The 57671-nt window shown below is 36.1% G+C and carries 61 protein-coding genes (2 of these 61 only partly in view); 56 read left to right on the forward strand and 5 right to left on the reverse strand.

The genetic code is table 11. The annotated features are described in order from the left end of the window. The 10 genes from A5866_RS15970 to A5866_RS16010 form a co-directional block, all read left to right on the forward strand. Window positions 1-158, forward strand: the end of a protein-coding gene (locus tag A5866_RS15970) for a DUF2200 domain-containing protein (RefSeq protein WP_086444847.1). It extends 199 nt beyond the left edge of the window; 158 of the gene's 357 nt are visible here — the last part of the coding sequence; the start codon falls outside the window, past its left edge; the stop codon is at window positions 156-158. A 484-nt stretch (window positions 159-642) separates the two neighbouring features. Then, entirely contained in the window at window positions 643-891 is a 249-nt protein-coding gene (locus A5866_RS15975; protein ID WP_086280723.1) for a helix-turn-helix transcriptional regulator, read from the forward strand. A 494-nt stretch (window positions 892-1385) separates the two neighbouring features. Further along, entirely contained in the window at window positions 1386-2900 is a 1515-nt protein-coding gene (locus tag A5866_RS15980; protein WP_086444846.1) for a hypothetical protein, read from the forward strand. Between the two features lie 238 nt (window positions 2901-3138). Beyond that, on the forward strand, window positions 3139-3351 hold the full coding sequence (locus A5866_RS15985) for a DUF3130 domain-containing protein (protein ID WP_086444845.1): 213 nt from the start codon (window positions 3139-3141) through the stop codon (window positions 3349-3351). Between the two features lie 358 nt (window positions 3352-3709). Then, entirely contained in the window at window positions 3710-4585 is an 876-nt protein-coding gene (locus A5866_RS15990) for a T7SS effector LXG polymorphic toxin (RefSeq protein ID WP_086444844.1), read from the forward strand. A gap of 74 nt (window positions 4586-4659) precedes the next feature. Then, on the forward strand, window positions 4660-5121 hold the full coding sequence (locus A5866_RS15995) for a hypothetical protein (RefSeq protein ID WP_140335138.1): 462 nt from the start codon (window positions 4660-4662) through the stop codon (window positions 5119-5121). 12 nt (window positions 5122-5133) lie between these two features. Beyond that, window positions 5134-5637 (forward strand): hypothetical protein, encoded by a 504-nt coding sequence (locus tag A5866_RS16000; protein ID WP_339099691.1) that lies wholly within the window; start codon window positions 5134-5136, stop codon window positions 5635-5637. A gap of 116 nt (window positions 5638-5753) precedes the next feature. After that, window positions 5754-5831, forward strand: a complete 78-nt coding sequence (locus tag A5866_RS17095) for a pentapeptide repeat-containing protein (protein ID WP_422389676.1) — start codon at window positions 5754-5756, stop codon at window positions 5829-5831. Between the two features lie 210 nt (window positions 5832-6041). Continuing rightward, window positions 6042-7826 carry a DUF2075 domain-containing protein gene (locus A5866_RS16005; RefSeq protein ID WP_339099692.1) on the forward strand — a complete coding sequence of 595 codons (1785 nt, stop codon included), beginning with the start codon at window positions 6042-6044 and terminating at the stop codon, window positions 7824-7826. Then, complete coding sequence (locus A5866_RS16010) at window positions 7819-8160, forward strand: nucleotide pyrophosphohydrolase (protein WP_339099693.1); 342 nt, start codon at window positions 7819-7821, stop codon at window positions 8158-8160. Before A5866_RS16005 ends, A5866_RS16010 begins: the two co-directional genes overlap by 8 nt. A 49-nt stretch (window positions 8161-8209) precedes the next feature. On the opposite strand, the gene A5866_RS16015 is transcribed toward A5866_RS16010, so the two are convergent. After that, window positions 8210-8503, reverse strand: coding sequence for a hypothetical protein (locus A5866_RS16015; protein WP_086444841.1), 294 nt, complete (start codon window positions 8501-8503; stop codon window positions 8210-8212). 1369 nt (window positions 8504-9872) lie between these two features. On the opposite strand from A5866_RS16015, the gene A5866_RS16020 reads away from it, so the two are divergent. Beyond that, window positions 9873-10178 carry a hypothetical protein gene (locus tag A5866_RS16020; protein WP_339099694.1) on the forward strand — a complete coding sequence of 102 codons (306 nt, stop codon included), beginning with the start codon at window positions 9873-9875 and terminating at the stop codon, window positions 10176-10178. Between the two features lie 147 nt (window positions 10179-10325). Here A5866_RS16020 and A5866_RS16025 read toward each other — a convergent pair whose 3' ends face one another. Then, window positions 10326-10874 (reverse strand): hypothetical protein, encoded by a 549-nt coding sequence (locus A5866_RS16025; protein ID WP_339099695.1) that lies wholly within the window; start codon window positions 10872-10874, stop codon window positions 10326-10328. Window positions 10875-11284: 410 nt separating this feature from the next. Here A5866_RS16025 and A5866_RS16030 point away from each other — a divergent pair, with 410 nt between their 5' ends. Continuing rightward, window positions 11285-13225: a MucBP domain-containing protein gene (locus tag A5866_RS16030; protein WP_339099696.1), complete on the forward strand. Its 1941-nt coding sequence runs from the start codon at window positions 11285-11287 to the stop codon at window positions 13223-13225. A 176-nt stretch (window positions 13226-13401) separates the two neighbouring features. Here the strand turns inward: A5866_RS16030 and A5866_RS16035 are convergent, their stop codons facing one another. Next, on the reverse strand, window positions 13402-15411 hold the full coding sequence (locus A5866_RS16035; RefSeq protein ID WP_339099697.1) for an alpha/beta hydrolase: 2010 nt from the start codon (window positions 15409-15411) through the stop codon (window positions 13402-13404). Between the two features lie 414 nt (window positions 15412-15825). Between A5866_RS16035 and A5866_RS16040 the strand changes: the two genes are divergently transcribed. The 22 genes from A5866_RS16040 to A5866_RS16145 all read left to right on the forward strand — a co-directional run bounded on the left by A5866_RS16040 (window position 15826) and on the right by A5866_RS16145 (window position 36408). Then, window positions 15826-16740 (forward strand): phosphate/phosphite/phosphonate ABC transporter substrate-binding protein, encoded by a 915-nt coding sequence (locus tag A5866_RS16040; RefSeq protein WP_254907580.1) that lies wholly within the window; start codon window positions 15826-15828, stop codon window positions 16738-16740. Beyond that, window positions 16740-17552 carry a phosphonate ABC transporter ATP-binding protein gene (gene phnC, locus A5866_RS16045; protein WP_086444840.1) on the forward strand — a complete coding sequence of 271 codons (813 nt, stop codon included), beginning with the start codon at window positions 16740-16742 and terminating at the stop codon, window positions 17550-17552. The genes A5866_RS16040 and phnC overlap by 1 nt, the downstream gene beginning before the upstream one ends. After that, window positions 17545-18336 carry a phosphonate ABC transporter, permease protein PhnE gene (phnE, locus tag A5866_RS16050; RefSeq protein ID WP_086444839.1) on the forward strand — a complete coding sequence of 264 codons (792 nt, stop codon included), beginning with the start codon at window positions 17545-17547 and terminating at the stop codon, window positions 18334-18336. The genes phnC and phnE overlap by 8 nt, the downstream gene beginning before the upstream one ends. A 14-nt stretch (window positions 18337-18350) precedes the next feature. Then, a complete protein-coding gene (locus tag A5866_RS16055; protein ID WP_086444838.1) occupies window positions 18351-19130 on the forward strand; it encodes a PhnE/PtxC family ABC transporter permease in 780 nt (259 codons plus the stop codon). A 17-nt stretch (window positions 19131-19147) separates the two neighbouring features. Continuing rightward, entirely contained in the window at window positions 19148-19873 is a 726-nt protein-coding gene (locus tag A5866_RS16060; protein ID WP_086444837.1) for a tyrosine-protein phosphatase, read from the forward strand. 374 nt (window positions 19874-20247) lie between these two features. Further along, window positions 20248-21021, forward strand: coding sequence for a carbonic anhydrase (locus tag A5866_RS16065; protein ID WP_086444836.1), 774 nt, complete (start codon window positions 20248-20250; stop codon window positions 21019-21021). A 142-nt stretch (window positions 21022-21163) separates the two neighbouring features. After that, window positions 21164-21643 carry a hypothetical protein gene (locus A5866_RS16070; RefSeq protein ID WP_086444835.1) on the forward strand — a complete coding sequence of 160 codons (480 nt, stop codon included), beginning with the start codon at window positions 21164-21166 and terminating at the stop codon, window positions 21641-21643. A 121-nt stretch (window positions 21644-21764) separates the two neighbouring features. After that, window positions 21765-22088, forward strand: coding sequence for a hypothetical protein (locus tag A5866_RS16075; RefSeq protein WP_086444834.1), 324 nt, complete (start codon window positions 21765-21767; stop codon window positions 22086-22088). 37 nt (window positions 22089-22125) lie between these two features. Further along, the gene (locus A5866_RS16080; protein ID WP_086280756.1) at window positions 22126-22641 is read left to right on the forward strand and encodes a GNAT family N-acetyltransferase; all 516 of its coding nucleotides are present in this window, start codon (window positions 22126-22128) and stop codon (window positions 22639-22641) included. 101 nt (window positions 22642-22742) lie between these two features. Then, entirely contained in the window at window positions 22743-24203 is a 1461-nt protein-coding gene (locus A5866_RS16085; RefSeq protein WP_086444833.1) for an amidase, read from the forward strand. 9 nt (window positions 24204-24212) lie between these two features. Beyond that, on the forward strand, window positions 24213-25058 hold the full coding sequence (locus A5866_RS16090) for a transporter substrate-binding domain-containing protein (protein WP_086444832.1): 846 nt from the start codon (window positions 24213-24215) through the stop codon (window positions 25056-25058). After that, complete coding sequence (locus A5866_RS16095) at window positions 25059-25739, forward strand: amino acid ABC transporter permease (RefSeq protein WP_086444831.1); 681 nt, start codon at window positions 25059-25061, stop codon at window positions 25737-25739. 151 nt (window positions 25740-25890) lie between these two features. Further along, window positions 25891-26079 carry a hypothetical protein gene (locus A5866_RS16100; RefSeq protein WP_086280763.1) on the forward strand — a complete coding sequence of 63 codons (189 nt, stop codon included), beginning with the start codon at window positions 25891-25893 and terminating at the stop codon, window positions 26077-26079. 178 nt (window positions 26080-26257) lie between these two features. After that, window positions 26258-26494, forward strand: a complete 237-nt coding sequence (locus tag A5866_RS16105; RefSeq protein WP_254907579.1) for a hypothetical protein — start codon at window positions 26258-26260, stop codon at window positions 26492-26494. Window positions 26495-26747: 253 nt separating this feature from the next. Continuing rightward, window positions 26748-27746, forward strand: coding sequence for a LacI family DNA-binding transcriptional regulator (locus tag A5866_RS16110; protein ID WP_086444830.1), 999 nt, complete (start codon window positions 26748-26750; stop codon window positions 27744-27746). A gap of 74 nt (window positions 27747-27820) precedes the next feature. Continuing rightward, a complete protein-coding gene (locus A5866_RS16115; RefSeq protein ID WP_176332627.1) occupies window positions 27821-29500 on the forward strand; it encodes an alpha-glucosidase in 1680 nt (559 codons plus the stop codon). After that, on the forward strand, window positions 29490-30926 hold the full coding sequence (locus tag A5866_RS16120; RefSeq protein WP_086444828.1) for a PTS transporter subunit EIIC: 1437 nt from the start codon (window positions 29490-29492) through the stop codon (window positions 30924-30926). Before A5866_RS16115 ends, A5866_RS16120 begins: the two co-directional genes overlap by 11 nt. Beyond that, window positions 30923-32392 carry a glycoside hydrolase family 32 protein gene (locus tag A5866_RS16125; RefSeq protein ID WP_086444827.1) on the forward strand — a complete coding sequence of 490 codons (1470 nt, stop codon included), beginning with the start codon at window positions 30923-30925 and terminating at the stop codon, window positions 32390-32392. Before A5866_RS16120 ends, A5866_RS16125 begins: the two co-directional genes overlap by 4 nt. Before the next feature lie 712 nt (window positions 32393-33104). Further along, on the forward strand, window positions 33105-33647 hold the full coding sequence (locus tag A5866_RS16130; RefSeq protein WP_086280777.1) for a hypothetical protein: 543 nt from the start codon (window positions 33105-33107) through the stop codon (window positions 33645-33647). Beyond that, the gene (locus A5866_RS16135; RefSeq protein WP_086444826.1) at window positions 33644-33964 is read left to right on the forward strand and encodes a hypothetical protein; all 321 of its coding nucleotides are present in this window, start codon (window positions 33644-33646) and stop codon (window positions 33962-33964) included. Before A5866_RS16130 ends, A5866_RS16135 begins: the two co-directional genes overlap by 4 nt. 393 nt (window positions 33965-34357) lie before the next feature. Beyond that, window positions 34358-35284: a hypothetical protein gene (locus tag A5866_RS16140; protein ID WP_086444825.1), complete on the forward strand. Its 927-nt coding sequence runs from the start codon at window positions 34358-34360 to the stop codon at window positions 35282-35284. Window positions 35285-35460: 176 nt separating this feature from the next. Beyond that, window positions 35461-36408, forward strand: coding sequence for a DUF975 family protein (locus A5866_RS16145; protein ID WP_086444824.1), 948 nt, complete (start codon window positions 35461-35463; stop codon window positions 36406-36408). Window positions 36409-36507: 99 nt separating this feature from the next. Here the strand turns inward: A5866_RS16145 and A5866_RS16150 are convergent, their stop codons facing one another. After that, on the reverse strand, window positions 36508-37206 hold the full coding sequence (locus A5866_RS16150) for a TIGR00266 family protein (RefSeq protein ID WP_086280790.1): 699 nt from the start codon (window positions 37204-37206) through the stop codon (window positions 36508-36510). A 221-nt stretch (window positions 37207-37427) separates the two neighbouring features. Here A5866_RS16150 and A5866_RS16155 point away from each other — a divergent pair, with 221 nt between their 5' ends. The 18 genes from A5866_RS16155 (at window position 37428) to A5866_RS16240 (ending at window position 53681) form a co-directional block, all read left to right on the forward strand. Next, entirely contained in the window at window positions 37428-37655 is a 228-nt protein-coding gene (locus A5866_RS16155) for a DUF1858 domain-containing protein (protein ID WP_086280793.1), read from the forward strand. A gap of 3 nt (window positions 37656-37658) precedes the next feature. Beyond that, on the forward strand, window positions 37659-38984 hold the full coding sequence (locus tag A5866_RS16160) for a DUF438 domain-containing protein (protein ID WP_086444823.1): 1326 nt from the start codon (window positions 37659-37661) through the stop codon (window positions 38982-38984). Window positions 38985-39220: 236 nt separating this feature from the next. Next, window positions 39221-39784, forward strand: coding sequence for a molybdenum cofactor guanylyltransferase (mobA, locus tag A5866_RS16165; protein ID WP_254908763.1), 564 nt, complete (start codon window positions 39221-39223; stop codon window positions 39782-39784). 26 nt (window positions 39785-39810) lie between these two features. Continuing rightward, on the forward strand, window positions 39811-40620 hold the full coding sequence (locus A5866_RS16170) for a formate/nitrite transporter family protein (RefSeq protein ID WP_086444822.1): 810 nt from the start codon (window positions 39811-39813) through the stop codon (window positions 40618-40620). Then, entirely contained in the window at window positions 40598-41191 is a 594-nt protein-coding gene (locus A5866_RS16175) for a hypothetical protein (RefSeq protein WP_254907578.1), read from the forward strand. The genes A5866_RS16170 and A5866_RS16175 overlap by 23 nt, the downstream gene beginning before the upstream one ends. Then, complete coding sequence (locus tag A5866_RS16180; RefSeq protein ID WP_086444820.1) at window positions 41188-41676, forward strand: NAD(P)H-dependent oxidoreductase subunit E; 489 nt, start codon at window positions 41188-41190, stop codon at window positions 41674-41676. The genes A5866_RS16175 and A5866_RS16180 overlap by 4 nt, the downstream gene beginning before the upstream one ends. An 11-nt stretch (window positions 41677-41687) precedes the next feature. After that, entirely contained in the window at window positions 41688-42986 is a 1299-nt protein-coding gene (locus tag A5866_RS16185) for a complex I 51 kDa subunit family protein (RefSeq protein ID WP_176332582.1), read from the forward strand. Window position 42987: 1 nt separating this feature from the next. Beyond that, a complete protein-coding gene (gene fdhF, locus A5866_RS16190) occupies window positions 42988-45708 on the forward strand; it encodes a formate dehydrogenase subunit alpha (protein WP_086444819.1) in 2721 nt (906 codons plus the stop codon). A 15-nt stretch (window positions 45709-45723) separates the two neighbouring features. Next, entirely contained in the window at window positions 45724-46926 is a 1203-nt protein-coding gene (locus A5866_RS16195) for a molybdopterin molybdotransferase MoeA (protein WP_086280812.1), read from the forward strand. 334 nt (window positions 46927-47260) lie between these two features. Beyond that, window positions 47261-47761: a cyclic pyranopterin monophosphate synthase MoaC gene (gene moaC, locus A5866_RS16200; protein WP_086280814.1), complete on the forward strand. Its 501-nt coding sequence runs from the start codon at window positions 47261-47263 to the stop codon at window positions 47759-47761. 23 nt (window positions 47762-47784) lie between these two features. Then, the gene (gene moaA, locus A5866_RS16205; protein WP_086444818.1) at window positions 47785-48750 is read left to right on the forward strand and encodes a GTP 3',8-cyclase MoaA; all 966 of its coding nucleotides are present in this window, start codon (window positions 47785-47787) and stop codon (window positions 48748-48750) included. A 5-nt stretch (window positions 48751-48755) separates the two neighbouring features. Beyond that, window positions 48756-49190 carry an MOSC domain-containing protein gene (locus A5866_RS16210; RefSeq protein WP_086280820.1) on the forward strand — a complete coding sequence of 145 codons (435 nt, stop codon included), beginning with the start codon at window positions 48756-48758 and terminating at the stop codon, window positions 49188-49190. Further along, window positions 49183-49656, forward strand: a complete 474-nt coding sequence (locus A5866_RS16215; RefSeq protein ID WP_086444817.1) for a MogA/MoaB family molybdenum cofactor biosynthesis protein — start codon at window positions 49183-49185, stop codon at window positions 49654-49656. Before A5866_RS16210 ends, A5866_RS16215 begins: the two co-directional genes overlap by 8 nt. Before the next feature lie 15 nt (window positions 49657-49671). Next, a complete protein-coding gene (locus tag A5866_RS16220) occupies window positions 49672-50646 on the forward strand; it encodes a molybdopterin-binding protein (protein WP_086444816.1) in 975 nt (324 codons plus the stop codon). A 200-nt stretch (window positions 50647-50846) separates the two neighbouring features. Then, window positions 50847-51665 carry a molybdate ABC transporter substrate-binding protein gene (gene modA, locus A5866_RS16225; RefSeq protein ID WP_086444815.1) on the forward strand — a complete coding sequence of 273 codons (819 nt, stop codon included), beginning with the start codon at window positions 50847-50849 and terminating at the stop codon, window positions 51663-51665. Window positions 51666-51674: 9 nt separating this feature from the next. Next, on the forward strand, window positions 51675-52346 hold the full coding sequence (gene modB, locus A5866_RS16230; RefSeq protein WP_086280834.1) for a molybdate ABC transporter permease subunit: 672 nt from the start codon (window positions 51675-51677) through the stop codon (window positions 52344-52346). Continuing rightward, the gene (locus A5866_RS16235) at window positions 52343-53344 is read left to right on the forward strand and encodes a sulfate/molybdate ABC transporter ATP-binding protein (RefSeq protein WP_086444814.1); all 1002 of its coding nucleotides are present in this window, start codon (window positions 52343-52345) and stop codon (window positions 53342-53344) included. The genes modB and A5866_RS16235 overlap by 4 nt, the downstream gene beginning before the upstream one ends. Before the next feature lie 181 nt (window positions 53345-53525). Then, window positions 53526-53681, forward strand: a complete 156-nt coding sequence (locus tag A5866_RS16240) for a hypothetical protein (protein WP_176271333.1) — start codon at window positions 53526-53528, stop codon at window positions 53679-53681. A gap of 102 nt (window positions 53682-53783) precedes the next feature. Here A5866_RS16240 and A5866_RS16245 read toward each other — a convergent pair whose 3' ends face one another. Beyond that, window positions 53784-54527 carry a MurR/RpiR family transcriptional regulator gene (locus A5866_RS16245; protein WP_086280840.1) on the reverse strand — a complete coding sequence of 248 codons (744 nt, stop codon included), beginning with the start codon at window positions 54525-54527 and terminating at the stop codon, window positions 53784-53786. Between the two features lie 160 nt (window positions 54528-54687). Between A5866_RS16245 and pfkB the strand changes: the two genes are divergently transcribed. The 4 genes in view from pfkB to lacD are tightly spaced (at most 24 nt apart) and all read left to right on the forward strand, a layout consistent with a single transcriptional unit that may run on beyond the window. Then, complete coding sequence (gene pfkB, locus A5866_RS16250) at window positions 54688-55626, forward strand: 1-phosphofructokinase (protein WP_086280842.1); 939 nt, start codon at window positions 54688-54690, stop codon at window positions 55624-55626. Between the two features lies 1 nt (window position 55627). Further along, window positions 55628-57037 (forward strand): PTS fructose transporter subunit IIC, encoded by a 1410-nt coding sequence (locus A5866_RS16255; protein ID WP_086444813.1) that lies wholly within the window; start codon window positions 55628-55630, stop codon window positions 57035-57037. A 24-nt stretch (window positions 57038-57061) separates the two neighbouring features. Next, window positions 57062-57517 carry a PTS sugar transporter subunit IIA gene (locus A5866_RS16260; RefSeq protein ID WP_086444812.1) on the forward strand — a complete coding sequence of 152 codons (456 nt, stop codon included), beginning with the start codon at window positions 57062-57064 and terminating at the stop codon, window positions 57515-57517. 9 nt (window positions 57518-57526) lie between these two features. Next, window positions 57527-57671 carry the 5' portion of a tagatose-bisphosphate aldolase gene (gene lacD, locus A5866_RS16265; protein WP_086280851.1) on the forward strand. 833 nt of this gene lie beyond the right edge of the window, so the window shows 145 of its 978 coding nt (coding positions 1-145); the start codon lies at window positions 57527-57529; its stop codon lies beyond the right edge, outside the window.

The raw sequence follows: 57671 nt of genomic DNA on the forward strand, positions 1-57671 counted from the left end.
CAGAAGTAAATCCGAATGTCTCATTGATCAAGGGCGTCATTTGTGGCTACCGTGTAGAAGAGATAGAAGATGAACTGATGCAGAAAATTCGTTATATGGATAAATTGATTGATGAACTAGCTAAAGGAAAAGCAATGGAAAAGATATTGAGAAAATAATCGATCATAATAGAATATAAAAAATAAAAACAGCTATATCAGCGTGCTTACTAGTAGTCATCTAGTCTGAAGCGATAGAGCTGTTTTTTATTTTAACAATGAACAAGCTAAAAAGAGGCCTGTAGGAAACATGCAATTGTAATCGATCATGCTAGTCTATTGTAAGTATTAGATAAGTGTGGAAAAAATAACAAATAATAATGAAAAACACTCATAAAATCATGAATATAACACGATGTAACACCAAAATTGCTTTTTAATTCTGCCCTAATATGTGATATTTAAGATAACATAAAATGGAGGGGTGGCTATGAAGAAATACATTTTTTATGATTGTCGAGGAAATCACTTGTTTGATCAAGGAAGTTCCTCAACAAAGGAAATGAGAGGGATAGAATCAAGGGCATTTGTTACGTAGTTTTTTATGTGAAATCATGAGAAAGTTTGACATATAAAAAACGTTTTGAAGGTAGGGTGACATATTATGGAGATTGGAAAATTGTTGAAAATCCGCAGAGAACAAAAGAAGTTAACACAGCAACAAGTAGCAGCTAAGTTCCATGTAACAAGGCAAACTGTTTCACGTTGGGAAAATGAAAAATCATATCCTAATATTGATACCCTGATTGAACTGAGTTCCTTTTTTGATTTTTCATTAGATGAAATTTTAAAAAGAAATGATTTGATGGTTAGTGATGAAATCAAGAGGGATGATAAATGGTTGGACAATTAGGGTTTATACTGCGATAAATCAACATCAAAGTGAGGAGGATAATAAGTTGATTGTCTTATTAGCTTTAGTAGTTGGCCAAAGACGATAATTTTATAAATAAACATAAAGAAAAAGTCTGAATGTAAGGTTGAAAAATCTTACATCCAGATCTTTTTTAGTTTAAAATTATTTAGTATATTATTTAATATCCATTTGGATGTGTCGCGTACCATTGCCAAGCACTATCAATGACCAAGTCTAAATTGGTATAGAATGGCTTCCACCCTAAAAGCTGTTCGATGTATTAATAAATAGTTGTATTCAATTCATTATAAGTATAGAGAGATTCAACACTTGGAATTATGAAATCATTCATCATTTCAATTAGAAATTCTGATTTCCGCTTTAGAAGTTCATTGTTTAATGAGCTGCTCATAACGAGGGAATATCTTATGTTAAAATAATAGCAAGGAATAAAATGATAGTTCATAAATAGAAATAAGTGAGGAAATAAAATGAATCAAACGTTGTTGGTATTACAAATGGAACAATCAGAAATTAAAAGTACAGCCGCAGCAATCAAGTACTGCTATAAAAAAATCATATTCAATCAAGAAAATCGACTAACCTATACAAAGTATCTAAGTCAGCTTCTGGAAGAGCAAACGCCTAAAGCTTTTTTAAAAACATTTAAGGAATTACGTGCTTTTTCATATGGGCCAAGTGACTGGAATTGGTTTGATATTAATGAATCAATAGGGACTAGTCTTTCCAGTAATAATTCTGCTTCATTTTGGTCGTGGCTAGTTTGTCATCCAAATGGCTATGTCAGAGAATGTGCATTGAAAAAAATGAGTATGGAATCTTTTGAAAATACGCTCCCCTTCTTACTTCTTACATTAAATGACCACGTTAAAAAAATAAGAAAACTCGCAGAACAAGCAATCATCAATAGATTTATGCAGGAAAATGAAGCAACAATTCTTTTTTCTTTCCCTTTAATCAAACGTTTAAAAGAGTTAGAGCAAAAAGAAAATTTAGACGTGTACGATCGATTAAATACCAATTTATTAAATCGGTTTAGTTTGTTAGAAAAAGCACAAGAAAGCCAGGATATCTATATTTCTAGATATGGATTTGAGTTAAGTTTTCAACTCAAAGAACAACATAGAGTACAGGTAATAAAAAATGGTCTAGGCAAAAAAGACAGAATGATTCTAAGGTGGACATTTAATGAAATACTAAAAGAAGATCAGTGGGAAAATGAGTATCTTGCTTATTTATTAAGTCATCCGCAAATGGTTATTCGAAAATTAGCATGTGAATGGTGTTACAACAACCGAATGAAAGAGGAGCGAATGATTCCCAAATTATTGGATCAAAACGTTGCAATCAACTATTTAGCGCTTAATTATGTGAAAAAACAGTTCCCTGAAATCGACTGCAGAGAATACTATCTCCAACATTTAAAGGATAATCCAATCAATGCGATTCATGGTTTAGCAATTTTGCAAGATAAGAGAGACCAAGAACGAATGTTACCACTGATCAACTCAAGAGAAAAGAAAATCAGAGTATCCGTATTGAATTGGATAGACTGTTTACCTTTTAATGAACAACTGCCAGTTTATATTGACTGTTTATCGGATCCGTCAAGGGATGTGAGAAATAAAGCAGTAGCTCAGTTGATCAAACACTATTCATTGAGTATCAAAGAGTGGTTGATCCCTCTATTTAAAGAGAAAAAAGAAACACGTTCTCAACTAAGTATTATCAACATTCTTGGTGAGGAAAGTCGTAAGGATTACTTTTACGATTTGGTTACATTATACGTGTATGCGTCAGACCAGTTAGTGAAAGATAAGATTGAACTACAGCTTGCTGGATGGATACTTAGCTGGAATCGGCGGTTCTTTTTTAAGTTTAGTTTGAAGGATAAGGTGGAGCTTGCTTATTTGATGAATAAGAATTATGAGGAATATTCGGCAAGGGTTTTGGAGGTGTTGCGGCAAGTTTTAAGAGCTAGGTAAATAGACTGAGTAATTAAAGAAAGAGTTCTCAATTGGCTCGTTTATTAACATGTTTTTCATTATGATTGATAAATAACATTACAAAAAAAAAGAGTGAAATTTTACTATAATAGTATTATTTCGCTTTTTTTTATCTATTTAGTTAATGATAAGATTGTATTATAAAACTAAAAGTTAAAAAGGAGTTTTAAAATGACGAAAATTAGCACGGACCAGGCAGGGTGTTGTAAGCAACCTTATGAATCAATTTACTAGTAGCTTATCCGATGTCTCTTTTTCACCGAAAAAATCCTTTTCCTTCTCTCAAAGTTCTGCCGCATCAGGATTGAAGAGTAGTTTAACCTTTTTATCCTCAAGTATCAGTAATTTTGAAAGCTATGCATCTAGTGTTGTACAAAAACTGATGACGATCCATCAAGCGATTGAAAAAGCGGAAAGAGGGAAAAGCTAGATGATGATTGAGGACAAGAGAAGAAAACTACGGTGGCAGGCAGATGAAACAGAAGATCGTGTGAGGGACTTGAAAGAGAAAGAAAATGAAACGACACATCTGATATAGGATATTGCTCGTTTACATCAAAGACAAAGAGAAGTCTTAAATGAAATCCTCTATTACAGCAAAGGAACGCATGCAGAATGTTCGGCAACCATCGATTTAGAGGATTTAGAACAAGAACAGCATTCAATCATGCGCCATTTCGAAGAAGGACAAGAAGAGTTACATATACTAAGCAAATCAGAACAAAGAAAACAAGAGCAGTTACAAGAAGACCTCATCCTCCTTCAACGAAAAGAAGTGGAGGAACAAGATGCCGAAAATTGATTATAGTGAATGGACTGAACTATCAAGTGAAATCACAATGCAACGCTTAAAAATCGTCAGCCAGTTTAAATCATTCAACCAAGCTCAGCAACAATTTAAAGGAGCGAAAGAATTATCTGGGACAGGTTGGGATTCTTCTATAGATTATTTTGACGGTTATACGACGATGTCAGATGCGATCTTTAACGCACTCTATGAAGTCGATGATGTAACAACTGAATATGTCTCGGCTTTTACATCTGAAGTCGGTGCCGCTGAAAATCAGTTGGATACAGACCATTTAGAACGATTAAAATCAGAATTAAGAAGCCTACAAGCTGAGAATGATATCTTGATGGAAGCAGCAGCGAAAGCGTTTGAAAATGTCCCATTTATCAATAAGTTTTTCATGGAACGAAGCATGCTTGGAAAAGCCAAAGAAATCGAGATTTTAGAAAAGTATCAAACCTTTGAAGCCGCACACGGAAGTGATTTTTCAGAGGTTCAAACAGTGATTTCTTCGATTGAACAAGGCTTAGCAGTCCTGGGAAACGCAGGCAATTTTATTGGCGGTGTCAATGGCTATAAGAAAATGTCATGGAAAGACCAAGACTGGTTTAAAACCATTCAAGCATTTAATGAGAAGAATAAAGAAGACCGCTATGAGATCGTTGTGATTCATGAAGATCATGATGGAAAACAGTTTGCGATTTATAAAAATGGAAAACTGGATGAAGGACGAACACTTGACTATAATAAGTTGTTAGCGAAACAAGATTGGGAAATGTTGAAGAAACTTGGACCTGAGACAATCAAGATGTTGCTTAATTTAGATGATGTGGAAGTTTTGTTGGATGATGGATCAAGTACTGGGCAAAAGTGAAGTCGAGTATTTTTCTTATTTTAGCAGTTACGCCCGTTGATAAGGTGAAGGATGTTATTAAAGCGGCGAAGTTGATGAAAAAAGGGGATCATTTGTTAGATGGCGTGAAGTTGACTGCCAAAGAGTTGGAAATGTTAAGGGATTTGGAAAAATCTGGTGAACGGGTTAAGATAGTGGAGAAAGGTAGTGGAGCTAAATTTCCTAATGTTGAAATTAAAAATCCTTTAGGAAAGAATATTAAGAAACACATTTCAAAACATGATTATGAATCATTTAGAAAGCAAGCAGATTATCTGACTGATAGTCAGTTAGCACAAAAATTAGAAAAAAATAGCTTTTTCAATCCTGAATGGTCTACTAATGATATGAACAAATATGTTGAAATAGCATATAATGATTTATTAACACAGGGGAAAACAGGTAAACATGTTTATGAGATTGCAGGAGAAAAGATTACTATTGTTATCAAAAATGATGGGGTTTTGGATACAGCATTTGGAAGTCACAAATTATCAGTAAGTGATTTTAGAAAGTAAAGGTGAGATATAATGATTAACATTAAGTTTAAAATTTTCACTTCCTATATTGAAGATGATGATGATCTAAAAGGTGAGTATGGGTATTTTCAATTTTGTGTGGATGATAAAACATACGGAGAGTACAGAGAAGATATTGAATTGGATATACTATCAATGAATATTTATGACTGGTTCAGTAATTTTGTTCAAGCATTTATATTGCTTAAAAATAACAATATAGTTTATATCAGTGATGTAGAGACATCGGAAATATGGATAAAGATGATAACCGATAAGGAAAATATTCAAATTAGTGAAATCTATGCGAATAAACCTGATGGAAGTCACTCAGTTGAAACAGATATAAATCTAGATGAAAAAACTAAAATATGGGAAAAAACTGTAAAAGTTCAAGATTTTCAAAAAGAGTTAGTTTTGAAAGGAGAACAATATTTATCAGAATTGAAAAAATTAAACAGCGCAACGAATGAATACATTCAAAAATTAGAGATACAATTAAAAGAAATTAAATGACAGAAACATGCTTTTCTGATAAAGAACTTATAAAAATTCGAAAATAATTGATTGTGAATTTTTCAGGTCTAATATTTATGAAAATAAATTTGTTAATGTAGCTATAAAAAACACAAATTTTCAAAAAATGTTATTTTTCAAATTCAGTATTTAGCAATATTGATTTTTCAAATGCATCTTTGGATTCTTTGTAATATATTGATTGTTACTTTAAAGAAGTAATCGGGATTGAAAGTATTATTGCAAATGGTTTAATCCTAAAAAATTCTTTGAGTAATACTTATTTAAATGACGCTGAGAATATTAGAAATTATATTATAAAGAGTGGGCTTTTTTTAATTTCCAATAAAATGTTATAATTAATTGATTTTATAATTTAGCAAAATATATAAGGACGTGTTTCAATGGAAAAAATTTCTTCTCCCATCATACGTGAGATAAAATACAATGAGAAGGATTTAGAGAAGTTTGAAGATATAATTTGCAAAGAGGAAGATACTAATAAAAAGATTCTTCTAAACTATCCAACTGTATACATTATCAATGATAAAAAAAATAATGAAAAGTTTTCTGTTTATATAGGAGAAACTGCCGATATTAAACGAAGAACTATTCAACACCTTAATATTGATCCAAAAAAACATGTTGAGTGGGAAAAACTTTCAACATCAGAAACTTCTAAAATGCTTGTAATTGGTCATAATCATTTTAATAAATCTTTGACATTAGATATAGAGAATCGATTAATGTTATACTTATCCAGTGCCGATAAAGTTGATTCTTTGTATAACCGACGTATGAATGAACAGAATGAGTATTATACATCTAATGAATTAGATTCAATTTTTTCAAAAGTATGGACTGGTTTACGTAAAATAAATAAAGATTTATTTCCAATAGAAAGAATAATTAAAGACTCTGCTATTTTTAAAGCTTCACCTTTTCACAAATTAACAGACGAGCAAATTCGTGCAAAAGATTTTATATTATTAAGAATAATGGAAGCATTAACAAGAGAAAAAAAAGGACGACTAATTTTGGTAGCTGGTGAAGCTGGATCTGGAAAAACTGTTTTAATGAGTAGTTTATTTTATGAGTTAAGCCAACTAGAACAAAATGGTGATGAAAACATCATTTATAAAGATCTGACTAGCTTTTTACTAGTTAACCATGATCAGCAATTAAAAGTATATCAGCAAATTTCAAATAAATTAGGTATTACATCTAAAAAGAAATCTAACTTAGTTAGTAAACCAACAACATTTATAAATAACCATTCACCAGAAGAACCTGTAGATGTAGTAATTGTTGATGAAGCGCATCTGCTTTGGACGCAAGGAAAACAAGCTTATAGAGGAAAAAATCAACTATATGATTTATTAGAACGTGCCAAAGTTGTTGTTGCAGTTTTCGATCCGAATCAAGTGTTAACGACAGAACAATTTTGGGAAGCTGAAGAGTTAGCTAAATTACAGCATGAAACGATTCAAAACAATAACTATATTCTTCTTGCTAATCAATTAAGAATTAATTCAGATAAACAAACGGTAGAGTGGATTCGTTCGCTAATAGATGAACAGAAAATTAATGTCATTCCTCAAGATAAAAAAGGATACGATTTACAAATCTTTGACAGTCCTGATGAATTACATAAGGCAATAAAAGAAAAAGCGAAAAATCAAAATGCAGGAATTTCAAGAGTCATTGCAACGTTTGATTGGGATTATGTTAATAAGAAAAAGCCTGAAAATGAAGACTATTGGAATGTCAAAATTAATGGTTGGTCACTTCCATGGAATTTACAGCTTCCTCAAACGAAAGAACAGAAGATAAAAAATAGAAATTTATCTTGGGCTGAACAAGAACAGACGATAGATGAAGTTGGTTCAACATTTACAGTTCAAGGATTCGATCTTAACTATGCAGGCGTTATTATTGGTCCTTCAGTAAAATATAGGAATAATAAAATTGTCTTTGATAGAGAAGGTAGCAGAAATAAGAAAGCTACTCAAAAAAGAAAATTAAAAGATAATAGCAAAGAATATTTTTCTGATACTCTGCTTAAAAACGAACTTAATGTACTCCTGACTAGGGGAGTTAATGGACTATATATTTATGCAGTTGATAAAGAGTTGCAACAAGCATTGGTAAATGCAAAAAAAGAAATGAGTGAAAATAATAATGAATGAAACTAAAAATAGTATGCAAAAGATTAAAGCGTTTCGTGATGATCGTGACTGGCGTCAGTTTCATAATGAGAAAGATTTAGCCATTTCAATTTCACTCGAAGCTTCTGAGTTGTTAGAACTATTCCAATGGAAAACATCTGAGGAAGTAAAAGCTTCAAAAATAGAAAGAATCAAAGAAGAACTTGCAGATATATTGATTTATTCATATATGCTAGCTGATAATCTTGATTTTGACATAGATGATATAATTGAAGAGAAATTATTCAAGAATAATATTAAATATCCAATTAATAAAAGTAAAGGTACAAAAAAAAAGTATACTGATTTCAATTAAGATGATAAACTAGGAACACTCTAATTAGTGAGCCTAGTTTATTTTAATTTTATGTTCTCAAAACTTCACTCGAAACCTTCCTCTCCCCATCCAACTTCCGAACCTTCTCCTCCTCAATCTCCATCAACCTTATAAACTCCTCAAAAAAAGCATGAAACAAATGCCCACAAGCATAATACTCCTTCACAACCTTTTTTTTATTAATCGGCCCTTTCCGAAACTGAAAAAAATGATCCAACACAGCAAGCGGCTCTTCCCAAGACTGCAACCGATCCAACGTATGCTGCAAATCCGTAATATCCTGATAAGGAATCACCTTTAAACTCTGACCTTCTTTTTTCATAACCCAATTCCTCCCTTTTTAAAAATACTCTTAAAACCATTAACACGAAGCGCTGAACACTATCATCCAACGCCTCATATACGTAACTCATCTATCTGCGCATTGACTCGGGCAACTATTAAACAAACCAGTGATAAAAACGACTTACAGATGATTTTTCCAAGCCTCGTGATGTTTCGATCACTTTCTTCTCAAAGCAAAACAAAAAACGCTATTGTAGTTTTCGTGAACTATCAATACCGTCATCAATCTCCTAGATAAAGCCCAAACCTTCCAAAAAATACAAAATCCCAACCAAAAGTTTCCAGACAGACTAGAAAATCCCAGTAAAATTAGGTACAATAAAAAGAGTTAGTGCTTTTGTGCTAGCAATTGGCAACTTGTATAGATAGTTTGTGCTGTCTATGCAAGGCTTCATCATGTGATTGCTGTCAGATGATGAAGTGCTTTTTTATTTTGCACCATCCCGACTGACCAAAAGGCAGAGTGGATGATGCAAAGTACAAGGTGAACGAAGTGAACGTTGTTTCCTTGTCTTATATCTATAATTGATCATTTGCTTTACTTTGAACGAAACCTCCTTTCACCAGATTTGTAGAATAGAAAAAAACGATATCAGGTAACCTCACCCAATATCGTTTACAATAGTCCAAAGAATCATCTACCACTTATTTAAAGTAACCTAAAGAGAATCCAAGAAACCTATAGAAAAATAGGCAAACTTTAGGTACAATGAAAGAAGCTAGTACATGTTGCTAGCACTATTGGCAACTTGTTTGGGCAGTTTGTGCTGTCATTACAAGGCTTCAAATGCTTGGTTGCTGCCAGGCTTTGAAGTGCCAATTTATTTTTATATTCAGATTTGAACAGTTCATGTTGATATGAACTGTTTTTTATTGGACATCACAGCGATTGCTTGAAGAGCTGATGATACGCAATACTTAGCGACTGAAGAGAGAGAAGTTTCCCTCGTTCTATTCTACCTCTTAAGTATATCCGAAAAGACTACGAACACGCAACATAATTTTTCTTACAAATACGATTAAATAACACTCAAAATCGCTCCCTTATATATAAGGAAAAATAACAAAAAAATTTTTTAAAATCAAAAATCATAGCAATGATTTAAGGAATAAAATGTACCGACTTATAGTCGTTTTATCGATATTTATTGTCTTGAATTATTTACTTTTAAGGTTTGATGTGATAATGTTGGTTAAAAATAAGAAAAATTATATGGTCAGGAATCAATACTATTTAAGTCTGAAAAGGATTAATCATGAAAAAATTGAGTATCGTTACAACCTTTTTAATCTTGTTGATTATTTTTGTAGGGTGTTCAAAGAACATAGAGGAGAATGATACAAACATGAAAAGTGGAGAAAGTTTTGCACACATACGTCATTTAATAGGAACTATAACCGCTATTAGGGAAGAATCACTTATTGTGAATACAGCAACAGAAATAAGTTCTAAACAAACATCTGATGATCTAGATATTCCTAAAGGAAGTGAAATTTACATTTTTATTCCTTTTAAAGAGATTCGAGAGGATGTTTTGAAAAAGGTAAAAACGAATGAGAAGGTAAGAATTTCATATTCTAATATAGCTATAACAAATGGCGTTTATACGTTAACGATTGTAGAAGATAGTCAAATTACGAAAGAAAACTAAACTAGATAGGGATAGTAGGAACTAAGAAATGAAAGGCTACTATTATTTAAATGAGTGACAATTGATTTACTTTAATACGAAACAAAAAACTGTACAAGTAGCGTATGTAGAATTCGCTACTTGTACAGTTTTCTATGTGCTAAAACATCAAATCCGTTTATAAATAATCGGTCTATCAAATCCAAACACTCGTTTATCACCATTAAACAGTTCCTCTTTTATGACCAATGCCTCATCAGATAGCTCTTGCTTTAAGATAAACGCTGTTGTTTTTGTAAACATGCTATGTGATTCGCCAGTAAACGTACCATCATGTTCCGTATAATGCAATGGCTCAAATTTGTCAGATTCTGAGAGATCAGAAAAATCAATGTCTTTTAGTGTATCAAATTTCGCATTCATTAATTCTTTTGGCACAGTGATTGATTTTAATACTACATCACCAGATTCATCCGTTGAAAACAGAAAAATATCTGATTTGAATTTCTCCTTATTTTTCAACGTATAGTAACTTTCTTCATGCAAAAATACCCCATCGAAATCCTTTGGACGATTCACAATCAGATCATTTAGAAGCGTATTATTGTGAATTGCAAAAGGAAACTGCGCTTGTTCCTCTTCCGATAGAGACTGAAACTGCTCACTATTATCGAAACGTCCACTTAATAATTGAATAACCTTCTTTAAATTTTCCATATAATTCACTCAGCTTTCTTTATACTTGCCATTATAGAATCATTCCTTCTTTTCTATTTTATCAAAACAGTGAAAGAGAAAAAAGAGACGAGAAAATAATTAAAATAAATCTATACTCTTGTTTTAAAATTTCTTTCCTTATAAAGGTTGATACATCTCATTTTAACGTAACGAACGTTCTATTTTTAAGTTGAAATCCTATCATCCGCACTTAAAATTGTCAATTTCTTTTTTAAGTGGTGGTGTTTTTGCCTTGGTAAATGGCGGGCGAGTAAATCCTTCCATTATTTTCTTTCCGTACACGTAGTTAATTTTTATTTAATATAATAAATGTATTGTTTTAAAATAATTGAAATTAATATATTTTGTGATATATTTAAGCTTATTCTTATTTAGAAAGGCTGAAATGAATGAAAAAAATTTCTACAATTATATTGATCAGTTTTTTGTTGCTATCTAACAGTATAGAAGCAATGGCAGAAGAATTTAGTGGTGAAAAAGAACAAACTCAGTTACCTGCTGATCCGAGTATAGAAATAACTGATTCCACAGAAAACTTCAATGATATACAAGAAAACGAAAAAAATGAGGAGACTAGTGATGATCAGTTTTTGTCAGATCAAGTCAACTACAATGCTGATAATAATATTTTAAAAGATACAGACACTGCTACTCGTAGTCTAGGTGGAGTAACGGGAAGATGGTTCGTTATCAATGGACAAAACATGTTTTTCAGTCCTACAATAAATGTAGTGAAAGACAGTATTGCCCCAATTTCATTTTCTAAAATAATTTCTCAAAATTCTGGTTCAAGTATAAATTTTTCTGAAACAATTATATTTTCAGATACAATAGCTATACAGTCTCTACCAGAAGTGACAGTCCCCACCAACACTACATATTCTATTGAATATTCAGTAGATAAATCAACTTTTGATAGTATACCACCTACTGATATTACTCAATTAAAAGGAATAAAAGTAACATTTTCTAAAATGGCATCCTCAGAACGTGTTGAAATAAAAAATACAGCCACGGTTGTCTGGGAGAATACAAAATCAGGAATAAATGAATTAGCACAATTCTTTGAAGACGGTCGTCTAAACAGTACAGTCTCTTTTGATAGTTACCGTATGGTTACAGCGGTTTATGTAGATGAGCTTGGTAATTATCTAATAGACCCAAAAGTGCTATATGGAGAGTTAGGACAAGATTATACTACTTCTGAAGTAATAATTCCCAACTATAAATTAATATCATTTCCTCAAAATGCAACAGGTAAATTTTTAGATGAAGATCAAGTCGTAACTTATATGTACGAAAGAATAGATGGAGCACCTGTTATTGTTAATTACACTGATACTGAAGGAAATGAGCTAGCCCCAAGTGAAACGTTGACTGGTAAAGTTGGTTTATCATATGAAACACTTGCTAAAAATATTTCTGGTTGGACATTAACAGAGGTACCAGAGAATGCCAAAGGAACCTTTAGTGAAAAAGCACAGACCGTTACGTATGTGTATGATCGATCGGAAGCAAGTCCAATAACTGTTCAGTATGTTGATACTGAAGGGAATGAATTAGTTCCAAGTGAAGTCTTGACTGGCAAAGTAAGTTTACCATATGAAACAGCTGCTAAGACTATTTCTGGTTGGACATTAACAGAGGTACCAGAGAATGCCAAAGGAACCTTTAGTGAAAAAGCACAGACCGTTACGTATGTGTATGATCGATCGGAAGCAAGTCCAATAACTGTTCAGTATGTTGATACTGAAGGGAATGAGTTAGTTCCAAGTGAAGTCTTGACTGGCAAAGTAAGTTTACCATATGAAACAACTGCTAAGACTATTTCTGGTTGGACATTAACAGAGGTACCAGAGAATGCCAAAGGAACCTTTAGTGAAAAAGCACAGACCGTTACGTATGTGTATGATCGATCGGAAGCAAGTCCAATAACTGTTCAGTATGTTGATACTGAAGGGAATGAGTTAGTTCCAAGTGAAGTCTTGACTGGCAAAGTAAGTTTACCATATGAAACAGCTGCTAAGACTATTTCTGGTTGGACATTAACACAGGTACCAAAGAATGCCAAAGGAATCTTTAGTGAAAAAGTACAGACCGTTATGTATGTGTATAAGAAAGAAAAGGAAGCTATAAAAACTCCTAATGACGGTATTTCAGATAAAAATAGCACATCTAAAAACCTAAGTAGTGTGTCTACTCAACAAAAAAAGGATAGTCATAAACTACCACTTATGGGAGAAAGAATAACTTCATTAAGTACAGTAGGAGTTATCGGGCTACTATTATTCTCAATTTTTTATTTCTATAAAAGAAAATCAAACATATAAAAGTACAATCAATCATAAAAATAAACGCTAAGGAGTAAAATTCTTAGTGTTTATTTTTATGATTCAAGTCTATGAACGACTATACTTCCCGAAAAATAGCAAAGAGATACATTATATCACTCTTTTATTTGGTTTCAGTGTACAGAAAATGACCATTTTCTGTACACTTATTTATACTAATTAAATGCCAATACTATAGACTCGCCAGTATTTCCTTTTATGTCCTGATTAATTAAGTGAAGAATGGAACCTGACTCCTGTTTAGGAATAACTATCACAAAGTTTCCAGACTCATTTGTTGGTACTTCCATAATCAAATCTCGATTAGCAGTCACCAACCTAATTTTCGAATTGAATTCTCCGTTCCCACGGATAGTTGTTCCATCAATAGTAGAATCAATCTCACTAACTCTAATTTTTTCTGGAGCTATTATATCTGTATTAATCAATTTTATATTCGACAAGTACATAGCTGTATTATTACGACCAAACCAATTATAGTAGGTCATTTCTGAACCTAAATGAATATTTTCTAAACTACTATTTTGAGCGGTATAGTTTAGTGCCTTTCTTACTTTCTGTTTAGCAATCTGTTTCTCTTTTTTCATTGATTGCCCAATCCCATACCTAATTACTTGTTCACTATATTCAGTTGGATTAGGATTCCATGAATCAAAAGATAACTCATATTGTTGTCCTTTAATTAGTTCGACTTCCTGCCCAATGTAACCTGCAGATTTTTCCCACTTTTTATAAAATTTCAGTCCACTATTATCAACTGAAATAGCAGAAGTAATCTCTCCTCTAGAACGTTTCATCACAAACTCATAAGAATTTGATTCCCAGTTGTCAGTGAAATCAACCCCATTGTTACTTAACTTCCATGATTCAAAACTTGATTCAAATTGATTTCGCTTGAATTCTGTATTTACTAATAAATTCTTGGTCTCTGCCAACTCAGAACGTAGACTATTCATTTGTGAAACTGTATCTAAAAAAGAAGTTACTTTATTAGTATAGACTTCTCCGCCTATACTAATATTCTCCGCATGACCTGAACCAATAACTTCTAATTGATCCTTATAGCCTAAAGAAGCTTCATACATTTTATTTTTTGCAACAGGCGGAATAAACCAATCGGCTGTTCCATGAATAAACAACTTGGGAATATTTGATTTCGCGACTGCATTAAGAGGTGATATAGCATATAAATCAATTTTCAACGTTGGTTTTACATAATTTTCGTTGAGTGAATCAATGATTTGACTTTCACAATCATACCAGTCTATAGAATTTACCATAGGGATATACTGCAACTTGGAAGTAATTAAGCGAGAAACATCACGAGCTTGTTGCTCCATTGAGGAATAACCACAATCCTCAATCAGAGCCTGAACATTCTTGTGTGGAATTTCTTGAGACATCATAACTGTTGCAGCCCCCATTGATACACCTAATAGAGTTATTTTCTGATTAGGCTTTTCTGCAAGTTCTTGATCAATCCATGCATTAATATCATTTTTTTCATAAGCACCAAATGTAATATATGCTCCTTCGCTCTGACCATGAGAACGTGCATCTGGAATTATCAGATTATAACCCAAATTATATAGCAATTCTGCTTCCTTCATAATATTTTTAGCGTTAGAACGATAGCCATGTTGAACAACTGCAGTTTTATTCGCTTTATTGTCAACATAATAAGCATGTAGTTTTACATTAGCTCCGGTGGGCTCATCATATACTGTTAAGTAACGTTCACTCTTCCCATTGACCTTATCAAACCATTCACTTTCTTCACTGCCACCAATCAAACCAAAAAGCTTAGCAATATCAATAACAGTATTATCTTTTTTAACTGTAACATCAAAAACTAAAGCGGAAATCAACCTATTTACCGTCGATCCAAAGTTTCGAGCTTCTGGATTAGCATTTTCCATTAGATATTGTTCAATATCATTGACTAACTCTTGCTCATCTTTTGGGAGTTGTTGTCGCTCATTTTCTGTTTTAGCTTCGAATTGTTCTTTTACTTCAATAGACTTGGAGAAAGTACTACTTCTCAATTCATTCATTGGTATTGACTGTTCTTGGTCAATCACCATTGTCTCCGCAGCTACTATACTTGGTGTACATACCGTAAGCATACATAACAAACCTATCATTGCTTTAATTCCTTTTTTCATCGTGTTCTCCTTTTTGTTAAATAATTCTAACTAAAAGATATCATTTTCAATGATAAACAACAAGGAACTTTTTTATATCACTAGATTTACTCTTTTTATCAAAAGAGAAAAATAAATTTTTTTGATAAGCCATGTAAAATACTGCATTGTTTTGTGAACTTCATTTTAGTTTACTGACATTTTCTTATTTAGATAGCTTATATTATTTCGGTTTATTTTGCAGTTAGGAAGTTTCCGCTATTTATCGAGGCAAAAACAACGCCATTTAAAAAGGAAATTGACAACTTAAAATCCACGGACACCATACCATTTCTTAACATCAATTAACCTATAATTTACATAAAAGTGCGGATAAATTTACATTTAATGGGTAGTATTATCAGTGTAATAACAAAAAGGAGGAAGAAAATTCACATGAAAAAGAACGTTCTATTTGGACTCACACTATTAGCCTCAATTGGATTCATGACTGCCTGCGGATCAAACAAAGCAGTTTCTGCAAAAGCCGATGGTATGCCAGAAAAGATAACGATTGTTACAATGCCAGATGAAAATAATCCCGAAGCTGGCGGTAAAAATAAAAAATTTCAAGAAGATATGAGCAAAGCATTAGGTGTTGAAGTGGATGTAATGGAAGGAGCAGATTACGCAGTAGGGATCGAAGCGATGAAAAATAAAAAGCTAGATGTTTTATTAGTATCCCCAATGAGCTATTATCAAGCCAAAGAACGCGTAGAGATAGAACCAATCGTTACAACATCTTCCGCTGGAAAAGAAGCTTATCGTACGGTTTTTATTACCAAAAATAACAATGACAAAATCAATAAGTTGAAAGACTTGAAAGGAACTAATTTCGCCTTTGTTGATCCTGCTTCCTCATCTGGTTATCTCTATCCAAAGTATGAATTGGTCAAAGAACTTGATTTAGAGCAGGAAAAGGTCGAAGAACCAAATTATTTCTTTAAAACAGTAGCTTACTCAGGCAAACACGATTCAAGTGTTATGGGGGTTGCTAAAGGAGATTATGAAGCGGCTGCAGTTGCTGCACAAGTCTTACAATCTATGGATGATGCAGGCTTAGTCAAAAAAGATGAGTTGAAAATCATTGGTGAAACGCAAGAAATTCCAAATGCAGCATATGTTATGAGAAAAGATTTGCCAGAAGAATTGAAGAAAAAAATCAAAGATTTCTATTTAAATTATGATGATAAAGAATACTTTAAAGCGTTCTACAAAGATGATTCAGTGAAGTTTGTTGAGGCTCATGACACAGACTATGAATCAGTAAAAGAGATGATGAAGGTCTTGGGAATAGAGGGAGAAAAATAATGACATTATTAGAAATCAAAAATGTTAGCAAAGAATACAAAACAGGGCAAAAAGCATTAAATGACATTTCTCTTTCAATCAATAAAGGTGAATTTGTTGTCATCATCGGTCCGTCTGGAGCAGGGAAATCAACACTGATCCGTGTCATCAATCAATTAGTTTCTCCAAGTTCGGGGGAGGTCTTGTTTCATCAACAAAACATCACAGAAGCTAAAGGAAAGAAATTGAGAGAATTGCGTTCACATATCGGAATGATTTTTCAGCATTACAATTTAGTGGAAAGAACAAATGTGTTGAAAAATGTCCTTCACGGAAAACTCGGGCAGGTCTCTTTTTTTACAAGTGCATTTGGTCGATACTCACAAGAAGATCGGCAAATGGCGATGGAATTATTAGCACAAGTCGGGTTACTAGACCAAGCTTATAAAAGGGCAGATGAACTCTCCGGGGGACAAATGCAACGAGTGGGTATTTGCCGAGCATTGATGCAAAATCCTGCGTTAATTTTGGCAGATGAACCAATTGCCTCTCTTGATCCAAAATCATCAGAAATCGTGATGACTCAATTAAAAGAAATAACCGAGTCAAGAAACATGACCACGATTGTCAATTTACATCAAGTGGATGTTGCTAAAAAGTATGCGACGCGCATTATTGGCGTAAAAAAAGGTGAAATTGTTTTTGACGGAACGCCAGTTGAGTTGACAGAAAAAAAAATCGAACAGCTTTATAACAATGAGTCTGTTCCATCAATCAGTATAGAAAGCCCTGCTATGATCCTAGCACAGCAGGAGGAGCATGTGTATGGATAATCCAGGATCAATCGTCTTAGCACAACAAAAAAGCTTAAAAAAACGTGTAACGGTGGCACTATTAAGTGTTATCGGAATATATTCTTTCGTTTATTTGCAAGTAGATCCTATAACACCGCTTTTGACGTTGCCTAATGTGTTCCTGTTTTTTGGTGAAAATTTTTTTCCACCAAACTTCAATGGTTTTTCTAGCTATATCTCATTGATCGTACAAACATTGTTATTTGCAGTAGTTGGAACCTACATTTCCGCAGTTTTATCATTTGTTTTTGGACTGCTAATGGCTGAATCAATCAATCCAATTGCACCTGTAAGAATTGCTATTCGATTTATTGTCTCATTTATTAGAAATATCCCTATATTAGTCTGGGCCTCGTTGTTAGTGTATATCTTTGGCATTGGCAACATGGTTGGATTAATTGCGTTGATTCTTGCCACATTTGGTTTTTTGACGCGCTCATATGCAGAAGAAATGAATAATATTGCAGATAGTAAACTAGAAGCATTAAAAGCAACAGGGGCAACCCCTGCACAATTACTTGTTCATGGTATTATTCCTGCTTTTTTTCCTGCTTGGATCAATTGGACTTTTTTTTCATTTGAAATCAATATTAGGGCATCAAGTATTTTAGGAATGGTAGGTGCTGGAGGGATTGGTATTATGATTCAAACGAATATTCGTTTGTTTAAATACCAAGAAGCCATGGCACTGATTATCATTCTAGTCATACTAGTATTATTAACGGAATTTTGTGTAAATAAACTTAGAAAGTGGATTTTATAGGAGGAAATGGGCGAATGGATAGAATTCCTTTAGTAAAGCCAAAAGATAAAATCAGAAACCTTGTGATTTGGGTAGCTGCGCTCTTATTATTTGGAATTAGTGCGTCATTATTAGATTTGGACATGGGCACTTTTTTATCGAGATTGGGTCAATCAGGTGAGGTAATCCGTCATTTTTTAACACTGGATATTTCGGATATTGGGAGTATTTTGAGTGAGTTAGTATTGTCTTTATCAATGGCGGTAGCGTCACTGATCTTAGGGGCAATTTTGTCCCTGATACTTGCCTGTTTGGGTGCAGATAACATTGCACCAGCACGCTTTGTGTCAGTAAGCATAAAAGCAGCCATATCCATTATCAGGGCGATCCCAGCACTTGTGTGGATTTTAATGATTGTTGCAAGTTTAGGCTTTGGTCCACTATCAGGTGTGATTGGAATGATGTTTCCAACCGTTGGGTACTTAACAAAATCATTTATCAGTAGCATAGAAGAAGTTCCAGTTCAGGTGATTGAAACCATGCGGTCAACAGGCGCGAATTGGTTTCAATTGATACAAGAAGGCATTTTACCGAATGTATCGAAATCGTTCCTCAATTGGTTAGCGATTCGTGTTGAAGGAAATGTAGCTGAATCAATCTCACTTGGAATGGTTGGAGCTGGAGGAATTGGCACACTACTGACAAGAGCCATTGGTGGGTATCAGTATGGAAAAATCACATTTATATTTTTAGTGATTTTTGGGACAATGTTTACAATAGAAATGTTTGTGACACGAGCCAAAAGAGCTATTTAAAGAAAAGGAGACAACGCATGTATTATCAACGATTGCCTTTAGAAACAACCTATAATACGAGAGATTTAGGTGGCATACCAACAAAAAATGGCCAAATGGTTACCTGGAAAAAGTTATTTCGCAGCGATGATGTAAGTCAGTTAAGCACTACTGATAAGCGATTTTTAGAAGAATACGGTGTAGGGGTTGCAATAGATTTACGTAGCCATCGTGAACGAGAAGAAAAAAACTATTCTTTAGAAGACTCGTTTATTAAAACGTATCATATCCCGTTTATGATTGAAGAAAATTTGGTGAATCAGAACGCGTTGCAAATACAAAAAGTAGCGAAAGAGATCACGCTGTATGATCTATATAGTACATTTATTTTTGAACAACAAGCGGTTATCAAAGAATTGTTTACGATTATTTACAATAGTTCTGATCAAGGTATTTTATTTCACTGTGCCGCTGGAAAAGATCGAACAGGCATTTTGGCCGTCTTGATTTTAGGCTTATTAGATGTCGAGGATTCGGATATTATAGCCAATTATGAAACCTCTTATACATTTTTATCCGCAAACCAAGCATTAGTACCACCAAAAGGATTTGAACACCTAATGGAGTCAGATAAGAAAAATATAGCTACTTTATTACCTGAGATAAAGAAAAAATATGGGACTATTTATGATTATTTACAGGAATGTGGCCTATCTGAACAGATGTTATTAGAAATACGGGCACGCTATACACAATGTGTTTAATATAGACCATTATCTTTTAAACGTATTCATGTTTTGCCAAGAAAAAAAACGCTGAAATCAACCGTAATAGGCTGATTTTCAGCGTTTTTATCTTGGATTTTATTTGAAAATAGAACAGCGAAAATGTTCAATGGCAACGACCAAAAGTCAAGGACTAATATAAGGAGCGCTATAGTGACCTGTTAATTGTTGGTTTGGTGTTAATAGATGTTTATCAATCAACAGGATCAACAAAATAAATAGTATTATCTTTTATGGAGATAGATCAGATAGTATTTTTTGTATTTATTACGTTGATAACATGAAAAGTATATTTATTTTTCATGAAAAATGCGATATAATATATTGTATTTTGAAGAAAGAAGGATGAAAAAATGAAAAGAACAGCACTCTCAGTATCACTTTTGACGTTTACAGCTATTTTAGCCGTAGGCTGTACATCAAATAAAAGTGCTAGTGACACATCAGAAAAGAAAGACGCTACAACTGAATCAACAACACAGGCAAAAAAATCTGAACATATTGATTATGATGATCAAGAAGATTGGGAATTTTCTGCTGGGAAGATGCAGTCACCGATTGATATCGTTACTAAGAAAGCTGAATTGATGACACCAGATACTGGAACAATCACAATTGATTATGGAAAAGATATTACAAAAGCTGAAAATAACGGCCATAGTATCCAAATCACTGATGGTGGTACATCTGTGATTAATGGACGAAACTTTACCTTAAGTCAATTTCATTTCCATGCGGAAAGTGAACATACTGTCGACGGTAAACATTATCCAATCGAAGCGCATTTTGTGAATACTGCCCAAGATGGACGAATTGCAGTTATTGGAGTATTCTTCAAGGAAGGCGCTGAAAATAAAGGCTTTCAAGAGGTTTTGGATGACGTAAACAATGATAAAAAGGATCCAATTACTGACTTAGATGATATGATCCCATCCAATAGAAGCTATTATCATTATCTAGGTTCATTAACGACACCTCCATTGAATGAAAATGTAGAATGGTATGTGATGAAAGAACCTGTGGAAGTATCTTCAGCTCAAATCGAAGAATTCAAAAAATTATATTCTCATAATAATCGAGAAGTTCAACCGTTGAATGATCGATCAATTTTAGAGCATGATGAATAAATGAAATGTGGTTTGCAATAATTAGAAGTTGAAGAACGAGCCATGATGGTGTTTATCATCATGGTTTTTTATGTTAGAGTGAATAATCTAATGGAAATTTAACAGTTGTTTTTATTTTTTACAAAGAAGGGATGGCACCAAAATGAAAAAGAAGGGTTATCTAGTCTGTTTGTTACTACTGTTAATAATCAGTTGTGTAATAGTTACTGCCTGTAACAAAACAAAAGCTCAGACGCAAAATAGCGAAGCAACGAAGCGTAAAAATCAGGCGTTAAGCAAAGAAACAATTGAATCATCCAATAAGAAATTAAGCGAAAGGAATGCAGATTCATTCTCGTTAGATCTGAAAAATGCGAGTGTAGAAAGACTTTACGAAACTTTTAATGGTCCGAATGCAGATGAGATTATCACTCTTTTAGAAATGGATCATGATGATTCAGATAGAATTTTAGTAACGACGGATGGGACGATAATAACGGGGCAAATTAGAGATGAAAATGGTAGGAACGTTGATTCTAATACGGATAAAAATAGTATAACGGTGAAAGAGCTTAAAGATTTAGTTCTAAAACACAAAGAAAAGATAGATGAATTAGCAGCAAAAGATAGTTCGTTAGAGTAGTTCACTAACGGGCAAATGGGCTCGGTTTTTTTACTAGATAAGACGGATGTTTAAGGTCATACAAAAAATGAGTTTTAGGTGTGAACATTAATACATTGATAGGATGGTGACGAATACATATATGCAAAAGAAACGGTTAAAAAAAGAATTATTTAGTTGCTCACTCTACCTCTTGATTCCATTGATATTGGGTGCAGTAGCAAGCATCTGGATTAAAGTATCAATTCGAACTATCGTAGCGATCCTTTATGGCATCATGCTTGTTTTTATGTTCCCGTCAGATGTTTTTTTTAGTTGTACATTGGATTACAACATAAAATCAGTTAATCCAAGTTACAAACATGAAAAACCAGATTATATCGGTGGTACTAAACAACAGTTACTTCATTTTACTTTAGTGGCTTTTGGATTAGTCGTTTGTTTGTTGCTTATGTTGCTAGATTGATTTCTGTTCCAAAAAAGATGAGAAAGAAGGAAAAGCGATGATAGAAATAAAAAAAATTAGCCTAAATGACCTAGTAGCATTACAAACATTAAGCATCAAAACTTTCACAGATACTTTTGCGAAAGACAATACGCCAGAAGATTTAAAAGACTATCTTGATCAAGCGTATACAGAAAAAAAATTAACCAGTGAGCTTCAAAATAAACAGTCAGAGTTCTATTTTATTTATTCAGATGATCAACTTGCTGGATATTTAAAACTCAATGTAAATGATGCACAGACTGAAACGATTGAGGAAAATGCGCTAGAAATCGAACGAATTTATATCGATTCAGATTTTAAAAGACTAGGACTTGGCAAAATGCTTTACAGTAAAGCGATAGAGCGAGCGAAGGCGTTAAACAAGACCGCTATTTGGTTAGGTGTTTGGGAGCGTAATTTTTCAGCGATGAAATTTTATCATAAGATGGGATTTACTCTGGTTGGAGAGCATTCCTTTTATATGGGAGAAGATGAACAGACGGATTTGATTATGAAGAAGAAGCTAAACTAATCATTTTGATGTTGAAAACGATATTCTTTCAAGCAAAATAAACCTAAAAATCCCCCAACAACCTGTATAATAAAAACATATGGATTGTAAGGGGGATGATCATGAAAGACGGCCTATACTACGCAACACAATTTCGAGAAAAAAAGCTAAGTGTACTAGAGTGGATCGATGAACGAGCGCAGCAAGTAAAAAAGTTAAATCCTGAACTCAATGCATTTGTCGATTGGGATGCAGAATCAGCAAAAAAACAATACGAAGCTAGAGGAGCTGAAACGGGTCCTTTTTTTGGCTTACCTATTCCTTTGAAAATGTTAGGCCAAGACAAAGCAGGAATGAAATCAACTTCTGGTTCTCGTTTGTTTACAGAAAACCGTGCGAGTTCAACCGATAATTTTGTGAAAGGGTTAGAACGATTAGGCTTGATTCCATTAGGGAAAACCAATGCGCCAGAGTTTGGCTTCAAAAATATTTCTGATCCGACGATTTACGGACCAGCGAGAAATCCTTGGAATCTTGATTATTCACCTGGCGGTTCTAGTGGTGGAGCGGCGGCAGCTGTTGCTAGTGGCTTGTTTCCAATTGCTGGAGCAAGTGATGGCGGCGGTTCGATTCGAATTCCTGCTTCTTTTAGTGGACTGATTGGATTAAAACCTACACGTGGCAGTATGCCAGTTGGGCCTGATGGCTGGCGTGGTTGGCAAGGAGCTTCGATTGATTTTGCTTTGACCATTTCGATGAGAGATACCGAAACGTTATTCTATCATTTACGCGGAACCGAAAAAGCAGCACCTTATCAAGCACCAAAAGCGGAATGGGAACATCAATCAGCCACAAGGAAACCAGTTTTGAAGATCGCCTTTTTAACGGAATCACCCGTCGGAACGACCGTTTCAGCGGAAGCAATAAAAGCAACACACAATGCAGCAACATTTTTAGAGCAACAAGGGCACGAAGTCACCGAAATCTCGTATCCAGTCAATGGACGTCAATTGATCGACAGTTACTATTTAATGAATGGCGCAGAAACGGCAGCTATGTTTGAAGGGATACAGCAAGCGATTCAGCGGCCCGTTACAAAAGCTGATATGGAATTAATGACTTGGGGCATTTACCAATATGGTTTACAGATCCCTGCAAGTCAGTATACGAAATCACTTCAACTGTGGGATCAAGCGGCATATAAAATGGAGCAATTATTCGAGGAATACGATTTATTATTAATGCCGACCGCCGCTGATGTAGCACCTAAAATCGAGGCAGAACTGCAGAGCGATCAGATTCGTAAAGATTTATCACAAGCGGAGTCACTTTCCGTTATACAGTTGCAACACTTAATCTATGATATGTTTGAAAAAAGTCTGACGATCACGCCATATACTCAATTGGCTAATTTAACGGGACAACCTGCAATCAGTTTACCTACTCATGTAGCAGCATCAGGTTTACCGATAGGTATTCAATTTATGGCTTCCAAAGGTCGAGAAGATATATTATTTCAAGTTGGAAAGATGTTTGAACAAGAGCAAAAATTCTTATTACCAAAATATTATCGTGAATCATAGGAGGTTCAAATGAAGAAAGTATTCGCTAGTTTTAGTATTGTTGCCCTAAGTTTAGTGCTCGTTGCGTGTGGTGGAACAAAAGAGCAGACCGCTGGAAAAGATGAAAGCTGGACAAAAGTAGAAGAAGAAAAAAAAATAACAGTTGCAACCTCAGGAACGCTATTCCCGTCATCTTACTATAATGATGAAAACAAATTAACGGGTTATGATGTGGATGTCATCACCGAAGTTGCCAAACGGTTGGATGTTGATGTTGAATTTAAAGAATACAATGTAGATGGCCAAATCACGTCAGTGGATAAAGGTGAGTCGGATTTAGCAGCGAATGATTTTGGGTTATCAGGGGATAGAGGCAAAAAATTCATCTTATCTTCTCCAATCAAGTATTCATTTGACAGCATGATCGTCAGAAAAAGTGATGATTCCGGGATCGCGTCTCTTGAGGATTTAAAAGGAAAAAAAGCAGCTGGCGAACCCAATACCAGCTACATGAAAATCGCGGAAAAATATGGAGCAAAATTAGTAACGTATGATAACGCGACAAATGACCAATACTTAACAGATGTTGCCAATGGTCGGACAGATGTTATTTTAAACGATTATTATTTACAAAAAATGTCAGTGGGGGCGTTACCTGATATTCCAGTTAAAATCTTAGAAGATGTGTATTTCAATGCGAACTTTACTGGCTTTTTAATGAAAAAAGACAGTGTTGCCTTAAGTAAAAAGATTAATGAAACATTAAAAGCAATGGCTGATGACGGAACTATGAAAAAAATCTCTGAAACGTATTTCCAAACAGATGTTTCAGTGGAGCCGAAAGAAAAAGTGACAGAAAGTGTTTCAGCTGAATAGATGTATATACCAAAAATTGATTTTCAGTTAATGATCGACTCGATTCCCTTTCTGCTGACTGGTTTACCTTATACAATTGGCATCAGTATCGTGACGTTTTTGATGGGGAATGTTCTTGGTATTCTGTTGACAGTTTTAGGAATGTTACCTTCAAAATTGATCAAAGGTTTTGTCCGATTTTATATTTCGTTTTTACGTGGCGTTCCAGGTTTAGTTTTGTTGTTTCTTTTGTATTTTGGTCTGCCCTATCAATTAAGTGCATTAACTGCGGCTTGTATTTGTTTTAGTTTGACGAGCAGTGCGTTTATTGCTGAAATCTATCGTGGCTCGATTGCCGGAGTGGATGCAGGACAGTGGGATGCGGCGTATGCATTAGGGTTGCCGTTTGGTAAAGTGATGCGCAAAATTATCTTACCGCAAGCGTTTCGGATTTCGATTCCAGCTTTAGGGAATGTAGCGATGGACTTGTTAAAAGGCACGTCTTTAGCTGCGATGATCACGATTCCTGATATTTTTCAAAAAGCCAAAATCGTGGGTGGAAGAACTTTTGATTATATGACAATGTATATTTTAGTAGCGGTCATGTATTGGCTCCTATGCATTGCAATTGGTTGGGGTCAAAGCTGGTTGGAAAGACATTATATCAATCGTTATAAAGGAAAAACAGAAGTTAGAACGTAAAATAGACTGTGTAAGTAGTTAAGGAGAAGCTACTTGCACAGTTTTATTGTTTTTAGGGTGTAAAGACAAATAGGGATTACTATTCTTTTATTCACAAAAACCGAGTATAATTATTATAGCAAATCATTTTAAATAGAAAGTTGGAAAATGAATGGATCAGAAGGAAATAAAAGAGACAAGTCAATTTTTGGTAACGGAATATAAGGATAGCTTGATCAACGGATTTGTGGAAACACCTAGTCAGTTTATGATGCGCATGAACGTAGAGCCAAAAGTGGAAGCCTATTTGCGACCGTTATTAAATCAAGCGGAGCAAGAAGTTAAAAATAATACTAAATAATCGAGTAGTAATGTTTTAGGAGGAAAGAGGATGCTTGTTTATATTTGCTGTGCAGGTGGGATGACGTATAGTATGTTTTGCCAAAAAAATCGCAAAAGCGGCAGATCCTAACGAGGTTTATTTTGGGTCTCTGCATGATATAATTGCTGATTTTCAGAATTTATCTAACACCTATTCTATGTTGATTGCATATGGTGGAGAAGGCGAAATTAATAAAGTAAGCTTAGAACCAATCTTTAAACCATATGTGGATGGTGTATTTGTTTGTCCTCAAGTTCGTTATAAAACAGCAAGTTTACAAAAACTTCTTTTATCTTTAATTATTCCTTGTACGGATATCGATATGAAAACCTTTGGGAATATGAATGGAGAAAAAACATTAAGAGAGAGTTTAGATTTTAAGCAAGAAACTTAGTACGCTACTGATAGAAGTAAAGGTGCAATTTTTTTTAGCTTGCTACAATGCAAGCTTTTTTGCGTGAGTTTAACCTATTTTTAAGAGATAATACGCGAGAGAATCAAAATGACGATTTGCAGAAGGGGCTATTTGAAAAGGTACAAAAGTAAGAAGCCAATGATACGAAAACAGTAGGTTTTCATTTTTAGCATTGACAAAAATAAAAAGATACTCTATATTTATGATATCGATATCATAAAAGGAGAAAAAGATGGCAACAATCAAAGATGTCGCAAAAAAAGCTGGTTTATCGGTTTCGACAGTTTCACGTTTTTTGAATGATCATCCGTATATTTCAGATGACAAAAAAGAACGAATACAACAAGCAATGGATGAACTAAACTATGCGCCGAGTGCGATTGCAACACAACTTCGATCAAAAAAATGTACGACGATCGGTGTGTTGATTTCAAGAATCACGAATCCCTTTTTTTCTTATTTAGTGGATGCAATCGAAAAACAAGCAAAAGAATATGGCTACCAGCTGTTGATCATGCAAACGTATGATGATCCAAAAGCAGAGTTGAAAATGCTGGAGTATTTAAAACAACAAGTGGTTGCTGGCGTTATCATGACTTCTATTGAAAGCGATTCACAAGTAATTGAGGGGTATTCAAAATATGGCCCAATTGTCTTGTGTAATGAAAAGCTAGATGGAACAGGGATTCCAAACATTTCTACCAATCAAGAAGAAATCAGTTATGAAGCAACCAATTATCTGGTTCAAAAAGGGTATCGTAAAATCGCTTATTGTACCGGTGGGAATCTAACCATTGGTGGACATGGTCAGCGTCGAACGAAGGGATTTGAACGTGCACTTGCTGAACATAATTTACCTATCAAAAACAAATGGATTTTTAAACAAGTTCATAACATGGAAGATGGTCAAAAAGTAGCAAAAGAATTATTGGCTCTACCTAAAAAGGAGCGGCCAGATGCTGTGTTTAGTGGAAGTGACGAGGTTGGGATTGGAATTATCCAAGAAGTACTTCAGCAAGGATTGCGTGTACCAGAAGATTTGGCGGTATTAGGTTTTGATAATCAGCCAAGCACAAGTATTATTGCCGTCCCGCTAACTACCATCAATCAGCCAACAACCGCTTTAGGAATCGAAGCAACGAAATTAATAGTTGCGTTGATTGAGGGAACAACCTACAAAGTAAATAAACAAGAGCTTATTTTATCGCTAATTGAGCGTAAATCCACTTAGGTGGATTTATTCTTGCAAAAATATGATATCGATACCACAAATGGTGAAAGGATGAATAAATAGTGAATATAGAAATGAAAGACGAAAAATGGTGGGAAAAAGAAGTGATTTATCAGATTTATCCCAAAAGTTTTAAGGACTCAAACAATGATGGAATAGGTGATATTCAAGGGATTCGAGAGAAGTTGCCTTATTTGAAAGAATTAGGGATTACCATGATTTGGATCTGTCCGATATTTACGTCACCAATGGTGGATAATGGTTATGATATCTCTGATTTTGAAGGAATCAATCCTGAATTTGGCACTATGACTGACTTTGATCAACTGTTAGAAGAGGCGAATGAACTGGGAATCAAAGTGATTTTAGATTTAGTTATCAATCATACATCAGATGAACATCCGTGGTTCCAATCAGCATTAAAAGACCAAGAAAGTCCGTATCGAGATTATTACATTTTTAAAGAAGGGAAAACAGAACCAAATAACTGGCGCTCGATTTTTGGCGGTTCAGTTTGGGAAAAGCTGCCAGATGAAGAGGTCTATTATTTTCATGCCTTTGATAAAAAACAGCCCGATTTAAATTGGGAGAACCCAGCATTACGTCAAGAACTATACGGAATGATCAATCGTTGGCTAGAAAAAGGCATTGCTGGATTTCGGATCGATTCGATTACGTTTATCAAGAAGGATCAAGATTTTGCCAGTTTACCAGCTGATGGGGTAGATGGTTTAGCTTCTTGCAAAAGTAAAACCCGGAATCGGCCAGGGATTGACGTGTTTTTGAATGAACTGAAAAGAGAAACCTTTGAGAAATACAATTGTGTCACAGTTGGGGAAGCGCCAGGTGTTCCTTATGAGGAATATGGGGATTTTATTGGAGATGATGGCTATTTTTCGATGATCTTTGATTTTAATTATTCAGATATTGATGTGGAATCTGGTTCTGATTGGTTTAAACGAACGAATTGGACAACGAAGGAATTTAAAGAGAAATTGAAACGATCCCAAGAAGTCTTACAAGCCAATGGTTGGGGTGCTAATTTCATTGAAAACCACGATCAACCGCGTGCTGTCTCTAAATTTATCAAACCTAAGTACCAAACGGATGAAGCTGCTAAAGCGTTAGGTATGCTCTATTTCTTTTTACGAGGAACGCCATTTATTTATCAAGCCCAAGAGCTTGGAATGCAAAATGCGGAACGCAACAAGATCGATCAATTTAATGATATCTCAAGTATCGATAATTATCATCGTTCAATTCAAGAAGGCTTTACGCCAGAAGAAGCAATGGAGTTTGTCAATCAACGGAGCCGGGATAATACACGTACGCCATTTCCTTGGAATTATAGTCAATACGGAGGATTTTCAACGACGACGCCATGGCTTGCGATGACAGAAGAATATCCAAGTCGAAATGCACAGCAGAACCAAGTATTAGCACATTACAAAAAAATGATCGAACTTAGACAACAAGGAATAGTAAGTGATACTTTAACAAAGGGGACAATTATTTTCTTAGATAATGTGCCAGATAATATTGTTGCATATAAACGTGTATTTAAGGAAACTGAGGTATATTCATATACTAATTTAAGTGATACGGTGGAACTAATTCCCTTCGAAAAGAGAATGTTTGATTTACTTTTAAATTCTCATGATGATTTAGTAAACGAAGAAAATGAATTAAAGCTCCATCCTTATCAAAGTGTTTTATTTAAAAAAATAAATGAGGTGAGTGACAATGGCAATTAACTACAAACAAATTGGAGAAGAGATCATCGGTGTTGTCGGGGAAGAAAATATTACAGGGATCACCCATTGCGCGACACGTTTGCGTCTAGAAGTAAAAGACCGAGAATTAATCGATGATAAAAAAATCGAAAAAATCGATCAAGTAAAAGGAGTATTCTTTAATGCTGGACAATACCAAATCATTTTAGGTACTGGCATCGTGAATAAAGTTTATGATTCGCTGGTTCAAAACAATCATGATTTATTGGAAAAAGAAACCTCTTTAGAAGAAATGAAAAAGCCAAGTAATCCAATCAAACACGCGATTCGGACGCTTTCTGATATTTTTGTACCAATTATTCCAGGAATAGTGGCAACTGGGTTATTTTTAGGGTTGAAAGGCGTCTTTTTAAACGAAAGTGTTTTAGCTTTTTTTGGAACATCTACCGATAAAATCCCTGAGTTTGTGTTGGTTCTTTTAAGCGTTCTGACGGATACTGTTTTTGCTTTTTTACCTGCGCTGATCTGTTGGTCAGCGTTTAAGAAGTTTGGTGGTACACCGATCATTGGATTCGTGATTGGGCTGATGTTGGTGTCGCCAATGTTGCCGAATGCTTATTCTGTGGCAGACATCAATAGTGGTGTTGAACCGTTGATTGCATTTGGGTTTATTCCGATTGTAGGATATCAAGGAAGTGTCTTAACCGCTTTAGTCATTGGGTTACTAGGAGCGAAATTGGAAAAAGTGTTACGTCGAAAAATGCCAAATTCCTTAGATTTGATGTTTACACCTTTTGTGGTCATTTTGGTGATGTTGTTGACAGGGCTATTGGTTTTAGGACCAATTTTACACTTTGTTGAAAATGGTTTAGTTTACTTGATTACAGGATTGATCAAATTGCCATTTGGGATTGGTGGTTTGCTGATTGGCTTTTTATATCCGCTAGCTGTTATGACAGGGATGCATCACTTGTTTATTATGATCGAAACAAGTTTATTAGCAACAACTGGTTTTAATCCACTGATTACACTTTGTGCGATGTATGGCTTTGCCAATGCAGCTGTGAGTTTTGCTGTGAGTGTGAAGGCCAAAGATAAGAATGTAAAAGTGATCGGAACGAGTGCTGGTGTGACACAACTTTTAGGTGTAAGTGAGCCAGCGCTATTCGGGATCACGATTCGCTATGGGATGAAACCTCTTGGGATCATGTTAGGTTGTTCTGCATTAGGCGGCGCTGTTTTATCGTTGCTAAACGTGCAAGCGAATTCATATGGGTTAGCGGTAATTTTGTCACCATTGATGTATATTTATAGCTCTTATCAATTAGTGACCTATATTGTGGTTGGCATTTGTATCTTTATCTTGTCGTTTGTGTTGACGTATCTATTTGTTGTGCCAAAAGAAGTGATGATGTCAGATGATGAGTATCTAGGAGCAGAACAATGAGCTGGACCAATGCACAACGCTATCGAGTGATAACGGATGCCAAGGATGGGGAACTGTCAGTATTAGAAGCAAAAGTCGCAAAGAGTATCTGGCGGCAAAAGTATCATATTCAGCCTAATTATGGTTTGTTGAATGATCCAAATGGATTTTGCTATTATAATGGCAAGTACCACCTATTTTATCAATGGTTTCCGTTTGGAGCCGTCCATGGAATGAAGCATTGGTATCATTTAACCAGTGCCGATTTAGTGAATTGGGAAGAGGAAGGTGTGGCCTTAATGCCAGAATTTCCTCATGAATCCCATGGAATATTTTCTGGAACTGGTCTCGTGAATGATAATCAATTGTATTTATTTTACACAGGAAATCATCGAGATGAAAAGTGGCAACGGCGTTCTTCTCAATGCTTAGCGATTCTTTCAAGCGATGGCAAAATAGAAAAGTTAGCGGAACCAGTTATCAGTGGACCTCCGCAACAGTACACACATAATTTTCGAGATCCTAAAGTGTTCAAAAAAGGCAATCACTATTACATGCTAGTTGGTGCACAACGAGAGTCGTTGGAAGGCTGTCTCCTCGTTTATGTGTCAGATGATTTGAAGGCGTGGAAATTTAAACAGGAACTAAAAACAAATCATGATTCGTTTGGCTTTATGTGGGAATGTCCAGATTATTTTTCACTTCAAGGTCAAGAGGTGCTATTATTGTCACCGCAAGGTTTAAAACCAAAAGGCAATGATTTTCAGAATATTTATCATTCGGGTGTTTTTATTGGTAAGTTTGATGAGCATGTAGGTTATTTTGATACAGATTCGTTTCAAGAGTTGGATAAAGGCTTTGACTTCTATGCACCTCAAACCACACAAACGCCTGATGGTCGACAAATTTTGATTGGCTGGATGGGTTTACCTGATACAGTGTATCCAAGTGATCATGATGGCTGGGCAAACTGTTTAACGATTCCAAGGGAATTATCTATAAAAAATGGACAAATTCAGCAACAGCCACTTCAGGAATTAAAGCAAAAACGAGTAAAAACAACTCAGCACCAGATAAAAGTAGTGAGTAGTCGTGAACGATTAAAAACAATCTATTCTGAGGTTGGAGAATACCGGATCTCAATCAATGTAGAGACGGCAGAACGTGTAGGAATTGCTTTTAGAGTGGGGGATGATGAAGAAACAGTGTGTTTATTGGATCAAGTAGCTGAGTATTTTAGTCTAGATCGTACTCGTTCAGGAATCCCTGTGGCCACTGATTATGGTACAGTGAGAAAAATAACTTACCAGCAATCAGTTGTTCAACTAACTGTTTTTCTGGATCAATCGTCAATTGAAGTCTTTGTAAACGATGGAGAAGCCGTTTTTTCCAGTCGGATTTTTCCAAAAGAGGACAGTCGTTACCTTGAAGTGTTTGCAGAAAATGGTACGGCTCAGATAGAGATAAAACAATGGTGTTATGCGTAAAAAAATTAAGAAAATTGTTAAGCGAACAAAGGAAGTTGGGACAGAAGTGTCTAGTCTCGATAAATAAGCCAGCATTCACGAAAATTGCCAAGAATCACAGTAAGTTTATGAACTGATGATGATTAGTACCTACTTGGTGTTCCCCGAATTTTTGTGAATGCTGGTTTATTGATTCCGAAGCCTTTAAATCTTAGTGTTTCAGCACTTAGAAAATAAAGGAAGCAAGATGTCCTTCAAACACCTTGTATTGTGCATCATCGAATCACTTCATTTTTCGTGATTCACAGCAATTTGCAACAATGTGATCGAAACGAAGTGTAGTAGTTGCTTTTGCATCTCCGGTTCTCGTTTCACTACGATCCTCGAAGCATGGAAGACCGTTTGCTCCCGTCGTTTATTCGGGATTAACGTGTTTAACAAAAAGAAAACTAACTTTTGAACTGCCCCCCAAAAGTTAGGCTTATCAAGAGGAGAAAAATTATATAGGGCTAGTATTTTATCAAGAAATCAGTTACTTTATAATTAATAAGCTATGATTTATTTAGATGCCATGTGGCAGGGATATGACTCGCTGAGTTGTGTCCTAGCCACATTTTTGTTTGGACTCGTGATTATTTCATTTTAAGTTTGGCAGGTTATTCTAAAATTTTTTATTTTGTGCTATTATTATGTATAATTGTAAAAAATAAATTAATTTAAGGAGTGCAATTGAATGGAAATGGTAGATATGTTAGGGAAACTGAATTTGAGCTCTAGCACAAAGAATAAAATAGATCCTACTCAGATTTCAGTAGAAAAAAATGTTATTGCATTTGACGATCGAACGATTCAAATTAGTAATGTTTCGCAATTATTTGTGGCAGAACCAGATTCAAAAATACCTTGGCTAGCAGCTTTATTGTTTATTTTTTTTACAGGAGGCTTTGCTCAAGGTTATTTTTGGGGCATATTAGGAATGATCATCACCGGTTTTTATATATTTTTAGTTATTATGAGTAACTTAAATAAAGGATATTATATCTATGTCAATTTAAATTCTGGTTTTACTTATTTGATCCATTGTGAAAATGAGGCATTTGCGGAACGAGCGCGTGGTGTGATCGAAAATTGTATCAATGATGTGTATAGTAAAGAAAAAGTAGTGATCAATATGAAACAAGAAAATATTCAGATCGATAATCAAGTCATAAATATGGATCAAAGTATCAATGATAGCACAGTCGTATCTGGTGATAATAATGAGGTGAAGAAATGAAGATAAGAGGAAATGATTTTGGTGGTATCAACAATTCAACTGTTGTGATTGGCAATAATAATAAGGTTACAAATGGAACGAATGAGGAAATCGATTGGGAGCAATTCTCTGCAGAGATTATGACAACGTTGACAAAACTTCCACAAGATAGTAAAGAGTTTCGAGCTTGTTCAGAGTTATTAATGGAATCGACTTCAAAGGATGAAGGAAAGGTTGCGGCATTTTTGAAAAAGCATGCAGCGCAATTTAGCTCTGATATTTTCAGTAATTTAGCAAGTACACTTCTTGCGGATACGATCAAGAAGCTGATGTTTTAATAGATAATCATTATTTTGTGGTGCGAACCCTAAGTGACCATGAAATCAAGTGAGTGGATTGAAATCAGACATGGCGTTTGTCTTGAAAAATGATTTTCAGTCTCACTCTGTTTAGGGTGAGTAGATTGAAATAATGCACCTTCTGAAGTATCAACAGTCAACGTAGAGTCTCACTCGATTTAGAATGAGACTCGATTCAAACAATCTCAAGAAAAATCATCGCTTCCAGTTTTTATTTCATTCGTAGGACAATTAAAATAACTTAATAAATCTAGCTATTTATTTTTTTGTCAGAAAATATAGACAAAGTTAAATACTTTATATAACATAGTAGTTATCATTGTTAATTATAACGTTGGTACAAAAAGGGTTAAATCAAGGAGGAGTCAAAAGATGAAAAAAATAGTGAAATCATCAATGGTTGTGTTGGCATTAGGATTAGGACTGTCGATTGGTTCATCTGAAGAAGCAGAAGCGATGTATGAGTCACCTTATTCTTATTTTAATGATTATGGCATAAGGCAAGGTTTATTTTCTGATGTCGACGCCTTTTATTCTAAAAGTTATCGCGCTGAAATGGAACAATTAATGGAGAAACATGAAAAGGGCTTGATTTCTGATGATGAATTCGATAAGTTATCTGAGCAATTAACTGAATCAGATGAAAAAAATCTACTTGAAAGAGCAACACTATTTGATCATTACGGACTAGTGAAAAAAGCAGATATCCAAAATATAACGCATTTTGATACAGATTTTGAAGAGTATTCTTCCCTTGCTGGAATGGAGCAAATGACAACGCTCGAACAGATTCAGGGAGAAGGTGGGAACTTTAATAGCTTTAGGGAACTTGCAACGTTAAAAAAATTGAAGACTGTTATGTTAGAAGCGAATAATCAACTAACGTTAAATAGTTTTAAAAATTTAAAAGATTTAGAAACAATTCGATTGTTGTTTGATGGCTATGAAGATAATGAAGAACAACGTAGTCGAGTGTACACACAAGCATTACCAACTGATATTTCTGCCTTATCTAATTTGGATAAGCTAAACAAGATAGAAATCAGTGCTCGCGGCAGAATGGCTACGGTCACATTAAAAAAAGGGACAACTTCCTATCAATTATTTGATCCAATCGTACCATCAAAACAATTTGAAGGAGCTACAATGAAGTATTCTTCGGATAGTGAAAGTGATGAATGGCTGGAATGGAATAATTTAAACGGAGATGAACAATACTTGGCATTTAGTTGGCGTATAGAGAAAGGCCCAAACTTTTCTTATGCTGGCGAAGGACAAATCCCAATTCGTTGGAAATAACCAACATATAAACTCACTGACAAGCGCAGTGAGTTTTTTAGATGGTGACATTATTTCTCAGAAATTTTAACAATGATCCAAGGAATTGAGTGAGCACGGCAATAGATTACAAGGTATAATTAGAAAAGAGAGAAAATACATAGTAACTTCTATAGAAGTTAAAAGGAGAATGAAATATGATTCGAAGTGAGTTGAAAAAGAAGGCCCAAAAACATCTGCATGGCTACTATGGAAACTGGAGCTTGTTAGCTATTATTCCAAGTGTTGCCTTATTTATCTATTTCTTTTTTATAATGATTTTGATCCAAGTGCCAGAAAATACGGTGAACCAGTCAAATAACTACCAATCTTGGCAAGATGACTATTCTGCAAAATCAAATCGCTCGAATACTGAGTACCAAAAGGGGTATGATGACGGCTATTTTGATGGTTACGATGAAGGGTATGATGATGGACTTTATCAAGAGGATGATTACGACGAAGATGTTTATGATGGAAAAAATTTGGACTCTATTTCTTATAAATCAAGTTTATCACCAGTGAAAAATACGACACGAACGGTTACCTATACACAAACAACAACAGTTGAAACACGTTTTAGCGGCTTTTTCGCCTTTTTATTTGGGCTACTGTTATTGCTTGTCACTATTTTGTATCGTGGTACGGTGCAATGGGCAGCAATCGATAATGTGGAAGGTCGTAAATTTAACCTTAAATCGATTTTTACAACTTTTATTAGTGAAAATGGTAAACGAACAGTGAGTGCTAATCTACTCGTAACGATCTATGTTTTTTTATGGTCATTATTATTTGTAATTCCCGGTGTAATTAAACAATTATCTTATGGCATGACAAACTATTTATTGAAAAAAGACCCTGAATTAACAGCAAAAGAAGCAATGCAACTTAGTCAAGCCTTGATGCAAGGCTATAAATTAGAATATTTAATTTTTTCTTATTCGTTTGTTTTGTGGCAATTTGCAACATTCTTTAGTTTTGGATTAGCTAGTGTCTATGTTATTCCTTATTATGGTGTGTCGGAAGTGTTGTTTTTCGATCAGATCATTGCAGAGAAACACCACCTGTTTTCACAAGAAAAAGAAGCGGGATTTGCTGATTTCTAGAAGAATAAATAAAAAAAGAAGAGGTTGGAAAAGAAGCGTTTATTCGGATCCAAAGAGCCTGAAACATAACTTTTTGAGTTATGTCCCAGGCTCTATTTTTTATGAACCGGTACTAACAAAAGGGCTGATCAAACCAGCTAACCCTTCAATATTTCTTGTCTGGATCATGATTGTTCCAGTGCCATGAAATTCATTGACGACACCTTCACCTGTTGTAAAACCAAAAATACCTGAAGCGACTTTAATGTTATAATCCAAGGATTCTGACCAAGCAACAACGTGCTGATTATCTACTACAAAAGGCTTGGTACCATCTAAATGAATTTCGACGATATCCCCGTAACTATTGATCAACAACGATCCGGAACCAGATGTTTCCATCACGAATAATCCACCAGTTCCACCAAAGATTGCACCACTAAGTTTTTGACGTTTCATATTGTAAGACACGCTAGCGTCACAAGCTAAAAATGCACCTGTGTTCAAACGCCAATGTTCAGAGCCTACTTGGAGTTCTTTGATGGCGCCTGGAGTTGCTGGTGCTAAAGCCACTTTTGCGGTATCCGTTAAACCGGATGCTTTTGTGATAAAGAAGCTTTCTCCGCTGGACATTGAACGCCCCAAGGCACGAATTGCGCCGCCTAAACCTGACTTTCCGTTGCTGTTCATTTTTCCTTCAAGATTGATCTCACCATTGTGATAGACCATTGCACCGCTCTCTAATTGAATACTTTCTCTTGTTCGTAAATCCACTTCAACCAATGGAAAAACAGTATTTTCTGTCATTTTGTACTGCATAATACCAACCTCCTAAGCTATTTCTTTTATTAGTATACCTTAGATACAGTAGGATTTCTTCAGAATTAGTTGATTTTTCTAAAAGAAGCAACTAAGGGAGTTCCCTAATAATCCTGTTTTTGTAAAATAATCTCAAAAATATCGTGCATTTTATCACAAATGAAGTATAATGACTTTAAATGAGAATCGTTCTCAATAAGTGCGAAGGAGTGAGAACAAACATGAAAGAGATTGACTTGAATCAGTCTGTTCAGCAAATGGTAACCACTTATCCAGAAACAGCGCAAATCATGTATGAATTAGGCTTCAAAAGTATTTTAGAGCCAGGTATGTTGAAAACTGCGGGACGATATATGACCTTAGTAAAAGGGGCAAAAATGAAAAAAATTCCTATGGAAACAATCAAAGCAGCGTTTGCTGCCAACGGATTTATTTTGAAAGGAGCATAATATATGACTACGACGACTGTTGAGCGTCAGAAAAAAATTGTTGAAATCCTATCATTATTGCATCAGGGAGGTTCATTTGAACAAGCTAAACAGATGTTTGATCAATCATTTGATGGGATCGATGTTTCAGAAATTACAGCAGCTGAGAAAGCGTTGATTTCCAGTGGCTTAGATCCAAGTGAAATTCAAAGCCTGTGTAATGTTCATGCAGCGGTGTTTAAAGGGGCAATCAATGATATTCATCGCTCTAATTATGAGCATGAACAGCCAGGTCATCCTATCCACACATTAAAATTGGAAAATCAAGTTATTCAATCGCTATTGGTTGATGAAATTATGTGGGTTTTTAGTAAAATCGAAACAGGTGACTGGAGCTTACGACAAAGACTTTTAGCTGCTTTGGAAGATTTGCAGAATATCAATCGCCATTATACGCGAAAGGAAACACTGATTTTTTCTTATATGGAAAAATATGGCATTACGGCACCTCCTAAAGTAATGTGGGGTGTGGATGATAGTATCCGTGAAGCCCTAAAGTCAGTGATCGACTATCTAAAAAATGAAAAAGCAGCTATCAATCCATTACGTGAAAAACTTGAATATATCCAAACCGAAATCGAAGAAATGATATTTAAAGAAGAAGAAATCATGACCCCGATGACGTTGGATGTTTTCACATTAGAGGATTGGGAAAAAATTGCTCGCGATAGTCAAGATATTGGCTATGCTTTTATTGCGGAGCCATTACCTTGGAAAGCTAGTGCAGCTGCGAGGGCAAGTGAACAAGAACGAGAACCGCAGCGCTTGGCAGCTGTTCAACAAGCACAAGCCAATACAGCAGCAATCAAAGAGGGAATGGAGATAAAAAACGAGTCCATTCATGAAGAAAATGAACAGTATTTTGATTGGGAAAGTACTGGATCTGAGGTAAACGTAGTTTTGCCAACAGGCGTATTAAATCTTGAAGAGCTAGTTTCGTTGTTCCAAGTCTTACCAGTTGATTTAACATTCGTAGACAAAAATGATCGGGTTCGCTTCTTTTCAGAAGGAAAGAACCGAGTCTTCCCTCGAACAACTTCTGTGATTGGGCGGGAAGTCATCAATTGTCATCCGCCAAAGAGCATGCACATTGTCCAACAAATTTTAGATGATTTTCGTGCTGGTAAAAGAACGGACGCTGATTTTTGGATTGATATGCGTGATAGAAAAATTTATATTCGTTACTTTGCTTTAAAAAATGATCAAGATGAGTATTTAGGTTGTTTGGAAGTCACGCAGGATATTACAGATATTCAAACAATCAGTGGACAAAATCGTCTTTTAGATTAAGAAAAATAAAATAGACTATAACTTTTAGTGTCTGAGACTGAGTGCTCAGGCATTTTTTTGTGGAATAAAAACAGAAAAATTCAATTCAAGGTAAGAAATACTAAAATAATAATTGACTTGTTGGAAGGATGTTTTATAATAGAATAAAAGTTGTTGCTAAAAAATATTTTTTAGTAATTATAAAAATTTAGTTTTTAGATCAGTATTAAAGTGAGAGGTGAAGCATTATAAACCAGATAACCAATTGTACTGCCGTCGTTTTATGTGGCGGGAAAAGTTCTCGGATGGGGTTTGACAAATCCTTGCTGCAACTAGATGGAGAGTTTATGTTGCTTAGAACGGTGAAGCAGTTAAAAAAAATCTTTCCAGAGAGTTTATTAGTGACAAACAAACGAAGTAAATTTCCACCTGCTTTTTCTCATGTTGCAATACTAGAAGATCACTATCCAGAAAAAGGCCCACTTGGTGGTTTAGTCACGGCATTAGAAAATATAAAAACAAACTATTTATTTTTACTAGCTTGTGATATTCCTAACTTGAATATTGATTTGATTCGAAAAATGGCAAAATCTATGGAGTCATATGACATAGTTATTTGTAAGCAAGAAAATCGTTTAGAACCTTTATTTGCTTTTTATCATGTTACTTGTTTGACTATTTTAAAACAGCAACTTCAGACAAATGATTGGCGTATTAGAAAAGAGTTTGAGCACTTTTTGGTCAAAGTAGTTACCTTGGAATCGTCTTTTGGCTTGGAGAATGTCAATTCGCCTAAAGAATTAATGTTGTGGAATCAATGAAATTGTCTATATGAAAGGAGCTTCAGATGGATTTTGAGAGTAGTCAAGATGTAGTCACAAGTTTAGGAGACAAAGCAGCAGCGAAAACTCAGTTATCTTTTATTCGATTGAGTATTTTAGGAATCATGGCGGGCTTTTTTATCGCCCTAGGATATTTATCATTCATTAGAATCTCAGGAACGATGCCGAAAAGTTGGGGAGGTTTCTCAACATTTTTAGGTGGGTGTTTATTTCCAATTGGATTGGTAGCGCTTACTTTTTTTGGCGGTGAATTGGCAACGGGGAATATGATGGTTATGACGCTAGGTGTTTTGCAAAAAAAAATCAACAGTAAAGAGTTGCTTTATAATTGGCTGATTGTTTTGCTCACAAATTGTATTGGTGGCTTTTTAGTGGCTTATTTCTTTGGTCATGTTGTTGGGTTGACGGAAGGAGCATTTATAGAAAAGACTATTTCAGTTGCTCAAGCAAAAATCGCAGATCCGCCACTTGTTGCATTTATTTCGGGTATCGGCTGTAATATTTTTGTCTGCTTAGCCGTTTATCTTGGTGCGATGGGCAAAACGTATCTTGGTAAAATGTTTGGTCTGTGGTTTCCAGTGATGGTTTTTGTTGTTTGCGGATTTCAACATGTGGTCGCAAATGCTTTTATCATACCAGCAGCTATTTTTTCAAATGCGAGTGGGATTCAATGGTCGGACTATCTTGTCAATACAGTCTTTGTTTTTTTAGGAAATGCGGTTGGCGGTAGTTTATTTTTGGCAGTTCCATTGATGTTTGTAACGGCTGAAAAAAAGGAAGCGAGTGAGCCTGATGGTATTTACGAAAAGTATTGAGGTCCACAATATGATCCAAATTGGTTCGACGGGACGTAATAGTGGCAAGACGACAATGGCTAAAAAGGTTATTGCTGAAAATTATCAACGGTTTACAATCTATGGTTTAAAAATCATAACCATTAGCGGTGCTCGTGGCAAATGTCAGCGTGGCGAAACAGGATGCGGGATTTGTACAAGTATTGATGAAGGATATGAGTTGATTGAAGAATCGAATAGTGTTGGTTCAAAGGATACGATGCAATTATTAAAAGCAGGCTGCAAAAAGGTTTACCTATTAAAAGTTTTTTATGATCATTTGTTAGAAGGCTTTTTAACTTTTCTACAGTATGTCCCTAGAGATACCTTAATCGTTTGCGAGTCGAATTCCATTCGTGAAGTGGTTAAACCTGGTTTGTTTGTAATGATGAATAATCAAAAAAGCGTAAAAAAAACGGCAGCCAAGGTGATCGATCAAGCCGATATTATTTTGGAAACGCCTAAGTTAGTTCGTTCATTTAATCTAATCAAAACAAAAAACGGTGTTCGCTTTTCAGAGAATGACGTGGAAAATAGGAGAGAAAAAGTATGAGTTCATTAAGTTTATCAGAAAAGGAAGCGATTATTTTAGCAAATGATTCTGACCCACAGCGTATCCTAAATATGTTGATTGCCATTCAATATGGCTCCGAAGAAGGGTATATTGATGAAGCAACTGCGCAGCTAGTTGGAGATCATTTACATTTATCTCAAGCTCGAGTGTATGAGATTTTAAGTTTTTACGCTATCTTAAAAACAGAGCCGCAAGCAAAATATGTCTTAAAAATTTGTAATAGTACACCCTGTCTTTTTACAGGCGGAACAATGTTAGCAGAGGTTTTGGAGACGATTTTGGAAGTCCCAGCAGATGAACCAACACCGGATGGACTGTTTATGTATCATAGTATTCCTTGTATTGGTGCCTGTGATAAAGGACCTGTAATCAAAATCAAGGATACCGTATTTGCTGATTTGACGGAAGCGAAGGTTTATCAATTGATCGATGACCTCCAGCGTGGATGTTATCAAGAGCTATAGGAGGAAGAAAAATGATCAAACGAAATCAACCGGTATTATTAGAACGTGTTAATAAGATGAGGCAGGCGACAAATGTTGGTGAATATCAAGAATACCAAGGATTTTCAGGGTTGTTAAAGGCAATTGAAATGGATAAAGAGGCTATTTTGGATGAACTAGATTTAGCGCATTTACGCGGACGCGGTGGAGCGGCGTTTCCATTAGGAAAAAAATGGCGACATTTATATGGGGCCAAAGGTGATACAAAATACATTGTCTGTAATGCCGATGAAGGGGAACCCGGAACGTTTAAGGATAAAGTGTTATTAAAACATGATCCTTTGAGTGTCATTGAGGGCATGGTGATCGCTGGCTATCTTTTTTCCGCTAAAGCAGGGTATATCTATATGCGGGGAGAATATTTAGGCATTCAGAAAATTTTTCAAGAAGCCTTGGATAATGCCGAAAAAGCTGGTTTTTTGGGAGAAAATATTTTAGGAATTCCAGGTTTTAACTATAATATCACGATTATTTCAGGTGCTGGAGCGTATGTTTGTGGAGAAAATTCAGCTCTTTTAAATTCGATTGAAGGCAAAACGGGTCGACCAAGAGTTAAACCGCCCCATTTAGCAGATGTTGGTTTATATCTGCAGCCAACGCTAGTGAATAATGTTGAATCATTTGCAGGGATTCCTGTGATTTTACGTGAAGGAGGGCAAGCTTATCGTGATCTTGGAACCGAAGATGGTGGCGGGACTAAACTGATTTGTTTGTCTGGTCATATCAAAAATCGCGGTTTATATGAAGTAAATCTTGGCACGTCGCTGCAAGATATTCTTTATTCTGAAGAATACGGTGGTGGTACTTCAACAGGCCGACCGTTGAAATTTATTCATTTTGGTGGCCAATCTGGTCCGATTGGGGCGGTTCAAAATCTTGAGGATTGTATCTATTCCTATGAAGGATTATGGGATAAGGATTTATCAATTGGTTCTGGTGCGATCGTTGTGATGGATGATCAGGTGAGCATCGTCGATTATTTAGTGCAGGTCGCTGCCTTTTTTGCACACGAATCTTGTGGTAAATGTACACCTTGTCGCTTAGGCACAACACGAATTTTGGAGCTTCTGACAAAATTCAATAACCAAACGGCTGTTGTTGGTGATCTTGAACGACTTGAAAAAATGTTGATGCATGTGACGAACCTTTCCGCGTGTGGATTAGGTCAGTCTGTTGCCAATCCGATGAAAAGCGGTTTAGCTTATTTTCCAGAGGAATTTGAGGCTGGTATCCGTGAAGCAGTTACACCAGTAAAAGGGGGGCTTTGGTAAGATGGAAACAAAATTAAAAACAGCAACCATTACGATGTCGATCGATGATCAGCAGATTACTGTACCAAAAGGAACAACTGTATTAGAAGCGGCATCAATGTTGAATATAGAAATCCCTACACTGTGCCATTTGAAGGAATTAGCGCCAGATGGTTCATGTCGGATGTGTACAATTGAAGTCGAGGGTGGCCGAAAAGGTGGGTTGACCACTGCTTGTACTGCTCATTGCCAAGATGGCATGGTGGTTCACACAAACTCTCCAAGAGTTAATGATTCCCGCCGCTTTGTTTTAGATCTATTGTTGAGTAATCATAAATTAGACTGTTTTTCTTGTGGGAAAAATGGGGACTGCAAGTTACAAGATTATTGTTTGGATTATGGCATCGATGATACGAGCTTCACGGATGGTAAACGAATGCCTTGTCATCAAGAAGATACGAGTAATCCATTTTTTGATTATGATCCAGAAAAGTGTATTATGTGTAGGCGTTGTTCTAAGGTCTGTCAGTTACGCCAAGGACGAGATGTCATTAGCATTGCTAAACGCGGTTTTGATACGAAAATGACCCCTAGTTACGGAGCTGCTTTTGATCAGTCACTTTGTGAGTCTTGTGGAAATTGCGTTTCAGCTTGTCCAACAGGTGCCTTAGTGAGTAAAGATCATAAAACTTATCGGGAGTGGGAGACAAAAAAAATTCCGACCACTTGTCCGCATTGTGGGACTGGTTGCCAAATGAATCTTGTGGTGAAAGGAAATAAATTAGTTGGTGTTGAACCAATCAATGGCGCTGCAAATAAAAATCTTTTATGTGTGAAAGGTAAGTTTGCTTCGTATAAATTTGTAGGTTCTGGTGATCGTTTAACGGAGCCGTTGATTAAACGTAATGGTGTTTTTGAACCAGCAACCTGGGATGAAGCATTGAGTTTAGTTGCGGACAAATTTAATCAATTGAAGGCCGATCATGGTCCAGATTCTTTAGCTGGTTTTTCGTGTTCACGGTCGATCAACGAAGATAATTATGTTTTCCAAAAAATGATGCGGGCGGCTTTCGGTACGAATAATGTGGATAATTGTGCCCGGGTTTGTCACTCTGCTTCTGTCCATGGTTTGGCCCACACATTAGGATCAGGTGCAATGACAAATCCAATTGCAGATATTACGACAGATGTTGAGGTGATTTTATTAGTTGGTTCAAATCCAGAAGAAGCTCATCCAGTGATTGGTTCACAAATTCGTCAAGCGATGCAGCGCGGAGCAAAAGTGATCGTGGTCGATCCTCGTAAAATCGATTTAGTCAAAAATTGTGAACTTCATTTACAAATCCAAGCTGGAACCAATGTAGCTTTCGCCAATGGCATGATGCATGTGATTTTAAAAGAAGGTCTGGCTGATCAGGCCTTTATCAAAGAAAAGACAGAAGGCTTTGAAGCGCTGGAACAACTTGTCGCTGAGTATACACCTGAAAAAGTTGCAGAAATTTGCCATATCGAAGCAGATGACTTGATCAAAGCGGCTAGATTATATGCGAAAGCAGAAAAAGCGCCAATCATTTATTGTTTAGGTGTGACCGAACACTCTACTGGAACTGAAGGGGTTATGAGCATGTCGAATATGGCAATGCTCGTTGGAAAAATCGGGAAGCCAGGTTGTGGCGTTAATCCTTTGCGCGGGCAAAACAATGTTCAAGGAGCCTGTGATATGGGATGTATGCCGTATGATTTTCCAGGATATCAAAAAGTTGCCAATCCAGAAGTAATGGCGAAATTTGAAAAAGCATGGGGAGTTAACTTAAATAAAAATGTTGGGCTGACCTCGACCCAAGTCTTACCGGCTGCGACAGAAGGAAAAATCAAAGGGTTGTATATTTTTGGCGAAGATCCAATCGTAACCGATCCTGATACCACTCATGTACGGAAAGCACTAGAGAATTTAGAATTTTTTGTTGTCCAAGAATTATTTATGACGGAAACGGCGGCATACGCAGATGTAGTGCTTCCAGGAATTAGTTATGCTGAGAAAGATGGAACCTTCACGAATACTGAAAGACGTGTTCAACGAGTGCGTAAAGCAGTTGAACCGAAAGGTGAAGCGAGAGAAGATTATGCGATTTTCTGCGATGTGATGACCCGACTTGGCTACCCAAGCCATTATGACTCGGCTAAAGAAATCATGGATGAAATTGCTAGTCTTACACCAACTTTTGGCGGAATCAATTATGACCGATTAGAAGTAACCAGTGGTTTGCAGTGGCCTTGTCGCACACCAGAAGATCCAGGTACACCAATCATGCATGTTGGCGAGTTTACCCGAGGTAAGGGATTATTTATGGCAATTCCCTATAAAAAATCTAGAGAACTACCTGATGAAAGTTATCCTTATCTAATGTCAACAGGCCGAATGCTTTATCATTACAACACCCGGGCAATGACAGGTCGAACGGAAGGAATCAATCAACTTGCGAATCGTTCCTATATTGAAATCAACACAGTGGATGCCAAGCGTTTAGGCATCAAAGAAGGCGACAAAGTCAACGTGAAATCCAGAAGGGGAACCATTGAAACCTATGCGGCTGTTGGAAACCGCGTTTTTCCACAAGAAGTCTTTATGACTTTCCATTTTCCAGATGGAAACGTCAATGAATTGACCAATGCTGAATTTGATGAAATCGCAATCATTCCTGAATATAAAGTATGTGCTGTTGATATTACACCTGTCAGGTAAAAGGGAGTTGTTTCAATGATTGAAGTCGAAGCAGCAAGAATAAAAATCAACCAATTTTTCGCTCAGCAAAAAGCAGTGGAGCATGTTTCTATTTTAAAAGCTGTTGGACGAGTCTGCGCAGAAGATATCTTTGCTAAAATCGCTGTACCACATTTTCCTAGAGCTGGTATGGATGGTTATGCCGTTATTGCTGAAGAAACACAAGGTGCAAGTTTAGAAAAACCAATTTGTTTAAACGTCAGTAACTCGATTTTTGCTGGAGATTCAGAGCCAGATCGAGTAAATGAATCTGGTTCTGCTGTTAGAATCATGACAGGAGCACCGATTCCAGCCCCTTTTGATGCGGTGATCAAACAAGAATGGACCGATTATGGCCAAACAGAGGTCAAAATCTACCGAGAAATCAAAGCGGGGCGTAATTATGGTGTTGTGGGTGAAGATGTGAGGCTTGAACAAAAAATTTTTTCAAAATATCAATTGATCAATAGCCGTGTAGTTGGTATCTTAGCAGCCCAAGGAATTGAAATGATTCAAGTCTTAGCGCCAATGAAAGTCGGAATTTTAGCGACTGGGAGTGAGTTAGTTTCTTTAGGGGCAACACTCACTTCAGGCAAAATCTATGACAGCAATCTATATACGCTAGCTTCGTTCATTCAATCTAGTGGCAGTCAAATAATCTTCAAAGAGCATTGTTCAGATGATCCTAAAGAGATTGCTGAGATCATTCGTGAAAGAGTGGCAGATGTGGATCTATTGATCACGACAGGCGGTGTTTCAGTGGGGGAAAAGGACTATGTTCCTCAAGTTATCGAATCTTTAGGTGGAGAGACGCTCTTTCATTTTGTAAATATGAAACCAGGAACACCAATGATGGCAAGTAGCTATCAAAACAAACTACTTTTAAACTTGTCTGGCAATCCTTTTGCGGCTGTGGTCAATTTGCATCTATTTTATTGGTCAGCGCTGGCTCATTTTTTAAACTGCTCTGAGTTAAAGCTAGAACAACGTCAAGTTCAATTACTAGAAGAGTTAACGCCTTCTAATATTCGCCGCTTTATTCGGGCGTATGAAGAAAATGGTATGGTATCTTTAAATGCAAAATTACATTATTCTTCAGTATTTCATAATACTCTTGAAACCAATTGTATGATCGATCAACCAGCTAAAAAGCTATTGAAAAAAGGAGACTATGTAACAGTTTATTATTGGAAATTTTAACAATTTAGTTATGACAAGGAGGTACTGTGTAACATCAGCCCGTACCTCGCTGTGTTTTACAGCAATAAGCCAGCATTCATGAAAATTGTTCTTCAAATTTTTGTGCATGCTGGCTTATTGCTGAAGATCCTGATTTTTTCACACTGTTTATTTGGACTTTGAGTGACTGGGACATGAATCAAAGAGTTTTGTCCCACACTCTTTGTTTTTGGGGCTAAAAAAATTTATTTATATCAGATTGTTTTTTTTTAGCCAGAGTGCTAAACTTAAGGAAAAGATAGCGAACGCTACTAACAATTTAGCGAATGATGAAAGCGTTTTACGAGGTGCTTAGATGAAAGAAACTTTACAATTTACTCATATCAATGAACAAGGACAAGCTCGGATGGTCGATGTTTCAAAAAAAGCAGCAACAGAAAGAACCGCAGTCGCTTACGGAGAGATTCATATGAATCAAGAGGTTGCATCAGGGATCAAAAATCAGACGATAAAAAAAGGCGAAGTGCTGCAAGTGGCTAGAGTGGCAGGGATTATGGCGGCAAAAAAAACATTTGAATTAATTCCACTTTGTCATGTCTTAGCCTTAACGAAATGTGAGGTCGATTTTAGCTGGAAGACAGCTCAAATTTTATCCGTTCGTTGTTTAACAAAAACAGTGGGGGTTACAGGTGTTGAGATGGAAGCCTTGACTGGCGCTAATATTGCCCTGCTAACGATTTATGATATGTGCAAGGCAATGGATCATGAGATGAAGATCATGAATGTCTGTTTACTAGAAAAATCAGGTGGTAATAGCGGACATTTTATTTCAACAAATCAGGAGATCAACGAATAAGGTTGTAGGAAGGCGGACTTAAAATGAAGGATTCTTTTAATCGTGAAATTGATTATGTGCGGCTATCTGTGACAGATCGTTGTGATCTTAGGTGTACGTACTGTATGCCGGCAACAGGAATGTGTTTTCTAAAAAAAAATGAGGTTTTAAGTTTTGATAACCTAGTATTTTTGATCAAGAGTTTAGCTAAACAAGGAATTAAAAAAGTTAAAATCACAGGTGGTGAACCCTTGACTCGCAGGGATACTGTCGCATTGATCAAGTCGATAAAAGCTATCAACGGTATTGAAAAAGTGACCTTAACAACCAATGGTATTCAGTTGGAAAGATATGCTGAGGCTTTAAAAGAGGCGAATTTAGATGGACTTAATATTAGTATTGATACATTAGATCCAGACGAATTTCGTGCAATTACCCGAGTAGGGGAGTTAAAACGAGTATTAACTGGTTTGGAAAAAGCCATCGAGGTAGGTTTACCGAATATTAAAGTGAATACAGTTGCTAGAGGAGAGCTGACAGAAGAGGCTATTTGCGAAATTGCAGCACTTGCTAAAATGAACCCCATCCATGTACGTTTTATTGAGTTGATGCCGATCGGTTTAGGCAAAGGCTGTCCTGGAAAGACACAAGAAGAGCTCTTTTCTATAATAGAATCAAACTATGGCCAGCTGAGACCCTTTGAACAGCGTTTAGGAAATGGACCAGCTAGTTATTTTTCATTACCAGATTTTAAAGGGAAAATTGGCTTTATTAGCGCGTTAGGTCATTGTTTTTGTGCTGAATGTGATCGAATCCGGATTACAGCAGATGGCTGTTTGAAGACCTGCTTGCATATGGACGATGGCTGTGATTTAAAAGGCGCTTTGCAGGCAGAAGATGAAGAATTACTGTTAAAACAGGTTTTTTCAGCAATTCAACGTAAACCTGCGAAACATCATTTTTTAGAGAGTCAGGGCGATTCTCGGTTAATGTCACAAATTGGAGGGTAAAGAGTATGGCAGTAGGAGAAATTATTGGGATCAATATTAGTGAACGACGGGGGACACAGAAAAAAGAAATTCCAGAAGTCGATTTAATCAAAGGTTTTGGGTTAGAAAATGATGCGCATGGCGGCAATTGGCATCGCCAAGTCAGCTTGTTATCTTTTGAAAAAATCACCGAGTTTAATGAGCGGGGAGCTCGTGTAGGCAATGGTGCTTTTGGCGAAAATATTATTGTATCAGGAATTGACCTGCGTGTATTACCTGTTGGCAGTCAAATTCGGATTGGTCAGGCGGAATTAGTCGTGACGCAAATTGGGAAAGAATGCCATAAACATTGTCAAATCTATGCACGAGTGGGCGATTGTATTATGCCTAGAGAAGGTATTTTTGCTGTTGTCGTAGCAGAAGGTCATATCAAAAAAGGAGATCAACTAGAAGTTGTATAAAGTAGGGATCATTACATTAAGTGATAAAGGGGCTCAGGGACTACGAGAAGATGAATCTGGTCGGATCATAAAAGAGCTGATCCAAGATCAATTTGAACTGGTGAATCAAACTATATTACCAGATGAAGTGCGTGAGCTTAGCTCATTATTGATTGAATGGTGTAGAACTTGCGACTTGATCTTAACGACTGGTGGTACTGGTCTAGGTGTCCGAGACATCACACCAGAAGCAACCTTAAGTATTGGAGAAAAAGAGATTCCAGGTATTAGTGAAGGAATGCTCATGCAAAGTATTCAAAAAACGCCCTTTGCCATGTTGAGCCGAGGTGTTGCGGTACAGCGGGGGAAAACCTTGATCATCAATTTACCAGGAAGTCCTAAAGGGGTGACTGAAAATCTAAGTTACTTACTACCGATTTTACCTCATGCCTTAGATATTTTAACCGATCGAAAAACAGAGCATTAAGCGGAGGAAACTAGGATGAAAGTTGTAAAGACAGTCGATGCAGTAGGGTTGATTTTGTATCAGGATATTACCAAAATCGTAAAAGGTGAGTTTAAAGGAGCTCTTTTTTCAAAAGGCTATCAAGTTAAACAAGAAGATATTCCCGTGTTGCTTGCATTAGGAAAAGAGCACTTATTTTTAAAATCAGATGAATCAAACTTGATCCACGAAAATGATGCAGCTGATTTTTTATATCATTTGATTGCTGGAAAACAGATGCGACCAACACCGGTTTCAGAAGGGAAAATCGAAGTAGTAGCTGAAGTAGACGGCTTATTGAAAGTCGATCAAGACAGGTTGTTTGCCTTAAACTCGATTGAAAAAGTTGCAGTTGCAACACTGAAAAATAATCAAAAGGTTAAGGCTGGACAAAAAGTAGCAGGAACACGGATCATTCCGTTAGAAATTGAACCAGAAAACTTGCTTCAAGCTGAAAAATTGATTGGTCATAAAGAAATCTTAACTTTAATCCCTTTTAAGCCAGTAAAGGTAGGAATCGTGACGACGGGCAGTGAAGTATTCAAAGGATTGATCAAAGATTCTTTTACCCCTGTTGTTAAGGAGAAATTATCTCACTATCCAAATGCTACGATTGCTTTTCACGAAATTGTCAATGATGATCCACAACAGATCACAAAAGCGATTGAAAAGATGCTGGCAGCTGGAGCGGAGGTCATTTTTTGCACTGGAGGTATGAGTGTTGATCCAGATGACCGCACGCCACTAGCAATAAAACAAACAGGAGCAAAGATTGTTTTTCATGGTACACCAGTTTTACCAGGTTCAATGTTGTTGTTAGCTTATTTAGATGGAAAAACAATTATGGGGTTGCCTGGCGGTGTGATGTTTTCTGAACGGACGGTATTTGATTTGCTATTGCCAAGGATCATTGCGCAAGACACGATCACGAAAGAAGAAATCACTGCCTTAGGGTATGGTGGCTATTTATAAATTAGTTATCGAGCAGCACAGGCTAGCATTATGCTCTGCTTCGATCTCATCAATTCCTAAGAGCTAAAGCTCCAAGGATTGAAGGTTTCGGGAAAAAGATAAAAATGGAGTGAGACAAAGAGCGTCTCAATCAAATTTTCCTATTTTCCAGTCAAGTCTGAAAGAACTCGATACGCTTTTAACTTTTAGGAGGAGAAATTATGAAACAATATTACAAAGTGAAGGGTATTTGTCTACTGGTATTAGCATTTCTATTTTTAACCTCGTGTACATCTCAAAAAACGAAGACAATAATTTCAACCAGTTCTAGCAGTTCAGAAGAGGAACATCACCTATTGATCGCAGCGGCAGCCAGTTTAGAGTCAGTCATGGAAAAGCAAATCATACCAGCTTTTGAGAAAAATAATCCTGGAACGACAGTAGAAGGAAATTATGATAGTTCTGGAAAATTACAAACACAAATTGAAAAAGGATTAGAAGCGGATATTTTCTTTTCAGCTGCAACTAAGCAAATGGATGCGTTGGTTTCACAAAATTTAGTGGATCAGAAAAGTGTTGTTCCATTATTACAAAATCAATTAGTTATGATTGTACCAAGCTCTTCTGATGTTGATTGGAAAGAGTTTAGTGATTTGAAAAAAGCTGAGATGGTTGCAGTAGGCGACCCTGCAAGTGTTCCAGCAGGACAGTATGCTGAAAAAGGCTTGAAAGCGTTGGGTTTATGGGATGAGGTCAAAGAGCATGCTAGTTTTGGAACGAATGTAACAGAAGTGTTAAATTGGGTCGCTGAAGGAAGCGCTCAAGCTGGTCTCGTTTATGCTACAGACGCGGCTGCTACGGATAAAGTCAAAGTTGTAGCTGTTTTACCAGAAGATACCCTGAATGATCCAATCATCTACCCAATTGGTTTAGTTGAGAAATCGAAAGAAAAAGCAAGCGCAGAAGACTTTATCCTCTTTTTGCAAAGTAAAGAAGTGGCTAAGTACTTTGAAGATACAGGTTTTATTATGAATAAGTAGGTGAATGTGATGGATTTAAGTCCAATCATTATTTCGTTTCAAACGGCGATCATAGCGATATTTTTTACTTTTTTTAGTGGAACCTTGATTGCTTATCTTGTTTTTCGTCAGAAAAATCAAGGACTTAAAATTCTGCTTAACAGTTTATTTACCTTGCCGCTGGTGTTGCCACCAACGGTTTTTGGTTTCTTTTTACTGGATATATTTGGTGTTCAACAGCCAATAGGTAAATTTTTATTGGATTTTTTTTCTGTTAAGGTAGTTTTTTCTTGGGCAGCAACAGTGATTGCAGCAGTTGCAGTGTCATTTCCTTTGATGTATCGTTCTGGGATCGCAGCGTTTGAACAAATTGACCCTGATCTATTAGCTGCTGCTAAAACGTTAGGGTTTTCGGAGAAAAAAATATTTTTTAAAATTGCGTTTCCTTTGGCAATCAATGGGCTTTTAGCCGGAGGCGTGTTAGCTTTTGCTCGTGGGCTAGGTGAATTTGGGGCAACAACGATGCTAGCAGGCAATATTGCAGGAAAGACTCGAACGTTGCCGTTAGCTATATACTCAGCGGTTGCAGCAGGTGACTGGTCATTAGCGCGACAATATGTGACGATCATTGTGCTTATTTGTCTGTTGATCTTATTTTTAACGGAGCTATTCAGCAGAAAATCGCGGAGGACACATGGATGAAACTTTTTGTTGATATTCAAAAAAAATTGCGTGATCATCAGTTGAGTGCCACTTTTGAAATCGAAGCAACCACATTAGGAGTCTTAGGTGCTTCTGGTTGTGGCAAAAGTATGCTTCTAAAATGCATTGCTGGAATCGAAACGCCAGATTCAGGCAAGATTCAATTAGGTGATCGAGTGCTTTTTGATCAGGAAAAAAGGATCGATCTACCACCGCAACAGCGTAAAGTAGGACTGTTGTTTCAGCAGTATGCGCTCTTTCCACATTTTACAGTGTTTAAAAATTTAAGCAGTGTGACCAAAGATCAAAACTTGATCACGGTGTTGTTATGTATGTTTCATTTAGAAAATGTTAAAAATAGCTACCCTAGACAGCTTTCAGGTGGACAAAAACAACGTGTAGCTTTAGCTCGGATGTTAGCCTCACAGCCTGAATTATTGTTATTGGATGAGCCTTTTTCAGCGTTGGATGCCTCATTAAAAGAGGAGCTCCAACTAGAATTACAAAACCATTTAGTCGACTTTAAAGGAAATGTCCTGATCGTCAGTCATAGTCTAGATGAACTTTATCGACTATGTCCTAAGCTCCTGATTATGACAGAAGCAGGTTTAATCAAGGGGCAAACGACTGAGTTGTTTAAGCAACCACAAACTGAAGCTGCCGCTCGCTTGACTGGTTGTAAAAATATTTTTCCTATTAAACGGATCGATGCTCATACAGTTCAAGTTAAAGGGTGGAAAACGCCAATGATTGTCACAGCAGAGGTGCCTGTTACTTGTCGCTATATCGGGATTCGAGCTCATGATTTATTGGTAAACGGTGCTGAAGACAACCAACTGGATGTAGATTATGTTAGTAGTCAGCAAACTCCGTTTGAACAGAACGCTTGGTTTGTATGTAATGACCTTGATCTTTGGTGGAAGGGAAGTAAACAAATCGAAATGAGCAAAGTCAAAAGATTCAGTGTGTCACCTGATGCCATCATGGTTTTAAACTAAGCGTTCAAGATGTTATTTAATGAGGGGAAATCAATTGGAAAAGAAGCAGTGGACAAATCAATCTTTGGAGTGTGCTTTTTGTATGGAGCTGTGGAAGTACAATGTTGCTGACTTTGAATTATTTTTACTTTAAGAAAAATGTTCATCGTTGGAAAATATAAATAGGAGGTTATTCGTTGGGATGAAAGAGAGTGACTTTATTGATTATTTGACTGTAGCACTTAAAAATTTAGGCTATACAAAAACGGGTATTCTTAATGCTGAAGGGGAGGTAAAGAGACTGATCAAACAATATTCTACTGAGGAGATTAAAGCTAAAGTAGATAAGATAAAGTAACACATTGTGCCATGAGTTTAAGCAGGTGGATAAAAACGTATTTATCCAAACTTGGAGAGCGAGACAAAGCAGACTATTGTTTTGTCTCGCTCCTTTTTTGTCTTAATTTGTACGGATGGCATAAGAATCTAGCAAAATTCTTGCCATAACGGAAAGTGGTAATCTTGATCGAACTTCATATTCTGGAAAATAAGAACCTTCTGATTTAAATCCCGTGAAGACGATTTCAGATAATTGTGCTAACGAACTGCTTGAATTAGCGGTTAATGTGATCGTGCTGACTTCATTTTTTAAACAATTTTTTACTGCGGTGACTAACTCAGCTGTTTCGCCATTTAAAGAAATCAAGAGGACGATGTCATTTTTCGTCATTTTTTTACTGATGCTCGTAATGATATTGGGATCTGCATGCATCTCACAATATTTTCCTAAAAGTTGGAATTTAACCGTCATTTCTTGGGCAATCAATTCTGAAAAACCACGAGCAAAAATGACGATTTTTTGTGCTGCTTTGATTTTTTGAATGGCATCTTCAATACTACCGCTATCCAGTCTATTGATTGTACGAATAACTTCTTGTTCATTTTTTAAGATCGCACGTTTGATTTCAGCATCGATTTTTTCAACACCAGAGAAATTGATTGTCGTATTTGATTGATCTTTTAGATAATGCTTAAACGAAGTAAAGCCTTCATATCCTTTCTTTTTCATGGCACGAACGATCGTTGCGGTAGAAACATTGGCTTTTTCACTTAATTTGACAATGGAATAATTAGGGATATCAACAAGATGATTGTCGATAAAATTCCATAAATACTTTTCTGAGTCACTTAATGCTTTTTCCATGATGAAAAATCCCCCAATCTGCTCCTATTCTTTTTCCTATCATACCATTTTCATAAGAGAGAAATAAGGATTGTATCGTTTTTCAGGTAATTATTATAATTATGAAAACATTTACATAGTAAACTATCCGATAATACAAGTGTGAGAAAGGAGGAGCAAAATGGTTCAACTATATACTTGTACGATGAATTTAGCAATCGATTTATTTATCGAAACAGAAACGATGGAGCCTAGCATTGTCAATCGAACGCTTGATGATGATATTCAAGCGAATGGGAAAGGAGTAAATGTATCACTGATTCTAAAAAAATTAGACATAGATAGTACTGCAATTGGATTTAGTGGTGGTTTCACAGGTCGGTATATTGAAGAATTTCTCTACGAAAAAAAGATAGCAACCGAATTTATTCATATTTCAGAGAACACTCGAATCAATGTTTTTACGCAAGTCAATCAAGAACAAACAGAATATAAGCTAGTCAATAAAGGACCTAAGATTCCTAGTGAAAAAATCAGTGAGTTATTAAGAATGATAGAAACGATTGAAGCTGGGGCTTATCTATGTGTTTCAGGTAGTTTGCCTCAAGGGATTTCTGAAATGATTTTAGTTAAAATTAGTCAAATCGCTCACAGAAATCAGGTCAACTTAATTTTAGATAGTAGTTACAATAGCGTAATGGATTGTTTAAGCTATCAGCCTTATTTACTAAAACCAAATGAGGAAGAATTGGCGAGATGGTTTGACCAAACAGAGATTTCATTAAACGAAAGTCCTGAATACTTACAGCGTTTGATCGATCAAGGGGCACAACGAGTCTTGCTATCCTTTGGCGGAAAAGGCTGCTTCTATGCTGATAAAGAGAATCTTATTTATGGAAATGCTCCGACAGGAAAAGTAGTGAACACAGCTTGTGCAGGCGACACGTTACTTGCTACTTTCATTAGTGGTTTGCTGAGGGGAAAGAGATTAGATGAAACCTTAAAACATAGTATTGCTGCTGGCAGTTCAACAGCTTTTAGAAAAGGACTGACTGATTTTAGTGACATCAAAGAGTTAGAAAAACAAATTCAAATTCAAACAATAGAAGGGAAGATCTGATATGACAAAGTATCAATTGATCGCAGCAACAGGTTGTCCTACTGGGATCGCCCATACGTATATGGCACAAGAAGCATTAGAGCAAGCTGCAAAAGCCAAAGGCGTGACGATCAAGGTGGAAACCCATGGTCAAATCGGTGTGGAAAATGAATTAACACAAGCTGAAATCGAAAAAGCGGATGCGGTCATTATTGCGGCAGATAAAGATGTTCATGCGGAACGATTTGCTGGAAAACGGGTGATTGAGGTTTCCGTCAGCAAAGGAATCAAAGAAGCTAGTCAATTGATTGATGATGCTTTAGCAGGAAAAGGAAAAGTTCTTGGTGGTGATAAATCAGTTTCTGTAGCTGTACTAGAGAAAAAAGAGAATGAAAGAAAAGGTATCGGACACAGTATTTATAAGAATCTAATGAACGGTGTTTCTCATATGTTGCCTTTTGTCGTTAGTGGTGGGGTGCTGATTGCTATCTCATTTTTATGGGGGATTTATTCAGCAGATCCAGAAAATACGCAATTCAATCAATTTGCAGCAACTTTAAAAGAAATCGGTGGTTTAGCAATGGGCATGATGGTACCAATTTTATCAGCCTATATTGCAGAAGGGATTGCCAAACGTCCAGGTTTAGTTGTTGGCTTTGTGGGTGGATTAGTGGCAACTAATGGCGGAACAGGATTTTTAGGTGGAATCGTTTCTGGTTTCTTAGCTGGATATGTTGTTCTAGGCTTAGTCAAAGTATTCAACGTTTTGCCAAAATCATTAGATGGGTTAAAAGCAATCTTTTTATATCCCGTTTTAGGTGTTGCCATCACTGGATTGATCATGTATGGCATTGCAGGACCGATGTCAGCAATCAATGAAGGTATGATGGATTTTCTAGCAGGTTTTGAAAACTCAAGTCCTTTAGTTTTAGGAGTTATTGTTGGATGCATGTGTGCCTTTGATATGGGTGGCCCAGTGAATAAAGCCGCGTATGTTACAGGGACAGCCCTTTTAGCACAAGGAAATACCAGCTTTATGGCAGGGGTTTCGGCCGCCTGTATTGCACCGCCATTGATCACAGGATTTGCTGTTTTATTTTTCCGAAAGTATTTTGATACGAATGAACAAAATGCTGGGTTGGTCAACTTTATTTTAGGTTCCACTCACATTACAGAAGGGGCGATTCCTTTTGCAGCAAAAGATCCATTAAGAGTATTGCCGACGATGATGTTAGGCTCTTCGATTGCTGCGGTTTTGACCTATATGTTTAAAGTTCAAGTCCCTGCACCACATGGCGGATTCTTAGTCTTACCTGTTGTGACACACGGGTTGCTTTGGGTATTAGCCATTTTAGCTGGTTCACTTGTTGGTGGATTTTTACTGGGGCTGATTCAAAAACGCAGAGTTGAAAAAATAAAGGCAACAATCTAAACAATAGAAAGAGGTTGAAGCGAAATGGTTTTAGTAAATGCAACAAACATTTTCATAAATATAGCATTGGACACAAAAGCGAGTGCTTTACAATTTTTAGCAGAATCTGCACAAAAGTTACAGCTTACTACAGATAGTTCAGCTGTACTAACCAGTTTTCATAATCGTGAAAAAGAGGGAAGCACAGGCATGATGGACGGTTTTGCCATACCACATGCCAAAAATCCAACTATTACTGAGGCAAGTGTGCTGATTGTAAAAACGAAGAATCCCATTGATTGGGATAGTTTAGATGGTATCCCTACTGAAGTGATCATAGCCTTACTGATTCCCGAACAAGAAGCTGGAACGACGCACTTGAAACTATTATCAAAAGTGGCTCGTTTATTGATGAAAAGTGAGTTTAAGCAAAAAATAAAACAACTAGACTCAGAAACAGAAATAGCAGAATATATAAATCAACAATTAATGGAGGCGTAGTAAAAAACTATGAAAAAAATGACAGAATCTAAATTAGCAGCAATGAAACGAATGAGTAACAAAGACGGGTTGATCGGAGCACTTGCCATCGACCAGCGAGGCTCATTAAAAAAAATGATCGAAACAGCGAGTGTGACAGAAGTAGGAGAAGAGG

It is taken from the genome of Enterococcus sp. 12C11_DIV0727 (assembly GCF_002148425.2).
Taxonomy (GTDB): Bacteria; Bacillota; Bacilli; order Lactobacillales; family Enterococcaceae; genus Enterococcus_L; species Enterococcus_L lemimoniae.

Excerpts from the sequence above, each read along its gene's own strand:
- A5866_RS15975 (WP_086280723.1), top strand. The coding sequence starts at position 643 with ATGGAGATTGGAAAATTGTTGAAAATCCGCAGAGAACAAAAGAAGTTA.
- A5866_RS15980 (WP_086444846.1), top strand. The coding sequence starts at position 1,386 with ATGAATCAAACGTTGTTGGTATTACAAATGGAACAATCAGAAATTAAA.
- A5866_RS15985 (WP_086444845.1), top strand. The coding sequence starts at position 3,139 with ATGAATCAATTTACTAGTAGCTTATCCGATGTCTCTTTTTCACCGAAA.
- A5866_RS15990 (WP_086444844.1), top strand. The coding sequence starts at position 3,710 with ATGCCGAAAATTGATTATAGTGAATGGACTGAACTATCAAGTGAAATC.
- A5866_RS15995 (WP_140335138.1), top strand. The coding sequence starts at position 4,660 with ATGAAAAAAGGGGATCATTTGTTAGATGGCGTGAAGTTGACTGCCAAA.
- A5866_RS16000 (WP_339099691.1), top strand. The coding sequence starts at position 5,134 with ATGATTAACATTAAGTTTAAAATTTTCACTTCCTATATTGAAGATGAT.
- A5866_RS16005 (WP_339099692.1), top strand. The coding sequence starts at position 6,042 with ATGGAAAAAATTTCTTCTCCCATCATACGTGAGATAAAATACAATGAG.
- A5866_RS16010 (WP_339099693.1), top strand. The coding sequence starts at position 7,819 with ATGAATGAAACTAAAAATAGTATGCAAAAGATTAAAGCGTTTCGTGAT.
- A5866_RS16015 (WP_086444841.1), bottom strand. The coding sequence starts at position 8,503 with ATGAAAAAAGAAGGTCAGAGTTTAAAGGTGATTCCTTATCAGGATATT.
- A5866_RS16020 (WP_339099694.1), top strand. The coding sequence starts at position 9,873 with ATGAAAAGTGGAGAAAGTTTTGCACACATACGTCATTTAATAGGAACT.
- A5866_RS16025 (WP_339099695.1), bottom strand. The coding sequence starts at position 10,874 with ATGGAAAATTTAAAGAAGGTTATTCAATTATTAAGTGGACGTTTCGAT.
- A5866_RS16030 (WP_339099696.1), top strand. The coding sequence starts at position 11,285 with ATGAAAAAAATTTCTACAATTATATTGATCAGTTTTTTGTTGCTATCT.
- A5866_RS16035 (WP_339099697.1), bottom strand. The coding sequence starts at position 15,411 with ATGAAAAAAGGAATTAAAGCAATGATAGGTTTGTTATGTATGCTTACG.
- A5866_RS16040 (WP_254907580.1), top strand. The coding sequence starts at position 15,826 with ATGAAAAAGAACGTTCTATTTGGACTCACACTATTAGCCTCAATTGGA.
- phnC (WP_086444840.1), top strand. The coding sequence starts at position 16,740 with ATGACATTATTAGAAATCAAAAATGTTAGCAAAGAATACAAAACAGGG.
- phnE (WP_086444839.1), top strand. The coding sequence starts at position 17,545 with ATGGATAATCCAGGATCAATCGTCTTAGCACAACAAAAAAGCTTAAAA.
- A5866_RS16055 (WP_086444838.1), top strand. The coding sequence starts at position 18,351 with ATGGATAGAATTCCTTTAGTAAAGCCAAAAGATAAAATCAGAAACCTT.
- A5866_RS16060 (WP_086444837.1), top strand. The coding sequence starts at position 19,148 with ATGTATTATCAACGATTGCCTTTAGAAACAACCTATAATACGAGAGAT.
- A5866_RS16065 (WP_086444836.1), top strand. The coding sequence starts at position 20,248 with ATGAAAAGAACAGCACTCTCAGTATCACTTTTGACGTTTACAGCTATT.
- A5866_RS16070 (WP_086444835.1), top strand. The coding sequence starts at position 21,164 with ATGAAAAAGAAGGGTTATCTAGTCTGTTTGTTACTACTGTTAATAATC.
- A5866_RS16075 (WP_086444834.1), top strand. The coding sequence starts at position 21,765 with ATGCAAAAGAAACGGTTAAAAAAAGAATTATTTAGTTGCTCACTCTAC.
- A5866_RS16080 (WP_086280756.1), top strand. The coding sequence starts at position 22,126 with ATGATAGAAATAAAAAAAATTAGCCTAAATGACCTAGTAGCATTACAA.
- A5866_RS16085 (WP_086444833.1), top strand. The coding sequence starts at position 22,743 with ATGAAAGACGGCCTATACTACGCAACACAATTTCGAGAAAAAAAGCTA.
- A5866_RS16090 (WP_086444832.1), top strand. The coding sequence starts at position 24,213 with ATGAAGAAAGTATTCGCTAGTTTTAGTATTGTTGCCCTAAGTTTAGTG.
- A5866_RS16095 (WP_086444831.1), top strand. The coding sequence starts at position 25,059 with ATGTATATACCAAAAATTGATTTTCAGTTAATGATCGACTCGATTCCC.
- A5866_RS16100 (WP_086280763.1), top strand. The coding sequence starts at position 25,891 with ATGGATCAGAAGGAAATAAAAGAGACAAGTCAATTTTTGGTAACGGAA.
- A5866_RS16105 (WP_254907579.1), top strand. The coding sequence starts at position 26,258 with ATGTTGATTGCATATGGTGGAGAAGGCGAAATTAATAAAGTAAGCTTA.
- A5866_RS16110 (WP_086444830.1), top strand. The coding sequence starts at position 26,748 with ATGGCAACAATCAAAGATGTCGCAAAAAAAGCTGGTTTATCGGTTTCG.
- A5866_RS16115 (WP_176332627.1), top strand. The coding sequence starts at position 27,821 with ATGAAAGACGAAAAATGGTGGGAAAAAGAAGTGATTTATCAGATTTAT.
- A5866_RS16120 (WP_086444828.1), top strand. The coding sequence starts at position 29,490 with ATGGCAATTAACTACAAACAAATTGGAGAAGAGATCATCGGTGTTGTC.
- A5866_RS16125 (WP_086444827.1), top strand. The coding sequence starts at position 30,923 with ATGAGCTGGACCAATGCACAACGCTATCGAGTGATAACGGATGCCAAG.
- A5866_RS16130 (WP_086280777.1), top strand. The coding sequence starts at position 33,105 with ATGGAAATGGTAGATATGTTAGGGAAACTGAATTTGAGCTCTAGCACA.
- A5866_RS16135 (WP_086444826.1), top strand. The coding sequence starts at position 33,644 with ATGAAGATAAGAGGAAATGATTTTGGTGGTATCAACAATTCAACTGTT.
- A5866_RS16140 (WP_086444825.1), top strand. The coding sequence starts at position 34,358 with ATGAAAAAAATAGTGAAATCATCAATGGTTGTGTTGGCATTAGGATTA.
- A5866_RS16145 (WP_086444824.1), top strand. The coding sequence starts at position 35,461 with ATGATTCGAAGTGAGTTGAAAAAGAAGGCCCAAAAACATCTGCATGGC.
- A5866_RS16150 (WP_086280790.1), bottom strand. The coding sequence starts at position 37,206 with ATGCAGTACAAAATGACAGAAAATACTGTTTTTCCATTGGTTGAAGTG.
- A5866_RS16155 (WP_086280793.1), top strand. The coding sequence starts at position 37,428 with ATGAAAGAGATTGACTTGAATCAGTCTGTTCAGCAAATGGTAACCACT.
- A5866_RS16160 (WP_086444823.1), top strand. The coding sequence starts at position 37,659 with ATGACTACGACGACTGTTGAGCGTCAGAAAAAAATTGTTGAAATCCTA.
- A5866_RS16170 (WP_086444822.1), top strand. The coding sequence starts at position 39,811 with ATGGATTTTGAGAGTAGTCAAGATGTAGTCACAAGTTTAGGAGACAAA.
- A5866_RS16175 (WP_254907578.1), top strand. The coding sequence starts at position 40,598 with ATGGTATTTACGAAAAGTATTGAGGTCCACAATATGATCCAAATTGGT.
- A5866_RS16180 (WP_086444820.1), top strand. The coding sequence starts at position 41,188 with ATGAGTTCATTAAGTTTATCAGAAAAGGAAGCGATTATTTTAGCAAAT.
- A5866_RS16185 (WP_176332582.1), top strand. The coding sequence starts at position 41,688 with ATGATCAAACGAAATCAACCGGTATTATTAGAACGTGTTAATAAGATG.
- fdhF (WP_086444819.1), top strand. The coding sequence starts at position 42,988 with ATGGAAACAAAATTAAAAACAGCAACCATTACGATGTCGATCGATGAT.
- A5866_RS16195 (WP_086280812.1), top strand. The coding sequence starts at position 45,724 with ATGATTGAAGTCGAAGCAGCAAGAATAAAAATCAACCAATTTTTCGCT.
- moaC (WP_086280814.1), top strand. The coding sequence starts at position 47,261 with ATGAAAGAAACTTTACAATTTACTCATATCAATGAACAAGGACAAGCT.
- moaA (WP_086444818.1), top strand. The coding sequence starts at position 47,785 with ATGAAGGATTCTTTTAATCGTGAAATTGATTATGTGCGGCTATCTGTG.
- A5866_RS16210 (WP_086280820.1), top strand. The coding sequence starts at position 48,756 with ATGGCAGTAGGAGAAATTATTGGGATCAATATTAGTGAACGACGGGGG.
- A5866_RS16220 (WP_086444816.1), top strand. The coding sequence starts at position 49,672 with ATGAAAGTTGTAAAGACAGTCGATGCAGTAGGGTTGATTTTGTATCAG.
- modA (WP_086444815.1), top strand. The coding sequence starts at position 50,847 with ATGAAACAATATTACAAAGTGAAGGGTATTTGTCTACTGGTATTAGCA.
- modB (WP_086280834.1), top strand. The coding sequence starts at position 51,675 with ATGGATTTAAGTCCAATCATTATTTCGTTTCAAACGGCGATCATAGCG.
- A5866_RS16235 (WP_086444814.1), top strand. The coding sequence starts at position 52,343 with ATGAAACTTTTTGTTGATATTCAAAAAAAATTGCGTGATCATCAGTTG.
- A5866_RS16240 (WP_176271333.1), top strand. The coding sequence starts at position 53,526 with ATGAAAGAGAGTGACTTTATTGATTATTTGACTGTAGCACTTAAAAAT.
- A5866_RS16245 (WP_086280840.1), bottom strand. The coding sequence starts at position 54,527 with ATGGAAAAAGCATTAAGTGACTCAGAAAAGTATTTATGGAATTTTATC.
- pfkB (WP_086280842.1), top strand. The coding sequence starts at position 54,688 with ATGGTTCAACTATATACTTGTACGATGAATTTAGCAATCGATTTATTT.
- A5866_RS16255 (WP_086444813.1), top strand. The coding sequence starts at position 55,628 with ATGACAAAGTATCAATTGATCGCAGCAACAGGTTGTCCTACTGGGATC.
- A5866_RS16260 (WP_086444812.1), top strand. The coding sequence starts at position 57,062 with ATGGTTTTAGTAAATGCAACAAACATTTTCATAAATATAGCATTGGAC.